This window comes from Micromonospora sp. Mcm103 (assembly GCF_024519755.1).
In the GTDB taxonomy this organism is placed as follows: domain Bacteria; phylum Actinomycetota; class Actinomycetes; order Mycobacteriales; family Micromonosporaceae; genus Micromonospora; species Micromonospora aurantiaca.
Genome location: NZ_JALJRJ010000018.1, coordinates 39147 through 96817, shown reverse-complemented (window position 1 = coordinate 96817; position 57671 = coordinate 39147). Strand labels below are relative to the sequence as shown.

At 73.8% G+C, this 57671-nt stretch carries 29 protein-coding genes and 1 pseudogene (1 of these 30 only partly in view); 18 read left to right on the top strand and 12 right to left on the bottom strand.

Annotation, left to right across the window (positions count from 1 at the left end):
* Positions 1–767, top strand: the end of a protein-coding gene (locus OC439_RS21790) for a bifunctional 3-(3-hydroxy-phenyl)propionate/3-hydroxycinnamic acid hydroxylase (protein WP_262015045.1). Its footprint begins 937 nt before the window's first position; only the last 767 of its 1704 coding nucleotides appear in the window; its start codon lies beyond the left edge, outside the window; the stop codon is at positions 765–767.
* A 36-nt stretch (positions 768–803) separates the two neighbouring features.
* Positions 804–1748, top strand: coding sequence for a GIY-YIG nuclease family protein (locus OC439_RS21785; protein WP_262015044.1), 945 nt, complete (start codon positions 804–806; stop codon positions 1746–1748).
* Between the two features lie 13 nt (positions 1749–1761).
* On the opposite strand, the gene OC439_RS21780 is transcribed toward OC439_RS21785, so the two are convergent.
* Entirely contained in the window at positions 1762–4521 is a 2760-nt protein-coding gene (locus OC439_RS21780) for a matrixin family metalloprotease (protein ID WP_262015043.1), read from the bottom strand.
* 165 nt (positions 4522–4686) lie between these two features.
* On the opposite strand from OC439_RS21780, the gene OC439_RS21775 reads away from it, so the two are divergent.
* A complete protein-coding gene (locus tag OC439_RS21775) occupies positions 4687–6720 on the top strand; it encodes a hypothetical protein (RefSeq protein ID WP_262015042.1) in 2034 nt (677 codons plus the stop codon).
* 59 nt (positions 6721–6779) lie between these two features.
* On the opposite strand, the gene OC439_RS21770 is transcribed toward OC439_RS21775, so the two are convergent.
* Positions 6780–7748: an alpha/beta hydrolase gene (locus tag OC439_RS21770; RefSeq protein ID WP_262015041.1), complete on the bottom strand. Its 969-nt coding sequence runs from the start codon at positions 7746–7748 to the stop codon at positions 6780–6782.
* 53 nt (positions 7749–7801) lie between these two features.
* On the bottom strand, positions 7802–8107 hold the full coding sequence (locus OC439_RS21765) for a putative quinol monooxygenase (RefSeq protein ID WP_262015040.1): 306 nt from the start codon (positions 8105–8107) through the stop codon (positions 7802–7804).
* Between the two features lie 154 nt (positions 8108–8261).
* On the opposite strand from OC439_RS21765, the gene OC439_RS21760 reads away from it, so the two are divergent.
* Together OC439_RS21760 and OC439_RS21755 are read left to right on the top strand one after the other, a co-directional pair.
* A complete protein-coding gene (locus tag OC439_RS21760; RefSeq protein ID WP_262015039.1) occupies positions 8262–9167 on the top strand; it encodes an AraC family transcriptional regulator in 906 nt (301 codons plus the stop codon).
* A 390-nt stretch (positions 9168–9557) separates the two neighbouring features.
* Positions 9558–11663 carry a S8 family serine peptidase gene (locus OC439_RS21755; protein ID WP_262015038.1) on the top strand — a complete coding sequence of 702 codons (2106 nt, stop codon included), beginning with the start codon at positions 9558–9560 and terminating at the stop codon, positions 11661–11663.
* 23 nt (positions 11664–11686) lie between these two features.
* Here the strand turns inward: OC439_RS21755 and OC439_RS21750 are convergent, their stop codons facing one another.
* The 9 genes from OC439_RS21750 to OC439_RS21710 form a co-directional block, all read right to left on the bottom strand.
* The gene (locus OC439_RS21750) at positions 11687–12586 is read right to left on the bottom strand and encodes a UDP-N-acetylglucosamine-transferase (protein WP_262015037.1); all 900 of its coding nucleotides are present in this window, start codon (positions 12584–12586) and stop codon (positions 11687–11689) included.
* A complete protein-coding gene (locus OC439_RS21745; protein WP_262015036.1) occupies positions 12583–13515 on the bottom strand; it encodes a hypothetical protein in 933 nt (310 codons plus the stop codon). The genes OC439_RS21750 and OC439_RS21745 overlap by 4 nt, the downstream gene beginning before the upstream one ends.
* 121 nt (positions 13516–13636) lie before the next feature.
* Complete coding sequence (locus OC439_RS21740; RefSeq protein ID WP_262015035.1) at positions 13637–14554, bottom strand: hypothetical protein; 918 nt, start codon at positions 14552–14554, stop codon at positions 13637–13639.
* Positions 14551–15054 carry a type VII secretion system-associated protein gene (locus OC439_RS21735; protein WP_262015034.1) on the bottom strand — a complete coding sequence of 168 codons (504 nt, stop codon included), beginning with the start codon at positions 15052–15054 and terminating at the stop codon, positions 14551–14553. Before OC439_RS21735 ends, OC439_RS21740 begins: the two co-directional genes overlap by 4 nt.
* On the bottom strand, positions 15051–15455 hold the full coding sequence (locus OC439_RS21730) for a type VII secretion system-associated protein (RefSeq protein WP_262015033.1): 405 nt from the start codon (positions 15453–15455) through the stop codon (positions 15051–15053). Before OC439_RS21730 ends, OC439_RS21735 begins: the two co-directional genes overlap by 4 nt.
* 20 nt (positions 15456–15475) lie before the next feature.
* The gene (locus tag OC439_RS21725; protein WP_262015032.1) at positions 15476–15799 is read right to left on the bottom strand and encodes a YrhB family protein; all 324 of its coding nucleotides are present in this window, start codon (positions 15797–15799) and stop codon (positions 15476–15478) included.
* 77 nt (positions 15800–15876) lie between these two features.
* Positions 15877–35448, bottom strand: coding sequence for a DUF6531 domain-containing protein (locus OC439_RS21720; protein WP_262015031.1), 19572 nt, complete (start codon positions 35446–35448; stop codon positions 15877–15879).
* Between the two features lie 25 nt (positions 35449–35473).
* Entirely contained in the window at positions 35474–36355 is an 882-nt protein-coding gene (locus tag OC439_RS21715; RefSeq protein WP_262015030.1) for a WXG100 family type VII secretion target, read from the bottom strand.
* Complete coding sequence (locus OC439_RS21710) at positions 36352–36762, bottom strand: YbaB/EbfC family nucleoid-associated protein (protein WP_262015029.1); 411 nt, start codon at positions 36760–36762, stop codon at positions 36352–36354. Before OC439_RS21710 ends, OC439_RS21715 begins: the two co-directional genes overlap by 4 nt.
* A gap of 252 nt (positions 36763–37014) precedes the next feature.
* Between OC439_RS21710 and OC439_RS21705 the strand changes: the two genes are divergently transcribed.
* The 13 genes and pseudogenes from OC439_RS21705 to OC439_RS21645 all read left to right on the top strand — a co-directional run.
* The gene (locus OC439_RS21705; RefSeq protein ID WP_091416604.1) at positions 37015–37335 is read left to right on the top strand and encodes a WXG100 family type VII secretion target; all 321 of its coding nucleotides are present in this window, start codon (positions 37015–37017) and stop codon (positions 37333–37335) included.
* A gap of 38 nt (positions 37336–37373) precedes the next feature.
* The gene (locus OC439_RS21700; protein WP_262015028.1) at positions 37374–37676 is read left to right on the top strand and encodes a WXG100 family type VII secretion target; all 303 of its coding nucleotides are present in this window, start codon (positions 37374–37376) and stop codon (positions 37674–37676) included.
* 122 nt (positions 37677–37798) lie between these two features.
* On the top strand, positions 37799–38635 hold the full coding sequence (locus OC439_RS21695; protein ID WP_262015027.1) for a hypothetical protein: 837 nt from the start codon (positions 37799–37801) through the stop codon (positions 38633–38635).
* A 42-nt stretch (positions 38636–38677) separates the two neighbouring features.
* A complete protein-coding gene (locus OC439_RS21690; protein WP_262015026.1) occupies positions 38678–41716 on the top strand; it encodes a hypothetical protein in 3039 nt (1012 codons plus the stop codon).
* Positions 41717–41718: 2 nt separating this feature from the next.
* Positions 41719–42117, top strand: a complete 399-nt coding sequence (locus OC439_RS21685) for a hypothetical protein (protein WP_262015025.1) — start codon at positions 41719–41721, stop codon at positions 42115–42117.
* Complete coding sequence (eccCa, locus tag OC439_RS21680; RefSeq protein ID WP_262015024.1) at positions 42114–46073, top strand: type VII secretion protein EccCa; 3960 nt, start codon at positions 42114–42116, stop codon at positions 46071–46073. The genes OC439_RS21685 and eccCa overlap by 4 nt, the downstream gene beginning before the upstream one ends.
* A gap of 13 nt (positions 46074–46086) precedes the next feature.
* Entirely contained in the window at positions 46087–47496 is a 1410-nt protein-coding gene (gene eccD, locus OC439_RS21675; RefSeq protein ID WP_262015023.1) for a type VII secretion integral membrane protein EccD, read from the top strand.
* A gap of 6 nt (positions 47497–47502) precedes the next feature.
* The gene (gene eccB, locus OC439_RS21670) at positions 47503–48858 is read left to right on the top strand and encodes a type VII secretion protein EccB (RefSeq protein ID WP_262015022.1); all 1356 of its coding nucleotides are present in this window, start codon (positions 47503–47505) and stop codon (positions 48856–48858) included.
* A gap of 7 nt (positions 48859–48865) precedes the next feature.
* Entirely contained in the window at positions 48866–51886 is a 3021-nt protein-coding gene (locus tag OC439_RS21665; protein WP_262015021.1) for a hypothetical protein, read from the top strand.
* A 58-nt stretch (positions 51887–51944) separates the two neighbouring features.
* Positions 51945–55175 (top strand): right-handed parallel beta-helix repeat-containing protein, encoded by a 3231-nt coding sequence (locus tag OC439_RS21660; protein WP_410054944.1) that lies wholly within the window; start codon positions 51945–51947, stop codon positions 55173–55175.
* Positions 55176–55208: 33 nt separating this feature from the next.
* Positions 55209–55529 (top strand): YbaB/EbfC family nucleoid-associated protein, encoded by a 321-nt coding sequence (locus tag OC439_RS21655; protein WP_262015019.1) that lies wholly within the window; start codon positions 55209–55211, stop codon positions 55527–55529.
* Between the two features lie 119 nt (positions 55530–55648).
* The gene (locus OC439_RS21650) at positions 55649–56284 is read left to right on the top strand and encodes a helix-turn-helix transcriptional regulator (protein ID WP_194802792.1); all 636 of its coding nucleotides are present in this window, start codon (positions 55649–55651) and stop codon (positions 56282–56284) included.
* A gap of 1 nt (position 56285) precedes the next feature.
* A pseudogene (locus OC439_RS21645) lies at positions 56286–57671 on the top strand (hypothetical protein); the annotation flags it as partial.

The window sequence follows — 57671 nt, the reverse complement described above, 5'->3', positions numbered from 1 at the left end:
GCGGCCTGCGCGACGCGGCGAACCTGTCGTGGAAGCTGTCGCTGGTGCTGTCCGGCGCCGCCGGCTCCGCCGTGCTCGACACGTACGAGACCGAGCGGCGTCCGCACACGGTGGAGATGGCGCAGACGAGCGTCCGGCTGGGCCGCGTCTTCCTGGCCCGTAACCGGGTCACCGCCGGGATGCGCGACGCCGCGCTGCGGGCGGTCCAGACGATCCCCCGGGTACGGCGGTTCGTGGAACGGTTCGAGTTCAAGCCGGTGCCGGCGTACCGGCGGGGCCTGATGGCCGGCGGCCGGCGCGACGGCGTGGTCGGGACCATGTTCCCCCAGCCACGGGTCCTCGTTCCGGGCACGCCCGGGGAGCGTCTGCTCGACGAGGTGCTCGGCGACGGTTTCGCCGTGCTCGGTCGCGGCGGCGTGGCCGACCCGCTCGGCGCGTGGAGACCGGGGCTGCCGGTGCGGTTCGTCGTGGTCCACCCGTCCGGCACGCCGCTCGCCGACCTGCCGGGTCCGTCCGCCGACGCAGCGGCGACCGGCGGTCCGGACCGGGTCGACGTGGTGGACGCCGACGGGGTGCTCGGCGGGTGGCTGCGGCGGCACGGCGCCGACCTGGTGGTGCTGCGGCCGGACCGGTTCGTGTTCGCCCTGGTCACGGCCGGTGACGTCGAGCAGGTGGCACGGGACCTGTCGGCCGCCCTCGGTGCGCCGCCGGACGGAGACCGGACCCGGGCGGACGCCTCGGGACTCGCGGCGGCACCGGGCTCGTGACCTGACGTCCGGGAGCAAGGCCTATCATCGCGCACTGTGGACCGTGCGGAGGTCGACCGGCTGACTGTCGACGGGGTGGGTTCGATAGCGCACCTGCTGCCGAGGTCACGCGGTCGGTGCGGCATCTACGAGCTGACCTTCGCCGACGGCGAGCGGTACGTGGGGCAGGCCGTCGACGTGGTGGCCCGGTTCGGCATGCACCGCCAGAAGTGGCACGACATCGTCGAGATCGCCTTCCGGCGTGTACCCCGCGACCGGCTCGACGACGAGGAGCGGGAGCAGATCCGCAGGCGGGAGTCGGCCGGGGTGCGGCTGCGCAACGTCGTGCACACCGCCGGCCGGCTCGGCGCCGCCGAACTGGACCGGATCCTGCCCCCGTCGGAGCAGGAACGCTGGCTGGCCGGCCACGAGCCCTGCCCGATCCCCCTCGCGCTCCGCGAGGGGGACGCCGACCTGCGCCGCCGGACCCGCCACCAGTTCGACCGGCTGCGCGCCGACGCCCGGTTCACCGACGGGATGGCCCGCCTGATCGGGGCGTACCTGCGCCTCACGATGCCCGTACCGGAGCAGACCGAGCGCGACTTCTGGACGCTGACCGCGCTGCCGGGCACCAACTCCGCCAGCTTCCCGCGCCTGTTCACCGTCTCCGTGCACTCGCTGGAGACGCTGTTCGTCTGCCACGACCGGCGGCGGCCGCAGGATCTGCACATCCGCCTGAACGTCGACGAGGCCGCGGCTCGGTCACAGCTGCGCACCCGGCTCCGGCTGCGCGCGATGGGCGCGGCCCGAGCGCACTACCGGGTACGGCCGGGCGTGCTGGCGCTGCGGTTCGGATCGGTCGACGACGCGTACGACGCGCTGACCCGGCCGCAGATCGTCAAGGCGGCCCGCCGGCTCAACCTGGACCTGATGAGGAAGGGACCCGCGCTCAACTGGAAGACCCACTGCCCGGACCTCGTCCGGCACGTGCTGTCCGATTGAGCACGGGAACCGCTCACACCACGTCGGACACCCGGGTCAGGTTGGTGCGCTGCCAGTCGTGGTCGCCGAGAGAACGGGACAGCAACTGGATGTTGCCGTTCGCGGCCGTGTAGGTGATCTGGAGCCGGTCGCCGCCCAGCCACACCGACAGCACGCTGCGCCCCACCGGCGGCATCCCGTCGATCTGCACCCGCTCGGCCTGCCACGTGTCACCGTCCCCGGTCAGCTCCCACAGGCCGCCGTCGAAGTCGGCGAAGACCAGCAGCCAGCCGTCGGGCGCGCCGTCCACGCCGGGCAGCCGCTGCACCGCCGACGCGCTGCACTCGGGCAGGCCGAGTTCCGCGGTCAGCGACCGGGTGTGCCAGGCGCCGTCGTCGCCGACGGCGTACATCCGGATGTCCTGCCGGTGGTCGAGGCCGAACACCCGGTGCCGCTCGCCGGCCCGGTGTTCGCCCCACACCGGCATCATGGTCAGCGGCAGCGGGTTCTCCGCCTGGGTGGCCCAGGTCAGCGAGATCTGCCCCCAGCCCTCGGGGCCCTCCCACAGCATCCGCAGGTGCTCCTCGGCGTCCCGGTAGACGATCACGTCGAGGCCGGTGACGCCGTCGACGTACCCGTAGGGCGTGCCGTCGGCCGCGACCGCGCCCTCCACCGACACGTCCTGCCAGACCCATCCCTGCCCGGGCGCCTGCGACAGCCGGATCGTCCGGCCGTCCGTGGCGCTGTAGACGACCCGCTGGGTGTCGCCGTTGCGGTAGGCGTGCGGGCCGTACCGCATGGCGGGCGGGCCGCCGCTGTCCTGCGTCAGGTCACCCCACCACCACTGGCCCTGGTCGTACCAGATCTGGTGGACGTGGCCGCCGTCTGCGGCGTAGACGTACGACGGCACGCCGTCGTGGGCGAAGAACGGCGACGGGGCGCTGCCGCGGGCCATCCGGGGCGCACCCACGTCCGCGGTGAGCCGCGTCCACGTCCACCCGTCGCCCTCGGGGTAGTGCACCACGAGGTGCCGCTCGCAGTCGGAGTACGCGACGTGGTCCACGCCGGGCAGCACCCGGATGCCGACGCCGTCGGTGAACGGCAGCCGCCCGTACATGGCGAACAGGCCGTTGCGGTCGTCGGACTTGGGCACCCGGTACCAGCTCGCGTTGCGGTGCATCACGTTGCCGCTCTTGCCGTGGTTGAGCCCGAACGCGTGGCCGATCTCGTGCGTGGCGACGTGCCGGAAGTCGGGCCCGTGCAGGTCGACGTCGAAGTACCCGTGCGCGTCCCAGTTGATCTTCCGGTTGAAGATGACCGGAAGCTGGCCGCCCGCGTCGGGCCAGCCGGGAGCGGCCCCCCACTTGGTCACCGCGTAGACGGTCCGGAACCAGCCGGTGTCGTGGAAGACCGGGTCGTCGCCGACGGAGAAGACGATGTCCGCCTGCGCCGGGTCGAAGACGCGGGTGAACTCGAACGGCCCGTACCAGTTCTCGCCCAGCACCTCGCGCCACACGTCGAACGACACCTGGATCAGCTCGTGCTTCAGCGCGTCGGTGAACTCGTCGCGGGCGTACGGCATCGTCATGTCACCGAGGTGGTAGGTCAGGTTCGTGTGCCGGAAGTGCCCACCCTGGAGGACGAAACCGGTGGTGGTCGTCCGGTCCGGGGTGCCGCAGCCCGGTGCGGTCAGGTGGGCGGCGGTGACGGCGTCGGGCCGCCCGGTCACCGGCAGCTCGTGGAACGTCTGGTACGCCCGGATCGCCGCGCCGAGCCCGGTGGTGGGGGCGAAGCCCGCCTCGGTGAGCAGCGTGGCGACGGCGTCCAGGGGCAGGTCCGCCACGTCCGGCCGGATCAGCGACACCGTGCCGTCCACCACGTCACCCACGTACGCCGTGCCGTCGGCGGTGACCGCCACCGCGTACGGGGCGTGACCGGTGGTGATCGGATCGAGCGTGCGCGGCGCGTACGGGTTGGTGGTGTCGACGAGCTGAGCGCCCTTGTCGGTCGCCAGCCAGGCCCGGGACAGTCCCGGCACGGCCGCGAGGTCACGGACGCCTGCGGCGCTCACCACCGCGCCCAGCCGTGCGCCGGTGTCCGGGTCGTGCACGCCGAACAGCGGGTGCACGGTGCCGCCGCCGAGCGAGCCGAGGTAGATCATCCCGTCGTGCGCGACCGCCACCCCGCCCGGCTGGAGGTGGGCGGGCTCGACCGGCGCCACGGTGAGCGTGCCGTCCGGGCGCAGCACGGCGAGCGCGTCGTCGGCCGGCACGAGGCCCTTGACGTACAGCGCCGCGTAGACGGTGCCGTCCGGGGCCACCGCGAGGCGGTTCGGCGCCGACGGCAGCGGCACCACGCTCCGCTGTGTGGTGTCGGCCAGTTCGATGACGTGCAGCCGCCGGTGCGCCCAGTCGGCGACGTACAGCAGGTCGGCCACCGGGTCCACGGCGATCGCGATCAGCCCGAAGCCGATCGGGATGTCGGTGACCGTCCCGGTGGCCAGGTCGCACCGGGAGACGCTGTAGCTCTGCACCCCCCGGTTCATCACGTACGCCTGCCCGCGTCCGGGGTGCCAGGCCACCGCGCGGGGCTCATGGCCGACCGCGAGGGACGGGCGGACCGGGGCGAGGGTACGGGGATCGAGGACGTGCAGCCGGCCGGCGCCGGACGCGGGGTAGTGGGCGACGAGCAGCGTCGTGCCGGTGTCCGTGACGGCGTGCACCGAGCCGGGGTCCCCGGGGGTGCCGAGGGCGACCTGGAGCTGAGGCGGTGGGGTGGGGGCGGGAGTGGTCATGACGTCCTCCACTGGACGTGAGTGCTTCGCGACCCACCGTAGGACTGCGCGCCTGACCTGCGGATTCTTCGTCGTTGATCCGGCAGTGTCGATGTGCGGGGCCTTGCCGAGATCAGTTCACGGGCGTAGGAAGAACACCACCGTCCGATGTCGAAGGAGACACGCGTGCCCACCCCCAGACGGCTCCGTCTCGCCGTGTCCGCGCTGGTGACCGCATCGGCCGTGCTGCTCGGCTCCGGGGCCGCCGCGGCGCCGTCCGCGCCCCCGGCGCCGGCCGGGCAGCGGTCCTGCGACCCGATCGACCCGGCGGCCTGCCTGCTGCCGTTCCCCAACGACTACTTCACCGTGCCGGACCGCAGCACGCCGACCGGCAAGCGGGTGCGGTTCGCGGCCTCCGCGATGCCGGCGAACGTGCTCGGCGTGCCGATCGACCCGGCCGAGTGGAACCGGCAGGACGGCTTCAGCCCCGGCTCGCCGATCCTGGCGCGCGTACCCGGCCTCGACGTCACGCGGACCCGGATCGCGCCGGTCACCGACGTCGCGCGCTCGCTGGCGCCGGACGCGCCGATCGTGCTGCTCGACGCCCGCACCGGGCGGCGTACGCCGTACTGGGCCGAGCTGGACGCGCACGCCGCCGGCAACCCGGACCGGCAGGCGCTGATCATCCGGCCGGCGGTGGCGTTGACCGAGGGCGCCCGGTACGTCGTCGGCCTGCGCGGCATGCGCGACGGCGACGGCGCGCTGATCCCGGCCCCGAAGGAGTTCCGCGCGTATGTGACCGGTGCCGGCCTGGACCGGCGTGACCCGCGCGCGCCGCAGATGAAGCGGATCCTCGCCGACCTGAGCCGGGCCGGCGTCAAGCGGCACAGCCTCTACCTGGCCTGGGACTTCACCGTCGCCAGCCGGCAGGGGCTGACCGGGCGGATGCTGGCGGTCCGGGACGGCGCGTTCGCCGCGCTCGGCCGCCGCGCGCCCTCGTTCACCGTCACCCAGGTCACCGACTACACGCCTGAGCAGGACCCGCTGATCGCCCGGCAGGTCACCGGCACCGTCGCCGTACCGTCCTACCTGACCGGCGACGGCGGACCGGGCTCCCGGCTGCACTACGGGCCGCCCGGCGGCGACGGCACCCCGCCGACGCCGAACGCGCTGCCCACACCGTCCGGCACGACGGTGGCGGCCGACTTCGTCTGCAACATCCCGCGCAGCGCGTCCGCCACGAGGCCCGCGCACCTCTCGCTCTACGGCCACGGCCTGCTCGGCCGGCCGACCGAGATCAACGCCGGCAACGTCAAGACCATGTCGCAGACGTACGACTTCACCTTCTGCGCGACGAGCTGGATCGGCATGGCCGCCGCCGACGTCCCGTACGTGGCGGGCGCGTTCACCGACCTCAGCGCCTTCCCCGCGGTGGCCGACCGGCTCCAGCAGAGCTTCCTGAACTTCCTGTTCCTGGGCCGGACGATGATCCACCGCAACGGGTTCGCGGCCCACCCGGCGTTCCGCGACGCCGCCGGTCGGCCGTTGATCGACGTGGCCGGCGGGCTGCACTACGACGGCAACAGCCAGGGCGGCATCAACGGCGGCGCGCTCACCGCCATCGCCCAGGACTGGACCCGCTCGGTCCTCGGCGTGCCCGCGATGAACTACTCCACGCTGCTGCAACGCAGCGTCGACTTCGCCCCGTTCCAGACCGTCATGGACGGCTACTACCCGGACCGGATCGACCAGCAGATCGTCTTCGGTCTGCTCCAGATGCTGTGGGACCGGTCCGAGGCCAACGGGTACGCCCAGCACATGACCGACCGGCCGCTGCCGCGTACCCCGGCGCACCGGGTGCTGATGCACGTGGCGTTCGGCGACCACCAGGTGTCGACCGTCGCGGCGGAGGTGCAGGCGCGCACCGTCGGCGCCCGCCTGCACACCCCGGCGCTCGCCGACGGCTGGTCACCGGACGTGCGGCCGTTCTGGGGCATCGCGCCGATCCGCAGGTACCCGTACGCCGGCTCGGCGATGGTGGTGTGGAACAGCGGCGCCGCGTACGCGCCGCCGCCGACCAACCTGGCGCCCGCCGGACCGGAGTACGGCGAGGACTCGCACGAGTTCCCGCGCGCCCAGCCCGGGGCACAGCGGCAGAAGGCGGTGTTCCTGCTCACCGGCAAGGTGATCGACGTCTGCGCGGGCGGCCCCTGTCCGTGACGTGGCCCTACCGGGGCACGGCCGGCGCGAGCGGTTCGCGCCGGCCGTGCGTCCCGGTGTCAGTCCCGGTGCCCGGGGCCGGGCTCCAGGATCCGGGCCAGCCAGTCGGCCTGGGCCCGCCGGGCCGCGGCCGAGACGCGCACGTGCGGGAACAGCGCCGCGAAACCGTGGAAGCCGCCGGCCCACATGTGCAGTTCGGCCTGGCCTCCGGCGGCCCAGATCCGGGTCGCGTAGGTGACGTCCTCGTCGCGGAAGACCTCCGCCGTCCCGGCGTCGACGTACGTGGCCGGCAGGCCGGACAGGTCCCCGGCGAGCGCGGGGGAGATGTAGGGGGAGACCTCCGCGCCGGTCCGGTCGCCGAGGACGCTGCGCCACCCGAACTCGTTCATCTCCCGGGTCCACACGCCGTCCGGGCCGGTGAACTGCCGGCTGGACGTGGTGTCGTTGCGGTGGTCGAGCATCGGGCACGACAGCAGTTGGGCGGCGACTGCCGGTCCACCGAGGTCGCGTGCCATCAGCGTGACCCCGGCCGCCAGGCCGCCACCGGCGCTGGCGCCGGCCACGACGACACGGTCGGGGTCGATGCCGAGGGCGGCGGCGTTGTCGGCCACCCAGCGGAGGCCGTGGTAACAGTCGTCGACCAGGGTCGTACCGGTGGCCTCCGGGGCCAGCCGGTAGTCGACGGTGACCACGACCGCGCCGAACCGGTCGAGCCACTCCAGCGGGATGTCGATGTTCGAGAAACGGTCTCCCCACATCATCCCGCCGCCGTGGATCCAGTAGACGCAGGGCGCTCCGGCCGCCTGCTCGGCCGGGCTGAGGACGGACAGCGGGATCGGCGTTCCGTCCGCGGCGGGGACGGTGACCTCACGCCGTCGCACCGCGCGGTCGCGCAGGTGGGTCTCGATCGGTGGCTCAGGGAGCCGGCGTACGAATTCGATCACCTGGGGGCCCAGGGGTGGCATGGACGGCAGTTCGGCCAGGGCTGCCAGGAACTCGGGGTCGAGGCCCGGTCGAGGGGAGTTCATCAGAGGGTCCTTCCGGTGACGGGGATCGGGGCGGGCCGGCGGCGGCAGCCGGTTCAGAAACGCGCCTTCCCGCCGACCGGAACCGCGTCCATGTACGCCGACTCGCCGGCCAGCAGCGGCTGGAGCCTGGCGACGAGATCCTGGGCCTGCGCCCCGGCGAAGAACCGGCGGTGTGCCTCGGCGCTGGTCCAGCCCTCGACGACGTGCACGACATCGGGGTCGGAGGCCGAGCGGGACACGAGGAAGACGAGGCAGTCCGGATGGGGCAGGGACGGCGCGCCGAGCAGCAGGCCGACCAGGTCGTCAGCCCTTCCCGGCCGGGCGGTCATGGTGGCGTGGAACCCGTGGCGGACGGTCATCGCAGTGCCTCCTGAATTGTCATATCCGGGCTCGTCCCGGAAATCCGACGACTCAATGGAAGCAGCTTGAGCAGGTGAAACGTTAGAAGCATGCTCGCGAAGACTTGCCTGATCCTACTCAGCTTGCGAGGATCGGTCGTGCTTTAATCGGTGGGTGGATCTGGCTGAGTTGCGAGCGCTGCTGGCCCGTTACGCGCGGCCGGACATGAGCACCGCCATCGACGGTGTGCTGATCTCGAAGGTCGAGCGGCAGAGTCCGCCGGCCACGTCGATGTCGGGCACCGTCATGGCACTCGTCGCCCAGGGGGCGAAGCAGATGGCGCTGGGCGACCGCGTGTACGAGTACCGCGCCGGTCAGTACCTCGTCGCGTCGGTCGATCTGCCGGTCACCGGCCGCTTCACCCGGGCCGGCGCCGACTCGCCGGCACTGGGGTTCGGCCTGGTGCTGCACCCGCCCACGGTCGCGGAGTTGCTGTTGCAGGCGGCGCCGGGCGACCTCCCGCCCGTGCCCGGCGCAACGCCCTCGGGCCTGGTGGTCAGCGACGCGCCGGACGAACTCGTCGACGCGGTGATCCGGTTACTGCGGCTGCTGGACCGGCCCCGGGACGTCGCCGTGCTCGCGCCCCTGGTCAAGCGGGAGATCCTGTGGCACCTGCTCACCGGGGAACAGACCGGGGCCGTCCGGCAGCTCGGCCTGGCCGACAGCAGCCTCAGCCACGTCGCCAGGGCGGTGCGGTGGATCCGCGACCACTATGCGCAGTCGTTCCGGGTGGAGGAGCTGGCCCGGCTGTCCGGAATGAGCGTGTCGGCCTTCTACCGCAACTTCCAGGCCGTGACGGCGATGAGCCCGATCCGTTTCCAGAAGCAGATCCGGTTGCAGGAGGCGCGGCTCCTGCTCGCCACGCATCCCCGCGACGTCACCGGCGTGAGCGCGCGGGTGGGATACGAGAGCCCGTCGCAGTTCAGCCGTGAGTACCGCCGCCAGTTCGGGGCGCCTCCCCGCGAGGACGCCGCCCGCCTACACGGCGCCACCCGCGACCGCGTTCCCGCGGTCGTCTGACCGCAGACCTACGCAACTCCGCCGCCGTCGCGAACCCGCTGCGCAGCGTGCCGGGGGACGCCGCCTACCTGCACGCCCTCGTGAACAGCCTGCCCGGACCGGGCTGATGTCCTAGGACGGTCGAGAGGATGTGTCGGCCGCGACGGCAGCACGTTGGTGGAGGAGGTCTGCGTCTCGCGGCGGATGCGGGCCGCGGGGATGCCGGCCCGGATCGTCCGGCGGCGCTTCGTGCATCGGGGATCCGCGATGCTAGCCTGCCCGTCTGGTATGGACAGTCTTCTCGACCGGGTTCAAGAGTGGATCGATGACGGATGGTTCGGACGCCCGGCGTCCGCGGCACCACGCGACGTCCGGGACCACGCCCGTGACCGGCACCCGAGGTGGCCGCGGATGACGCGTACCGCACCGGCCGTCGTCCGGGCCGCGCTCGCCGCCGTCGTCGCGTCGGCGGTGCTCGCGCTGACGCCACTTCCGGCGTCGGCGGCCCGCCCTGACGGTGAGCCCGTCAAGTTCTACACGGTCGAGGCGGCCCACCAGGGCGAGCCGGAGAACCTCACCGAGATCGCGGAGCGGTTCCTCGGGGACGGCGCGCGAGCGGCCGAACTGTTCGCGCTCAACAGCGGGCGGATCCAGCCGGACGGCGGCACCCTCACCGACGGCGCCCGGCTCCGGGCCGGCTGGGTGCTCGTGCTGCCGTGGGACGCGTACGGCAGCGAGGTCCGCCAGGGCGTCCCGCCGGCCCCGAAGCCGGCACCGGGTACATCCACACCGGACAAAGGGCAGCGCACCGCCGACGGTGACGCGGCCGCCCGCCCGCCGAAGGGGTGCCGCACCGTCGCGACGTCGCGCGCCACCTCGTCGTGGGCCGGCCCGCGCGTCGCCGCCGACCAGGCGTGGGCGCACAGCCGGGGCCGGGACCAGCTCGTGGCAGTCGTCGACTCCGGCGTCGCCGGCAGCCTGGCCCCGCTCGCCGGCCGGGTGACGACCGGCGTCGACCGGGCGACCGGCGGCACCCGCGGTGACACCGACTGTCTCGGCACCGGTACGGCGATGGCCGGGCTGATCGTGGCGCAGCCGGTGAAGGGGTCGGCGGTCGCCGGCGTCGCGCCGGACGCGGCGGTCATGCCCGTCCGCGTGGCGGGCAGGACTGCCGGCGCCTCCGCCGCGGCCAGCGCGGCCGGCATCCGGGCGGCGGTCGGCTCCGGCGCCTCCGTCATCGCGGTCGGGCCGCAGGTGGACCTCGGACAGGCCGAGGTGGTGACCGCCGTCAACGAGGCGGTCGACGCGGGCGTGGTGGTCGTGGTGGGCGCCGCCGGCGAGCAGGAGCCGGCGGATCCGGAGGTACCGCTGCGCGATGCGGTGCTGCGCGTGGGCGGGATCGGGCCGGACGGGGGTACCGCCGGCAGCTACCGGTCCGGCGGCGTGGACGTGGTCGCGCCGGGCGTCGACGTGACAAGCCTCGGCATCACCGGCACCCGGCCGGTGACCGGCACCGGCACGCACCACGCCGTCGCGTACGTGGCGGGGCAGGCGGCGCTGATCCGGTCGGCGTACCCGGACCTCGACCCGGCGCAGGTCCGCAACCGGGTGCTGAAGACGGCGAAGACCACCGGCGGCCTCGCGCCGGAGATCGACCTGACCGCCTCCGTCACCGCCGTGCTGCCCGAGGAGGCACCCCGGGCGGAGGCGGCCGAGCAGACGTCCGGCTCCACCGCTGGGATCGGCCGGCGGGCGGCGTTGCTGGCGCTCGCCGGGCTGGCGGCGCTCGCCGCCGTCCTGCTGGGCCTGCGCGCGCGCCGCCGGGCGGGAGCGGGCGACGGTGCCGGATCACCCGAGGCGGCACCGGCCGTGACGCCGTCCCCGTCCGCCGCCGCCTCGGCGGAACCCGCCCCGACACGCATCGACCCGGCCGTGCACGCGGCAGCAGTGGCCGAACAGGCCGGCACCTGGCAGGCCGACCCTGACCCGGCCGGCACGCTTCGGGCCGACCCCCGTTCGCCCGGCGCGGTTCCAACCAGCACGGACTCCGAGGACACCGTTCCGGGCGACACCGGGCCGGCCGTGACGGCGGCGGTGGCGGAGCTGAGCCGCGACCCCGCGCTGCGTCACCTGGCCGCCGACGAGGCGGGGATGGCGTACCTGGCGGAGACCCGGCCGGAGGCGCGCGAGAAGGCGCTCATCGGCCTGGTGCCGGGAATGGATGACGAGACGGTCGCCGCGCTGCCGGCGATGGTGACGGCGCTACCCGGCACCGACGAGCAGGAACAGTCGCTCACCGGTGTCCTGGTGGACGTCCGGCGTCACCTGCGCGGTGACCCGCTGGCGCTGGACCGGGCGCTGGTGCGGGCCGGGAAGGTCCGGTGGCAGTCCCAGTACGAGCTGGCCGAGCACGTGACGTCGTATGCGCAGCAGCATCCGGAGCTGGCGCGGCTCGCCACCGCCATCGCCGAGACCCGCTGGTCGAGCGGCGCCGGGGAACCGGCGCGGGGCACCTGATCAGACCGGCGCGGGCGGGCCGGTCAGAGCACCACCAGTTCCTGGGCCAGCATGTCGGTCCAGGTGCGCCGGGTGAAGTTGCAGCCGGTGTGCGCCACGAACTCCTCCAGGGTGCGTACCGGCCCGATGCCGAGCCGGTCCACCGGCGGCGTGTGCAGCATGTAGAGCACCCGGCGGCGGCTCAGCTCCTCGTAGCGGGCCCAGTCGGACTCGACGTGGTCGCTCCAGTGCCGCGGCCTGTCCTGCCGGATGTAGTAGTGCCAGGTCAGCACCTCGGTGGGGTGGAACAGGTCGTAGCCCCACGTGAAGGCGCGCAGGGCCAGGGTGATCTCCTCGCCGTGGAAGTAGATGCCCGGGTCGTAGGGGACCTCGGTGACGAACGAGCCGGGCGCGAAGAGGAACCCGGCGGCCAGGAACAGCGCCGGCTTGGGCGGTACGCCGGGCGCGGCCCCCTCGATCAGGCGCTGACCGAAGACCGGTACGCCGACGTTCGTCCAGTCGTTGACGACGATCTCGGCGGGCGCGCCCGCGCCGGTGAACTCCTGATCGGGCTCGTAGCTCGGCGGGTACGCGGTAAGGACCGGCTTCGCCGCTCCGGTCTCCCGCGCCATCCGGATCATCCGTACGTCCCAGTCCGGCGCGAACCGGGTGTGGCTGTCCACCTGCAACAGCCAGTCCTCGCCGCGGTACCGCTGGAACGTCTTGTCCCGGGCCCAGCAGGCGCCGCGGCTGTCCCGGGCGTCGTACTCCTGCACGTCCACCTGCGGCAGGTCCCGGATGGCGGAGATGTCCTCGTCGCCGAGGTGCTGCCAGCACACCGCGATGCGGACGTCCTCCGGGTGCGCGGCCTTGGCCAGGCAGTCCAGCACCGTCGGCACCAGTTCCCGGTCCCGGTACGACGCGATCGCCACGAAGATCGTCACGCGTCCGCCTCCGCCGGGACGAGGGCGTACGACTGGAACAGCAGCGCCAGCGCGCGGTGCTCGTCGGCGGGGTCGGTGGCCGGCAGCAGGTCGCCGCGCGACCGGATGTGGGCCAGCAGGTCCGGCTCGGGCGCCAGCCCGTACGCCTGGAGGTAGTAGGCGACGGACTCGGGCCAGAGCCAGCGCCCGTCGGTGCGGTAGGTCATCGGCACGACCAGGCCGCGTGCGGGCTCCACCACGTCGGGCCCTCGTGCGGTGGTGGCGAGCACCGGCGTGCCCGCGTCCAGGTACGCCGCCGCCCCTGCTAGTTCGGTTCCGGCCAGCCGCTCCCGGTCCGGCGCGAAGTGCGCGCCGTCGTCGTCCACCTCGTCGAAGACGCGGGCGATCCGCAACGGTTCGGTGTCCCGGTCGGCCCAGAGCAGCGCGCCGGACCGGCGGGCCGCGGACGCGTACGGCGGGAGCTTGTCGCCGGGGCGGTACACCTCGACCAGCGGCGCCGAGATCCCGGCCCCGGCCAGCGCCCGCATCATGGTCGCCGCCGTCGCGGCCTGCGGCCCACTGGTCTCCAGCACGTAGACCGGCGCGGGCGGGATCACCGCGGCCGCCCACTCCGGGGCGATCCGCCATCCGCGCCACAGCGCCACCGCGCCGGGCTGCTGCCGGACCGCCGCGACCGCGACCCGGTCGGTGTCGTCCATCAGGCCGTCGCGGCCGGTGAGGTCGGCCAGCGGCGGCACCCGCCCGCCGAAGACACGCGGATTCGGTACGGCGGACGCGAACGTGAACGGCATGTCGACAGGTCCGGGCGGCTCGGGGAGGGACACCGTGCCGGTGTCGGCGAGCCGGAGCCGCGCCTCGGCGAGCGTGGCGTCCGGCACCCGGCCACCGAGATGCAGCAGCGCGGTGTGCAGCTCGTCCTGCTCCGTCATTCCCGGCCTCCTCGCGTTCTCGTCGGCGGGCGCATTCGACCACGGCGGCAGCCGGGAGCGCCGGGCCGCGCGAGGGCTCGTGCCCGAGAAACACCGCGACCGGGGCCGTTCGTGCATCCGGTCAGAGCGCGCCCGCGCGTACCAGGGCGGCGAGCGCCCGGTGGACGGCGACCGCGCCGGCCGGCGTGGGTGGGTCGGCCCGGCACCGCCGCAGGTGCCGCAACAGACCCTCGTCGGCCAGCGCGCCCTCGTCGAGCAGCCGGTCGGCCACGTCGGCCGGCCAGACCCAGGCGCCGTCGGTGCGCAGGTGCGCGGTCAGGGCGGGCGCCGACCGCAGGTGGGTGACGAACGCGGCGACCTCGTCGTCGTCGACCGGCAGCCGGGCGTCCCCGTCGGCGGCCAGGCGTACCTCGCCGGGCGGCTGCGGGGCCCAGATGAGCGCGGACCGGGACCGGGCCGTCCACTGGTACGCGGGCAGCGGCAGGTCGGGCCGGTACACCTCGACCGGCGCGGCGTGCCCGGCGTCGGAGAGCGCCCGCTGTCCCCGGTCGGCGACGGCGGGCAGCTCGTCGTCGGGCGCCGTGGCCTCGACCAGGTAGACGCGCACGGCGTCGACGGTGTCGTCCGGCTCCCGGGTGATCCGCCAGCAGCGCCACACCCCGGCGGTACTGTCCGGGTCCAGCACGTCGAGCAGCGCCCGGTCGAGGCCGTCCACGGTGCCACCGGCGGTCTCGTCCACCACCGGTGGCCCGGCCGTCGCATACAGCGGCAGGTCGGCCGGCGGGAACGGGACGAACAGGGCCACCAGATCGGCGTCCACGTCCTCGTCCGCCGCCGGGCCGGGCAGCGGCGTCTGCGGGGGCAGCAGCGCGGCGAGCACCGCGATCTCCGCCGCGGACTGCGGGAACGCGCCGAGCAGCCCGGCCGCGCAGGCGCCGTGGTTGCCGCGGGCGAGCAGGGTACGCAGGCCGGCGAGGTAGTCGTCCGGGATCCGGCCGGCGGCGCGCAGGCAGAGCAGGTGCAGCAGGTCCGTGCTCATCGCGTCGCCGCCGTCTCGCGCAGGAACGCGGCGGCCAGCCGGGCGGGCGCCGGGCCGCCGGGGTTGACGAGCGCGTCGCGGTCACCGGCCACGGCGGCCAGTTCCGCCAGGTCCAGCCGCCGCCACCCGGGCGCGGGCACCGGTTCCCGGTGGGGTTCGCCGGTCGCGACCACCACACACCGCTCGTCGTCGGGGGCGTGGACGACGAGCGGCCGCCCGTCGCCGTTCACTGCGAGGTGCAGGGTGGACGCGCGTAGCACCGCCCGCAGGTGCGCCGGCCGCACCGCACCGGCGGCCGCGACCATGCGCAGCAGGGCGTCGAGCGGGTCGGCGGGGGAGTCCGGGAAGTGCCGGCGGTAGTCCGGGTTGCCCCGGAAATCGCCCACCTCGCCGTCCTCGCCGACCTGCCACACCCCGAGGACCGCCTCGAACGGCGGCTCGTCGTCCTCACCTGCCGGCCACTCCGGGTCGAGCAGGAACACGAACTCGTCGTCGCTCATCCGCCCGTGTCCTCGTCCGCGTACCGGAGCGCGTGCCAGACGAGCGCGGCGGCCAGCCGTGCCGGCTCGGGGCCGTTCGGGTCGACCAGGACGTCGATGCCGTCCGGCAGCAGTTCGGCCAGCTCGACCACCTCGACCCGGCGCCACTCGGGCGCGAAGGTACGCGCGCGCTCCTCGTCCGTGGTCGCCACCGTCACGCACGGCACGTCGTCGAAGGAGCGGACGACGAGTGGACGGCCGTCGCCGTTCATCGCGAGGTCGAGCCGGGCGCCCCGCAGCGCGGACTGCACCTGCTCGATCGTGGCGTCACCGCGCATCATCCGGCGTAGCAGCACGTCGAGCGGCTCGGCGCTGTCGGTCATGGTTCCTCCAGGTGGCGGCGGCCCGCCGCGAGGGTTCACGGCGGGCCGCCCGTCCGGGCTCAGGCGAACGGGTCCGGTGCGGCCGGGACCGGCACCGCCGGCAGCCCCTCCCGCGCGGCGTACTCGTTGAGCCAGCGCTCCAGCGGCGGGCCGGACGGCGCCACCCACGGCTCGGCGCCGTTCTTCGGTACGACCAGCGGGCCCACCGCGAGCGCGTCCATGATGCTGCCGGTCTCGGTGGCCCGGACCGTGTTGAACGGGTAGACCCAGCACCACTCGTACTCGGCCGGGGCGTCCGGGGCGAGCAGCGTCAGCGGCTGCCCCGGGTTCTCCAGCCCGCGCAGCGCGGCCTGCGCCCGGTTGCGGGCGTCGTCGGCGTTCATCGGGTAGTCCTTCTCTGTCGATGGTGGTCGGACGGGTGCCCGCCCCGGCCGCCGTGACGGCCGGGACGGGCGGCGGGTCACCGCCGGGGTACCGGGGCGAGGCGCGATTCCGGCAGGGAACCGCCGGAGGTGGACACCGCGGCGTCGTACGCGAAGCGCGTCACCGACTCGCCGGTGCGCCGTTCCACCACCCGGCCGAGCAGGTCGTACGTGTAGTGCGTGACCTCGCCGGCCGCGTCGGTGCGCTCGACGAGCTGCCCGGCGGCGTCGTAGACGTACCGCTGGGTGCGGCCGTCGAAGTCGGTCTCGGACACCATCCGGCCGTTCGGGTCGTACGTGTAGCTCCACGTCGCACCGGCCGGGTCGGTGACCCGGACCAGCCGCAGCTCGGTGTCGTACGCGTACTCGGTGCGGTTGCCCTCGTCGTCGATCTCGGCCGTGACCAGGTCGAACGCGCCGTACTCGCGGATCGTCCGGCGGCCGCTGGCGTCGACCCACTCGACCAGGTTGCCCTCGCCGTCGTAGAGGAACTCCTCGACCGAGCCGTCCGGGTTCTCCCGCCAGGCCAGGTCACCCTCCAGCGTCCAGCCGAACTCGGTGAGACCGGTGTCGTCCTGGATGCTGAACAGGCGGCCGAGCGCGTCGTAGGTGTACTCGGTCTCGCCCTGACCGGTGCTCACCGCGGTGATCTGCCGGGCCGTGTTGTGCACGACGGCGGTCGGGCCGACGTGGGTGGTCGTGCCCCGCCCGTCGGCGGCCGGCTGCTCGTACCGGACCACCTCACCGGAGGCGTCCACCTCGGCGATCAGCAGGCCGTCCGGGCCGAACTGGCGGTTGCGGGTGCTGCCGTCGAAGTCGGTCCAGGACACCGCGCGACCGAGTTCGTCGTACGTGGTGACGGACCGGCTGCCGTCCGGCCGGACGACAGCGACCAGCCGCCCGAGCGCGTCGTACTCGCTGGTGGTGGTGCGGCCCAGCGGGTCGGTCGTGGACCGCAGGCGGTACGCCTCGTCCCAGACGTTGCGCGTGGTAGCGCCGAGCGCGTCGGTCTCCGCGACCACCTGGAAGCGGTCGTTGAGGTCGTAGACGCGCACCGCGCCGAGCGAGTCGGTCACCACCGTGCGGCCCGGCCGGTAGTCGAACCGGTAGCGCAGGTAGCCGCCCCTGCCGTCGGTGGCCACGCACCGGCCGGCCTCGTCGTAGGTGTACGTGTACCACTCGCCGTTGCGGTCCTCCCAGCGCACCAGCCGCCCGTCGGCGTACGTGAAGCGCTCGGGGTCGCCCGAGGAGTTCGTCACCTCGATCAGGTTGAGGTCGGCGTCGTAGCCGAACTGCGACGCCGCCATCAGGTCACCGGCCGCGTTGGGCAGGGAGACCATCGTGACCAGTCCGGCGGACGAGGTGAACGCGATGGTGGCGCCGGTGGACGACAGCAGCTGCGTCGGCGTACCCCGGCGGTCGCGCTGGATCGTCCAGCGGACGCCGCCGTCGGTGACGTCGGTGAGCAGCGACTCGGTGTCCGACGCCGCGGCGAACAGCAGGCTGCGGCCGGACGTCGGATCGGTCAGCAACCAGCCGCCGCCCACCAGCCGGCGCAGCGGCAGCGTCCGGCCGGTCTCCGGCTGCGCCACCTCGCCCTCGGCTGGCAGCGGATACGTGAGCAGCGAACCGTCGGCGGCCAGGTACCGGACCTGCTCGCCGTCAACGATGATCCGCTGGTCCAGCGTCGAGGCCCAGGCCCGGCCGAACGACCGGCCCCACCGGTAGTCGGAGCGGTACGTCCGCTCCAGCGTGAGCCCCGGCATGACCGCGTCGGTGTGGGAGAGGATCATCCGGCCGGTGGTGACGTCGATCGGGTCACCCACCGTCGGCGTCTCCGCGGTGGTCTTCGCCACCGCCTCGGGTGCCACGCCGGCGAACGTCTCCGTGGTAGGCGAGAAGTCCGCCATGTCCACGTCGGAGTCGGCGTCGCGGACGGAGGTCATGTCCACGTCGCTGTCGCCGTCGCGAACCGAGGCCATGTCCGTGTCGGAGTCGGTGTCGCGGACGGAGGCCATGTCGACGTCGCTGCCGGGTGCCGGGTCGCTGGTCCGGATGACGACGACCGAGCCGTCGGGGGAGATCGACGGGAGCGTGGCGAGCCCGGGGACCTGGGCGTCCTCGAAGGTGACCCGGCCCTGCCCGTCCTTCGACACGTTGATGACGTGCCCGACGGTCCCCGGACCACCGGGCCGCAGGCCGACGATCGCGGTGGTGCCGTTCGGCATGGCGCCGAGGGCCTCCATCAGACCGCGGATGCTGCCGACCTCGTCGACACTGCGGCCCGGGTACCGCTTCATGACCTCGCCGATCTCCATCGGCTGGGTCTGCGCCGGCACCTGGGTGACCGCGCCGGTCTGCCGGTACGCGTCGACGGCCAGGGTGAGCGGCACACAGTCGACGTTGGCGGCGACGCTGCCGGCGTCCCGGTTGTCGTTGATCCGGCGCAGGTGGTCGCGGTCGACGGCGTTGAGCGTGCCGAGGTCCGCGTCCGTGGCGGCGGTGGCACCGTGCAGGTTGGCGGCCAGCACCCGCAGCGTCGACCCGTCGGTCAACGTGTACTCGTACGACAACTGGTCCCGGAACGAGTCGAGGATCCGGGCCTGCGCGTTCGGGTCGCCCTGCGCCGCCGTCAACTGGTCGGCGAGCGGGGTACGGAACGGGTCGGTGACCGGCGCGGCGGCGCCCCGGACGTCGGTGGTGCCGGTCTGCGGGCCCTGGAAGCCGTACCGGGGATCGCCGTGGCGCCCGCGACGGCTGCTGCCGCCCCGGCGCTCCGGGCTGCGTGACCTGTCGCTACGCGGCGCGACGGTCACGATCCGGGCGTTCGACGAACTCGCCGCCGGGGCCGGCGCGCCGGTGAACTCGGTCTCGGTGTAGTACGGGGCGGTGTCGGTGATCGCGTTGGGCCGCTGGCGCGGCATGATGCTCGCCACCGGGGGCCGGCTCTCGCGGGGCACGAACTCGTCGCCGGCGTATCCCGGCGCGGCCGGGGGGAACCACGACGGGATGTCGCGCCACTTGTCGGCGGCGTCCTGCCTGTGCTTGGCGTGCGCGATGTAGTCCAGCGCGATGGGCAGCGAGTTGACTTCCGACTCGTAGCCGCGGGCGTTCTCCGCGAAGCTCACGATCCGGGCGAAGTCCCGCCCGGCCTCGGACTCGATCTGGTCGAGCCGGATCTGGCCGCGCAGGTACCTGGCGATCTGGCTCGCGGTCCGCCGGCCGCCGCCGCGCTCCTCGGCGATGCGGTTGCCGAGGCCGATGTGCGTCCGCGTCACACCCCGTCGCGTGGTCGTGGTGGTGTTGTAGTAGTTCAGTGCGCCGACCAGCGGCTCGTTCTGGTGGCCGATCGCGTCCGACCGGACACCCGTGTAGGGCCGCGTGCCGATGTGCGGGAACACCGCTTCGCGGATCTCCTGGTAGCTCTGGAACGCGGCGGAGTTCGGATTTTGGAGGTCGGCCCGCGACGCCGGCGCGACGTCGTCGAACCATTGGCGGGCGTGATATCCGACGGCGCCGGCCGGGGTGGAGACCGGCGGCGGCGACGGCGTGTCGCGCATCCGGGTCTCGTACCGCAGGACCCGGCCGTGCTCGTCCAGGATGGCGACCTGCATCTGGAACGGCATGCCGTAGAGCGCGCTCGGCGGCGGCGGTGCCGCGTTCGCAGGCAGGCTGCTCGGTGTCTGGTCGGACGGCGCGGCGAGTGCCGGCTCCACAGCGGCCAGCGGGTGCGGCGTCGCCGGCGCCGGTGTGCAACTGGTCAGGCCCAGCGGGTCGGCCACGGTCAGCGGGTCGCTCACGTACGCGGTCGGGTTCGGCCCGCCTGACAGGCCCAGCGGATCCGGGCTGACGTACCGGCCGGTGGCCGGGTCGTAGTAGCGGAACCGGTTGTAGTGCAGGCCGGTCTCGGCGTCGACGTACTGGCCGGGGAAGGCCAGCGGCGTCGCGGTCCGGTCCGCGCCGCGTCCCCACAGGTCGCCCCGCGACCACCAGCGCAGCCCGCCGCCCGGCTCGACCAGGTGGGTCGGGGTGCCGATGCGGTCGGTGATCACCGCGCGGAGCGTGCCGTCGTCGGTCTGCGCGACCGGCACCGGCGCGTCCGGGCGGTAGTCCCACGTGGTCGTGGTGGTGGCGCCGGTGCCGTCGCGGTGCGTCTGCTCCAGCATCAGGTCACCGGACCAGGCGAAGGACACCTCCTCCAGCACCCGGTCGTCGTCGCCGAGGCGCTGCTTGGCGATACGCCGGCCGAAACCGTCGTAGCGGTAGCGCCAGCGGTCGCCGTCGGGCGTGACGGCCAGGACCATCCGGTCCTCGGCGTCCCACTCGAAGCGCCACGCACCCGCGTCGTCGACCCGGCCGGTGAGGCGGCCCTTCGCGTCGTAGGAGAACGTCGCGTCGTCGGAGCGCACGAGCATGGTGCCGGTGAACTCCCAGCGCCCGCCCCCGGCGCCGACCAGGTTGCCGGCCTCGTCGTAGTCGTACCGCTGCGGGACGTCGCCGTCGACGGTCCGGATGCGGCCGGTGTCGTCGGCGGTGAAGGACTGGTCACCGGCGAGCGAGTCGGCGATCGCGGTGACCCGGTCGGCGGCGTCGTAGGTGTAGCGGCGCTCGGCGGCGTCGGCGATGTGCTGCCCGGTGAGGCGCCCGGCCGCGTCGAAGGTCTGCCGCAGCGCGACCAGGCCGCCGACGGTCCGGCCGATCTCCCGGCCGGCGTCGTCGTGGGTGAAGCCGAGCAGGTGCTCCCCGGCGGTCAGGCTCTCCGGGCGGCCGGCGGCGTCGAACGTCCACCGGCTCGACCGGCCCGACGGCGTGGTGCGCGCCGCGACCACGCCGGAGTCGGTGTACGAGGTGTGCACCGTCCGGCCGTTGATCGTCTCGGACAGCACCCGGCCCTCGGCGTCGCGGGTGAACCGCACCTGCGCGTCCGGGCTGAGCACGGCTGCCACGTGGCCGTCGGCGTCGTACTCGACGCGGGTGACGGCGTCACCGACCCGGCGTTCGACGACCCGGCCCAGCGCGTCCCAGCGGTAGCGGGTGACGGTGCCGGCGGCGTCGGTGTGCGCGACCAACTGGCCCGCTTCGTCGTGCTCGTAGCGCTGGGCACGGCCGTCGAAGTCGGTCTGCCCGCACAGGCGGCCGGCCGCGTCGTACTCGTAGCGCCACGTCCGGCCCGCCGGATTCGTCACCCCGATGAGCCGTAGTTCCGTGTCGTACGTGAACTCGGTGCGGTTCCCCGCCTGATCCACCCGTGCCGTGGGCAGATCGAAGGGGCCGTACTCGAAGCTCACCGCCCTTCCTGATGCGTCGATGACGTCCACCAGATTCCCTTCACCGTCGTAGAACCACCGTTGCGTGGAGCCGTCCGGGCGGACCCGCCACGCGAGATCCCCCTCGGCGGTCCAGCCGTACGTCGTGACCGCGCCGTCCGGGTCCCGGGTCGCCCGGACCCGTCCGAGCGCGTCGAACTCGATGTCGTCCGCGTGTGCGGGCGGGCGCGGCGGGACCGGGTGGGTCGAGCCGTCCGGGAGCGTGAGCGTGCGCGCGCCGTGGTCGAACCGGGTGACGCGACCGAGCGGGTCGGTGCGCGACAGCAGCCGGTGCGCCGCGTCCCACTCCTGCCGGACCGTCCCGCCCAGCGGGTCGACGATCGCGGTGACCAGCCGGCGCTCGTCGAACTCGTACCGGGTCACCCGGCCCAGCGAGTTCGTCACGTGGGTGACGCCGTCGTCGTAGCGCAGCGAGTAGCGCAGGACGTCACCGCCGCCGCCGGCTCGGACGCAGCGGCCCGCCTCGTCGTAGTCGTATCCGAACCACTCGCCGTTGCGGTCCTGCCAGCGCACGAGCCGGCCCGCCTCGTCGTAGCGCAGCCGCGTCTCGTGACCGGAGGAGTTGCGGACCTCGACCAGGCGCCGCCGCTCGTCGTACCCGAAGGTGGGCAGGTGGACCGTGTCGCCCGCGGCGCGGACGTGCGCGCCGACGACCAGGCCGCCGGCCAGGTGCGGCACCACGACGAGGCCGGACGCGGAGAGCAGCAGTTCGGGCGTGCCGTCGCCGGAGCGTTCGATCCGCCACCCGGTGCGGTCGGTGACCACGTCGGTGAGCCAGGAGTCGCCGTGGGCGTCGGCGGGCGCGAACAGCAGCGACCGGCCCGGCTCGGTGAGCAGCCAGCCGCCGCCGGCCAGCCGGCGCAGCGGCCCGCCCGGTCCGGCGACCGGCAGCGCCTCGTCGCCCTCGGCCGGCATCGGGTACGTGTGGATCGAGCCGTCGGCGGCCAGGAACCGCGCGTACGTGTCGTCGGTGACGACGCGCTGGTCCAGCGTGGACGCCCAGGTCGAGCCGAAGCAGCGGCCCCAGAGGTAGTCGGAGCGGTGGGTCCGTTCCAGGGTGAGCCCCGGCAGGCGGGCGTCGACCTCGGTGTAGAGGACCCGGCCGGTGGTGACGTCGACCGGATCGCCGACCACGGGCGCCTGGGCGGTGGGCGTCGCCACCTCGGCGGCGCGCACGTCCACCGGCGGGGCCGGGGCCGGTGGTGGCGGGGCCACCTCGGCCTCGTGCGCACGGTAGGCGTCCCACCAGGCGTTCTCGGCGTCCGTCAGGGCCCGCTCGGCAGCGGCGACGGCGTCCGCGTCCGCGTCGGCCCGGGACGTCAGCCCGTCCAGGCGGGCCGCCGCGGCGGACAGCTTCTTCGCCGCGTCGGCGACGGCGAGCGCCGACGTACGCAGACCCGGAGGGAGATCCCGGCCGGTGACGTCCCGGGCCGCCGCCTCGTCCAGCCGCACCACGAAGCCGCCGGGCACCCGGACCTCCGTGCCGGCCCGGTGCCGGCCGGCCGCGTCGCGGGAACGCGCGACGAAACGGAACTCGACGTCGTACTCGACAGCCGCGGTGAGCTTGTCGTCCGGGTCGGTGCGCCGGGCCGGCTTGCCGGTCGTGCTGGCCGACACCTTGCCCTCGTCCTTCACCTGGGCGCCCGGGTCGGTCCGGTAGAGCTGCTGCTCGACCAGCGTGGCCGCGTTGACGGCGGCGAACTCCTGCCGCTCGCCCACAGTGCTCGCGCCGCCCGGATGGCCGACGCCGCCGACGACGAGCGGCCCGGCCGTCTTCAGCGCGAACGAGCGGCCCGCGGTCTGCTCGTACTCGGTGTCCGCGGCGCGTTTCGCGGAGCCGCCGATCTTCACCGTCGCGTCCGCGCGCAGGAGCTTCGGGCGGGCCACCAGGCGGGCGTCGAGGAACAGGTCGCGGCCCAGCCCGGCCGGCATCGGCAGCGGGTACGCGCCGTTCAGCATCGCCGGCAGTGCCTTGATCCGGCTCACCGTCAGCGTGTCGCGCAGGGCCGCGTCGACGTCCCGGCCGGGTACGGCGCCGGAGGCGACGAGCGCCTGCCGCGCCGCGTCGTGCAGGTCGGACAGGTCGACGAGGACGTCCTCGACGGCGAACCGGCCCGGCTCGGGCAGCCGGTCGAACCCGGCCTCCTCGCGCCATCGCCGCCGGCCCTCGTCGGTTGACTGCCCGGCGGCGACCGGTGTGACCGGGCCGGACGTGGCCAGTTCCCGGCCCTCGGTCGCCGAGTACGTGGTGACGTCGTGGACCGCGTGGACCGACACGCCGCCCTCGGGCAGCCCGCGCCCGGTGACGGTGACGGTGAGGCGGACCGGCCCGCGGTACGTGGCCACCGGGCCGGAGACGGCCAGCGACTGCTCGTACGTACGGGCGGTGCGCTCGATCGCCTTGGTGGCCCGGTTGCCGAGGGCGGCGGTGCCGGTCAGCCCGGCGGCCGCGGTGCCGGAGGCCGGGCCGTGCCCGGTGGTGCGGGTGGCGTCGTCCTGGACCCGGTCGGTCTCGGTGCCCTGCGCCCGCCCGGTCAGCGTGACCTGCGCCGCCGTCTGCGAGGTGGTACGGGTCTGCGCCTCGCCGACCACGGCCCGGTCGGTGACGGACAACTCGTCGACCAGGTCGATGCCGGTGAAGCTCGGCTCTCCCGCGGGCTCGGCGGTGAGCGTGACGTGATACGTGGCGCCCCGGAACCGCCGCTCCAGCCGTACCGTCCCGCTCCGGCCGCCGTTGAGCGCGTCGGCCAGGTGCAGGTGGGCGGCGCCGAGGAAGCCGGTGCTGCCGAGCCCTCGGATCGGGTCGTCCGGGCCGCGGTCCCGGGTGGGCGGCAGGATCGCCTGGGCGAGTTCCTCGCTCGATTCGCGGGCCAGGGCACGCCGCAGGTGCGGGATGCGATCGGTGAGGTCGAGGTGGGTGGTGACGCCGCCGATACCGAGCGACCGTGCCGGTCCGGCCCGGAACTCCGGTTGTGCCGCGTGGGCCGGTGTGCCGGGGCCCGCCGCGTCCTCGTTCTGCCGCTGCTGCGCTTCGCGTACCAGGTCGCGTTCCCGCTGCTGGTGCTCGGCCTGCTCGGCGCGCTCCTGATCCTGCTTCGCCAGCAGCGCGGCCGTGTCGGCTTCGTGCTTCGCGGCCAGATCCTCGCGTTCCTGCTGGTGGGCGGGGCCGGCGTCCGGGCGGGCGTGCTGCCGCCGCAGCAGGTCAGCCAGTTCCGTGGCCTGTTCGCGCCTGAGCCGGGCGACCTGCTCGCGCTGGCCGGCGCGGAGCGTCTCGGTGTTCTCGGCGTGCCGCAGGTGCAGCCGCACGTCGGCGGTGCCGTGCCGGCGGGCGCGGTCGCGGTCCTGGAGTCGCTTCAGCTCCGCCGGGGTCATCCGCATGACGACCGCGCCGGGCAGGGTGAGCCGCCGGCCGGCCCGCCGGGCCGGTGTGCCGGGCCAGCGGCCCAGCGGACGCAGGTTGCTGTCGTGGCGGGCCTCGGCGACCACCTCGGCCTCGACGTCCACCCGTACCAGCAGCTCACGTTCGGCCCGGCCACCGCCGAGGCGCAGCTTGGAGACTCCGGAGGCGCTGCGCTCGCTGATCCGGCCCCACGCCCGCCGCCACGGCGTGACGGACAGGATGACGGCGCCGCCGGGCCGGCCGGTGCTGCCGCCGTGGTCGGCGACCGGCCCGCTGCCCGACGCGACGCCGGTGGCGGAGACGCTCAGCTCGACCGCGCGCGCGTGAGTGGTCTTGCGGGCGGTGCCGCTGGCGAAGGTCCGCTTGACGCGGGCGAACTCGGCGTCGTCGAGCACCGTCGGGTTGGTCGGGCGCAGCCGTACCCGCACGTCGGCGCTAGCGTCGGCGGCCCGGCGGCCGTGCCACAGGTTGCTCAGCGCCAGCGGGCGGCTGAACAGCTCGGCGTCGCCGGTGAGGCGCTCGGGTGACAGCTCGTCGGCGATCACCGTGGAGATCAGGCCGTCCTCGGCGGCGTAGATGTCGTCCCGGGCGGCCTCGCGCAGCGTGTCGGCCACTGCCTCCTGCAACCGGTCGGCGCCGACGAACGACTCCACCCGGCGTCCGTCGAGGTCGTGCGGCCCGCCGGTCATCCGGCTCAGCGGCGGCGGGTACGCCATGCTCTCCACGTCGCGGGGGACCGGGCTGGGCTCGGCGTCCGGGCGCTGCCGGGAGACGCGCGTCTCCGGCACGAGCATGCGCACGTCGAGGCGGTTCGTCCGGGGCCGCGTCTCGGACGCGGCGACGACGGCGGGCACCCCCCGGCCGTACGCCCCGAACGACAGCTGCCGGCCCGCCTGGTTGACCCGGACGGTGGACCGGGTGCTGACGGTGAGGTCGAGGGTGGCGGCGAACTCGCGCAGCCGTACCTCAGTGGGTTTGCCCTCGTCGTCGAGCGCCGGTCCGTGGTCGCTCTCGGTGGACTGCCCGCCGGTGACGGCGCTCTCGTCGGTGGTGCCCCAGGTGAACGCGGCGCGTGGGCCGCCGAGCAGCGTCGACGCGGCCTGGCCCAGCGGGCCCAGGACGCGGGGCTCCAGGCTCAGCTCGGCCGACCGGCTGTCGTCGCGGGCGCTGGTCACCGTGGACCTGGCGGTCCGCTTGTCGGCCGTGCCGATCGTGTCGTGGCCGAGCAGGTCGCCGTCGGACACGTCGCGGAGGCTGCCCTGGACGGTCACCACTGTGACGTGGTCGTGGAACGTGCCGGTGCGGATCAGCGGGATCTTCAGTCCGGGGCCGACGATCCGGTCCGCCAGGTGGCGCAACTGCTCGGGAGAGAGCTGGGTCCGCAGGTCCGTGTCCCGGCTCAGCGCGGCCTGGATCTCGGGGGTCAGCCCGTCGGCGAGCTGCGCGTCGCCGAAGTGCCGCAGCATCTCGTCGCGGGTGGCCAGGCGGAACCGGTCGTGGCCGGGCACCGACCGCACCGCGTCGGCCACCGTCTCGTACAGGCCCCGGTCGCCGACCCGGGTCAGGTACGCGCCGCCGAACGACTCGCCCCGCTCGATGCGCGCCGGTGCGAAGTGGGTCCGGTCGGCGCCGTGCCGTCCGCGCCACTCCCGGCCGTCGAGGTCGAGGGCGGTGCCGGGCAGCCGGTCGCCGGTGGTCCACTGGAGCGCGTCGACGGAACCGGTCAGCATCCGCGGCGCGCGGCCCAGGACGCGCACCTGGACGCCGTACTCGACCCGGTAGCGGACGCCCGGCGCGGTGCCGGTCACCGTCTGCTTGCCGCCGGTCCACTCGGCGATCGTCCGGGTGGCGCCACGCTCCCGGCCGCCGCCGATCCGCGGCCCGACGATCAGGCTCAGCGGCGCGGTGTCCACACCCGCGCCGGCGAGGCCCCACAGACCGAACGGCCGCCTGGTGGCGGCGGCGCTCGTGCTCTCGGCGGCGAGCGTGGACGTGTCGACGTGTGTGAGCCCGTCGACCCGCTCCACCTCCTCGACGTGCCGGGCGACCAGGCGGACCTCGACGTGGCGGGCGCGGCCCGGGAAGAACCGCCGCCAGCCGCTGCGCGCGGCGCGCGGCAGCGAACCCGACCGGACCCAGCCGTCGTGGACGTTCGCCGGGTCGGTGACCACCATCGTGGGCAGGCTGCCGGAGAACGCCGCGTCGCTGAGCAGCTTCTGCATCACCGGGCGGCCGGGCGCGCCGATCCGCACGAGGTCGGCCATGCCGTCCTCGGCGAGGATCGCCTCCACCTGGTCGAAGAACGTGGCGCCCGGATCGGCCGGCCGGCTCCGGACACTCTCCACCCCGAACCGGGCCGGCACCGGCGCGTCGAGCGCACGGTCCGCGGCGGCCGGCGCGGTCGCGTCCGCCGTCCGCAACCCCGTGTGTACGGCGAGAGCGACGGTGCCCGACGTCTCGACCGGGTCGACGGCGGGACGGCCGGGCCGCACGAGCCGTGCGACGAACCGGATCGGCACCGTCACCTCGGTCAGCCCGGTGACCTTGACCGTGGTGGTGGACGTGTAGGTGTCCTTGTGGTCGGCGGAGTGTTCGGTGACCGGTGCCGTCGGCACCGAGCCGCCGACGCCGACGACGACACCGGGCATCGCGGTGACAGTCACCTTCGGCTCGACCCGCCGGTCCCGGTTGTGACGCAGCTTGTGGGTGAGGTTCTCCCGGGTCTTGGCGGTGACCTTGCGCGGGTCGTCGTGGGCCCGGTCCACTGTGAGCGCGTCCCAGTCGAGGACGGCGGTGACCCGCAGCTCCGCCGGGCGTCCGTCGATCGTCACCGGGTACGGGCGGCCCTCGCCGAGGAACTGGTCCACGTCGTCGCGGCTGTCCGCCTCCACGGTGGCGACCACGTCGTCGGACAGGCCGGGATCGAGGGTCCGCAGCGCCGCGCCGAGCGCCGCGTTCTCGGTGGCCCGTAGCTGTTCGGCGAGGCCGAGGGTGCGGCTGTCCCGCAGATAGGACGGCAGGCCCCGGCGCACCGCGTCGGGCGACGGCAGCGGCGCGGTGGTCCCGGTGGCCGACGACGTCCCGCCCGCGGTGTCCTCTCCGGTGGTGGTCTCTTCCGCGGTGCCGTCCTCGTCGGTCGACCGGGTGGCCGGGGTGTCGGCCGGCGGGTTCGCCGGGTCGTCGGGCGTGCCGGGGCCGTCGTCGCTGTCGTGGACGCCGAAGCCGCCGAAGCCGCCGAAGTCGTCGTCGCCGTCGCCGAACAGGTCGAAGCCGCCGGAGTCGCTGCCGCCGTCGGAGTCGTCGTCGGTGTCGCTCGTCGAGGTCGTCGACGCCGGCACGTGGGGCGCGTAGGTGACGTGGCCCGCCGGGTCGATCGTGCGGACCAGTTCCAGCCGGCCCCGCGGCCGGGCGCCGACCACCGGGTAGTCGCGGGGCGTCCCGGCCGGGTCGTCGTACACGACGAGGTGCACCTGGGTGCCGCGGGCGGCAGCGAACTCGACCACGTCGTGCGCGTTGGCGATGCGCTGCCGTTCGGCGTCGTCGATCGGCGTGTCGCGGCGTTGCGGCCCGGCGTCGGGGGCGAGTACGGCGCGGACGAAGTGGCCGTTGTCGTACGGGTTGCGCTGCCGCATCGCCGCGGCCTCGTCGAGGCTCATCGTGTCCCGGCCGGCGTGCAGTGTGCTCATCCGCAGGGCGTCCGCGTCGCTCCCGGGCAGGCCGCCGGCGATCGCGTCGTAGAGGGACCCCGATTGCCGGCCGAGCCCGCCACGGTCGGCGATGGCGGTGGCGGCGGCGAACTCCTGCTGGACGGTCCCGGAGTCGTTCGACGTCGCGACGAGGTGCGCGGCGACGAGGCGCTGGCTGTTCGGCAGGCCCACGGTCCGGGCCGGCCGCGCCGGGTCCAGGTCGGGATCTACCTCGGGCGGGACGTCCGGCGTCGGGGCGGTGCCCGGCGCCGGCAGCGAGACGGCGGTGACGTACCTGTTGTGTGGTTGCGCGCCGAGCTGCCGCAGCTGCTGCGGCGTGAGGGTCTCCTGCCACGTCCACGACGGGCCGGGCACCACGTCGGTGGGCGCGGCGAACGGCTTCGGGGCGGCGACTGCGGGCTTGCGCAGTTCGGCCCGGTACTCCTTGAAGCCGGTGCCTTCGGTGTAGAACAGTTGCCGGTTGACGTTCGTCGGCACGGCGTGCGACTGCGGCAGGAAGTTGCCGACGGCGAAGTCGGCCGCGAGCCGGGACAGGTCGGTGGGCGTGGCAGCGCCCACGAAGTCCGTCATGAAGGCCAGGTCGCGGTCGGGATGCCTGTTGTTCTGCGAGTCGACCTGGACGTCGACGGTGAGGACGTCCGCCGGCAGGCCGGCCGGCGTCGCCGCGCCGTGGGCGACGGCCAGCTCCTCGCCGTACGCCTGGTGCAGGCTCTCGGCCAGCAGGAGGAACTCCGCGCCCGCCTCGCCGAACCGGACCTCGGGCCGGCCCAGCGTGAGCAGGCCGTCGACGAACAGGTTCGGCTCCGGCGAGTACGGCAGCATCGGGTGGACCGTGGCCTGCCGGTCCCGGGAGCGCATGTCCTCGTCCACGGCGGTGGCGAAGTCCCGGACGAAGGCGTCCCGGCCGGCCGGTGTGCCGAGCTTGGCGAGGCCGTTGCGTACGGCGGCCAGCTTCTGTTGCTCGGTCGTGCGTTCGCTGCCCGCGGGGAGCCCGGCGATCCTCGCCTGGTGGTCGCGTGCACGTCGTTCCAGCCGCTCCCGGGTACGCCGGATCAGCTCCTCGGTGTCGCCGACACGGTAACCGCCGGAGATCATCAAAGGGCGGGCCGGTGGCTCGTCGTGCGGTCCGGTCGACTCCGGGTCGAAGCGGGTCCGGCGGTCGATGCGGTCGAACACGTGGGTGCCGTCGGCCGTCGTCCGGGCACCCCTGTCGAAGTCCTGGATCGACACGTACGGGTAGCGCCGGGACTCGCCGTCCGGGCCGCCCTGGGCGAGGCCCTGGATCGCCGCCACCGTGTCCGGGTCGCGGAGCACCTGGTTGCGGGTGCGGCCGTACGGGAACTTGTCGTTCTTCGTCCCGACCGCGTAGCCGTTGACCGCCACCGGCACGTCGAGGTCCTCGGCGAGCCGGGCGGCCCGGGCGACCGCGTCCCGGAAGGCGAGGTCCGGCACCTCGGCGGTGGTGTTGACGCCGAAGACGAACGCGACGGTGGTGCCCGGGGCGAGCCCCTCGGTGATGGCGCGGACCACCTCGGGGATCTGGTCGACGTCGTCGGCGGGCAGCATCGAGTTGACGACGAACCCGATGGGCGCCCCGTCGTCCTTGAGGTCGGCCGTCTCCTGCCGGTAGTTGCCCGGGCCGACGTCGCGGGTGTGCCGGGTCAGCTCGTCGAACCGCGCGTTGCGGCCGCCGGGCACCCGTACCGGCTGGAAGCGGACCGGTGCCGTCCGGGGCGGCAGCCCGCCACGGTCGGGCGAGAGCACGTCGCGTTGCTGACCGGCGATCCGGTGGACGTTGCGCGCCAGCAACCGCGGATCGTTGCCGGGCTGCCGCGTGGTGGTCGCCATCAGCGAGTTGTCGCCCTTGACGAAGGTGCCGTCCAGGGCGCGGTCCGCCACCGAGTACTCGTCGCGCAGACCGAGGAAGTGCCCGATCTCGTGCGCGAGGTCGAGGTCGGAGGAGTGCGTCGACCAGGTGGTCTGGGTGGTCGGTGCCGGGGTGCCGTGCAGCGCCACGACGGCGTGCGCCTCGCTCGGCCGGGTCACGAACTCCACTGTGACGTTGAGCTGATCGGCGCCGATCCGGAAGCCCTGGTTGTAGATCGCGTCGACCGCGTCGCGTACCCGGGTCTCCACGTCCGGCCGGGCATCCGCCGCCGCGTCGTCCCGGGCGTCCAGGAAGACCTTGACCGTGAAGTCCTGCACGTTGCGGTCGCCGAGGTCCAGCACCCGATGGTCGTACGCGATGCGGTTGTCCACCGCGTCGAGGCGCAGGCGGGGCCGGTCGCCCGCCGGAACGGTCAGGCCGGCCCGCTCGTACGAGCGCGCGACCACGTCGGGCACGCGGGTGTCGGGATGGAGCCCACGGTCGATGACGTCGTACGCGCTGGTGTTCGCGATCCGCCGCGGCGCGGTGTCGTGCTGCTCGGCGCGGGCCTGGGCGATCTCGTCGCGGGTCTTGGGCGTGGGGAACCGGTCCGGCAGGACTCCCGGGACGCGCAGGGTGTTGTCGACCGGGGGAGCGCCGGGTGCGGCGTCGGTGTGCCGGCGGGCGTCCGGGTCCAGCGACAGGCCGGTGACCGTGGCGAGGGCCTGGTCGACCTGGTCGGAGCCGGTCTGGCCGAGGGCGTCCCGCCACCCGTCGAAGTACGTGCGGACTCCGCCGTCGTCGTCCTGGACGAAGTCCCGCACCGTGGCGGGGTCGCCGCCGGTGCGCAGGTACTCCGACGCGTTCACGAGCAGGTCGTGGCCGTCCTGGGGGAACGACGCGGGCTCGTGATCCCACGGCCGGGTGTCACCCGCGGACCCGGTCACGGAGAGCGTGGCCTTGCCCGCCGTGAGCGCCTCCTGCCAGGTGTTCGCGCCCTCGGTGACCACGAGCGTGGCGCGGTCGCGGAGCCCGGCCATCTGCTCGGATGTGATGCGGGGCAGCGCGGCGACGTGGACGTCGGCATTGCTCGTGGTGAGGACCCGCTCGTCGTTGCCGAGGACCAGGACGACGGTCTTCCGGTCGGGCCGGGCTGCGGCGGCCAGCCGGTCGACGACCTTCTGGTGCGGGGGCGTGTCGGGCGTGTCGCCGTAGTAGACGAGCACCACGTCGGTGGCGTCGTCGTCGACCATTGTCGCGAGGTCGTCGGCCCCGGGAATGCCGGTGGCGGTGATGACGTCCCGGGCGGGCGGCGGATCGGCGGGCGGCGGGCGGCGGTAGGCCGGCACCCCGGTCGAGGTCTCGTCGAGTCTCGCCTTGACCGTCCCGGTGGTGCTGCGGACCTGCCGGGGGAACTGGTCCCACAGGAACGGCTGGAGCGTGACGACGTCGTGGTGCCGGCCGCCGGCGGCGTCGCGCAGCGGACCGGCCCACGCCTCCTGGAACCACTCCTGTTTCTGCTCCGCGGTCCACTCCGAGCCGTCGTCGTTCTTCGGTACGTCGACGGCCGGCAGCACGGTCAGCACGTCGCCCTCGGGGAGCAGGCGGGTGGCGAACTCGTCCATGCGCAGGCTCTGGGTGTTGCCCTGCTCGCGGATCTTCTTCTCCCGGAACTCCTTCTGCCGGTCCACCTGCCACGCCTTGGCCCGTGGCGCGCCGGGCCAGTCCGTCGTCTTCCAGGCTTCCTCCCGCGTGCCCTGCGGCCCCTGCGGTCGCATGACGACGTCCATCCCACCGCGGTGGCCGGTCCACTCCCGGTGGAACAGGTCGTACGAGCCCGCCGGGGTCTCGAACTCCTCCTGCCGGCCGAGCTGCTCGGCGTAGTAGGGCGTCTTGTTGCCGGGATAGGTCAGCACGACCGTGCCCCGGTAGCCGGTGGCGGCCAGCCCGTCGAGCATCGCGACCGTCGCGGCCTGGTGTCCCACGCCGGGCGACCCCTGGTCCACGACGTGCACGACGACGTACTTCTCGTTCAGCCTCTGGCCGACGGGGGTGGGCGAGGGCCGCGGGTCGCGGTGCCGCAGAGTGGCGGGTGAGAGGTCCGTCGGGGTCAGGTCGACGGCCTGGGTCGTGGGACCGGCCGATGGCGGTGGCGGCATGCCGGGTGGTGGCGGCATGCCCGGCGGTGGTGGCGGTGGGGGCATGCCCGTCATGCCGGGCGGTGGTGGCGGTGGTGGCGGCATGCCCGTCATGCCGGGCGGTGGCGGTGGTGGCGGGGCCGGGGCACGGGACGGGATCTGCGGGTTCGGACGCGGGGCCGGCGTCTGGTCGTGCGGCGTCTGCGGGGCCGGCAGGTCGCGCACCGGCCCGGCGGTCAGCGCGGCGTCGTGGATCGTCGCCAGATCCTGCTCGGTGAGATAGCCGGTCGGCCCGGCCGAGGCCGCGGCCTGCTCCGACGACGTCGGCAGGGCGCCGACGTCGAGGCCCATCACCCCGGGACGGTCGACTGTGGTGAACAGGTGCTCGGGGGCCTGGTGACCCTCCTTGGCGCCGAGGTAGTGCATCACCTCGTGCACCATCACCGAGAGGCGGTCCCCGATGTTCCACAGGTGCTGGTCGGTGCTCACCCCGGTCTCCGAGGTCACCTCGACCGGCGGGTTACGGCGTGGATCCGCCTGCCAGTCGCGGGTCATGCCGTCGCGCCACGGCGGCGTGTCGACGACCAGGTCGATGTGCAGCAGCCGGCCGTCGGGCAGCGTGTAACGGCTGTTGACCATGTCGTCGACGGTGCGCTGCACCGCCGCCGCGAAGTCCCGCAACTCCCGGGGGGACATCTGGTCGTTCTTCGAGACCAGATCCAGGTGTACGTCGAACGACCGGTAGTCCCTGCCGTCGGCGGTGAACTCCCGCGTGGTGAAGTCGATAGTCGTGATCTCGCCACGCAACAGGTGCGTGCCCGGGACGACGGTGTCCTTCCACGGCACGTACCGCTCGGTGCGCAGGCGCTTCGGTTCCGCGCTCGCCTTGGCCTGCCGGAACTGCGGGCTCGGCTCGGCCCGGGTGGGTGCGGAAGGGTCCGCGACGGCGAGCGGCGGTGCCTGCACGCTCGGCGACCCGTCCGGCGTCGGTTCGGCGGTGTCGTCCCGCCCTGCCGTCGGTCCGTCCGGCGTCGGTGCGGTGCCGACGGCGCTCGTGTCCGTGGCGTGGTCCGCCACCGTGTCGCGGCCGGTGGCGTCCACCGTGGCGTCCGAGTGGACGGCGTCGGGTGCGGCGTCGGTGATCGGGCCTGGTACCGCGACCGCCTGCTCTCCGGTGGAGGGCATGCCGGCACCCGGATCGGTGGCCGGGGAGGCGACCACGGCCGGACCGTCGACCGAGATGCCGTCGACGGGTGCCATCGGCGGTGGGGGGGCGGCGCCGACGACGTCGCCAGAGGGAGCGCTCGGCTGGCCGCTGGTGGTCGAACCCGACGACGGCGTACCGGTGGTCGATGTGCTCGTGGTCGACGTGCCGGTGCTCGGCGCGCTGGTCGGTGCGGTGGTGCCCGTGGTGCCGGCGCTCGGTGTGGCGGTGCCCGGCGTGGTGGGCGTCGGTGTGCCTGCGCTCGGCGTGGCGGTGGACGGAGCGGGACCGGCCGGGACGGCCACCGGGTCGGCAGTGGTGGCGGGCGAGGTCACGGGAGCCGGGGTCTCGGCACCGGCTGTTCCGCCGCTCGACGTCGGAGTGTCGAAACCGGGGAGTCCGCCGCCGTAGGGCGCGGCGACGTCGGCGCCTGCCGCCGGGATGCCGGTCGCGGACGTACCGGTGCCGGTGCTCGCCGGGTTGCCACCCGGCGTGCCCGCCGAGTCGGCGCGCGGTGTCGTGGCCTCGCCGCCTGCGGCCGGGCCCGGCCCGGTGGCGACACCGCCGACCGCACGCGGGTCGGCGCCGACGCCCGGACCGGCTGTGCCGGGCCCGCTCGTGGTCTGCCCTCCGGCGCTGTCGGGGCTCGTGCTGCCGGTCGGTACGCCCGCTTGCGACCCGTCGCGGACCTGACCACCGGCGGTCTGACCATCTGCGGTTGGACCGCTCGCGGTCTGGCCGCCCGGGGTCTGGCCGCCGGCGGTCTGGTCCCCGGGAGGCTGGCTGCCCGTGGCGGTGTTTCCGGCGCTGCCCTGACCGGTGCCCTGGCCGCCCGCGCCCGGGTCACCGGAGCCCTGATGCGCCGGCCCCTGACCCTCGGCGTCGCCCGGGCCGGACCCCTGACCGGCACTGCCTCCGGCGGCCGGGCCGCCCGAGGGCTGCGGACCCGGGCCGCCGCCCTGACTGCCCGGGCCGGCGGAGGAGCCGACGGGCGGGGGCACGGGTGGTCCGTCCACGGCCGTGGGTGGAGGCGTGGGAGCGGTGGTCGTGAGGTTCTTCGTCTCGATCGTCGGCGGTGGCGAGCCGGCACCGGCACCCGGGCCGTAGCTCTGGCCGACCACTGTGGCGTAGTGGTGGGCCATTCCGCCGATCATCGACGAGCTCATGGTGGCCCACGGGTTGAAGCCGCCGCCGCCGACCATCATGGTGAACAGGCCCTCGAACAGCGTCTCGGCGAGCGCCGACAGGCCCTCCCGCGACAGGACGCTGTTGTTGATCTTCGGGAAGAACTTGCCGCCGATCATCTGCACGCCGCTGACGCCCGCGCCGATGAACGCGCCACCGGCGAACGCCATCGCCAGGTCCTTGTAGTCGAGGGACTTGCGGTTGCCCTCGATGATCTGCGTGACCTGGGCGGCGGCGCTCTGCCAGAGTTCCTCCAGGCCCTCCTGGAACGCCTCCCAGGCCAGCCGCATCAGCATGTTCTGCAGCCGCTGGCGGAACAGGCTGATCAGCGCCCCGACGATCTCCTGACCGATCTTGATCAGAGCGGGCACCGCTGTGGCGCCGAAGCCGGAGGCCAGCGCGATGGCGATCTCCACGACCTGGGTGAAGGCCGCGATGACGATGTTGTACTGGGTGTTCTCCGAGTCCAGCGCGAAGTTGTAGGCCGACCCGCCCAGCGCCAGCGCGATGTTGCCGCCGGCCGGCACGTTCTTGGTGATACCGACCTGGTACTGCTGGAACGCGTCCATCGCCGGGCCGGACAGGCTCCCGGCCAGCCCGTAGCCGAGGTTGGCGGTGGCGCCCATCCCGTTGAGGATGGTGCTGCTGAGTGCGTACAGCTCGTCGCCCATGGCTCGTAGGGCGGCGGGGTCGGCCTTCGGGTACTCCTCGCCGACGGCGACGAGGATCAGGTCGTACGCCCACTGCCACTGCGGGTCGTTGGGGATGTGGAAGTCGGGCATGTCCTACCGGGCGCGGGTGGGTGGCTCAGGCGCCGGGGGTGATCGGGGTGGGCGTGCCGTCCGGCGAGTAGCTCAGGTACAGCGGCTGGTAGCCGGGCGCGGTCGGGTCCACGGTCGGGTTCTCCTTGACCACGAAGAACCGGCCCTGTCCGGGATCGATCGCCGTGCCGTCGGGTGTGGTGACGGGGGTGCCGGTCAGCGGGGTGATCGAGTCGTAGAGGTTCGCGTCCACCCGCGTGCTGCCGTCCTCGAACGGGTTGAGCGCGATCAGCCGGTACCCCTCGGGCAGCGGCCGGCCGCCGACGTGCGCGGTCGCGTACTCCGGCCGGGCGAAGTAGGACGAGATGGCCGGAGTGGCGGCGGCGAGCGGGGTCAGCGGCTCGGCGGGCTCCAGCGGCAGCATCGGGGTGCCGTACTGCCGTGGGGCGAGCCGGGCCTGCTCGGCGACCGGTTCCGCGACCGCCCGGCGGCGGGACAGCAGATGGGGCCGGCGCGGCTCACCCTCCGCGGTGGGCTCCAGCACCGGGCCCGCCACCGCCCGCCTCGCGTACGTGGGGCCGTCCAGGCGGTCGAAGTCCTTGGCCATCTTCCGGCTGACGTCCAGGGCGGCCTCGTCCGCCTCCCGGTACGCCCGGCCGCTCTCCGTGAGGCCCTGGGCGGTGTAGTGCAGGGTGCCCTTGACGCCGCCGATGATCGCTTCGAGGTTGTCCAGGCCCTCCAGGAACTTGGTCGAGAACTGCTCGCCCATGTCGTCGTCGCCCCAGGCGTTGGCGTACCGGGCGCGCAGGGCGGTCAACTGGGCGAGGTAGGACTCGTAGAGCTGCACGTGCGACTCGTACGCCTTGCCGAGCCCTTCCACGCCGTCCGGGTCGACCCACAGCCGTCCGCCGGGATTGTTGCTGATCATTCGGGCCCCCGGGTCAGGAGTTCCCGCACGCTCGTCACCATGCGGGGTTCCTTGGGCAGGAACGCGTCGGCCCCGGCCTGGCCCCGGACCAGCTTGTGGGCGTCGAGGCCGTCCGGCAGCACCGGCGCCAGCACCTCGGCCGCCTGGTTCATGACCTGTTCCTTGGCGTCGGCGTAGGTGTCCAGGATGAGCCGGGTCAAATCGGCGGTGGTGAGCCGCTTGTGGGCGCCGGAGGGGAACTGGATGTCGGTCAGCACGCCGTTCTGGCCGACGGTCACGCTCACCTCGCGCCGTGGTGACGTCGCGGTGGCCGAGAGGGCGCTCATCCGGGCCTGCATCTCGGCCAGGCTGTTGCGCTGTCGCTCGTACTCCTGGAACAGGCCTTCGATGCGCTCGCTGTAGTTCACGACGGACCACTCCCTCGACGTCGCGGTCCAGTGAAGACGCCGCCGCGGTCGCGCCGGAACTCCGGCCGGGGATCAGTGCATGAAAGTGCAACCACTCTTCCCGGGCTGTCGGCCGGCGCCGCCCGTTCCGGGGGCGCTGCCGTGCAATGTTGGGTGACGTTCGGACATGGTGGTGCGACCGGGTTGCCGCCGGGCACGGCCGCGGATCAACACTCTTCCCTGCCACCTTTCCCTGACACGAGGAGTCCGACCGTGACGATGCCGATCGTCAGCACCACCGAAGAGGGTATGCAGCGGGCTGCCCAGGAGTTCTCCGACAAGGCCACCGAATTCACCGGCCAGCTGCGCGCGGTCAACGGGCAGATGGCCATCCTGATCTCCTCCTGGACCGGCCAGGCGTCGCAGGGATTCAACCAGGCCATGGACAACTGGGAGAACGCCTTCCAGCGGGTGATCAACGAGCTGCTCAACATGCTCGAGGTCATGGGTGTCACCACCAAGGGCTACCAGACGGCCGAGGACGAGGCGTCGAGCGTGGCTAACTCCTTCGGCGCGGCCCTGCCGGGCATCTGAGCCGCACCCCGACCGCCCGATCTCCCGAGAGGACCGACATGTCCAACTACACCTTCGACTTCGTGCAGGCAGACGCCGTACTGACCGACATGAACCGCATCAACGGCCAGATCCAGTCGTCGCTGGAGGGGATGGAGCGCACCGTCGAGGCCAGCCTCGCCCAGTGGACCGGTGCCGCCCAGGAGCAGTACAAGGTCTCGAAGCTGGCCTGGAACCAGGCGGCCGACTCGATGGTCGGCTACCTGGAGCAGGCCCGCCAGACTCTGCTGCAGATCTCCGACAACTACGGCACCACCGAGCAGCGTCACGCCATGATCTGGAACGACGTCCGAGGCGGCTGATCCGCTCGACGGCCGCCGCGGACGCGGCGTGTCGTCCGTCCCCGGCCCGGTGCGCCAGACGACCCGGGCCGCTGGGGTCTGTGCCAACGTTCCGCCGTCGACACCCGAGTGGAGTGAGCTCCTTGGCCCGCATTGACTGGGGATACCCCAACGACAAAGCCATCAGCGCGATGAACGCCTACGGCATGGGCGACGCCGCCATCGGGAAGCCGGAGGGCACCACCCAGGCGGCGCACGACTCCTGGATGGCCTTCTACAACAAGCACCAGAACAACCGCACCGGGGTGAACTACGAGCGGTGGAAGGACGAGGTCCGCGCGGAGCATCCGGAGTGGATCGAGGCTCGCGACTGGTACGACAAGAACATCCTCGACACCGACGGCTGGAAGAACCTCGTCAAGACGTACAAGGACAACATCACCGACCCGTCGAACGTGACGCCGCCCGCGTTCACCGACCAGTCCGACTGGATCGACGACAAGATCTCGACCGGCTCGGGCTTCAAACCGCCGGCGATCAGCCCGACGTTCAGGGGTGACACCGCCTCGACCAGTGGCGTGGCGGTCAACACCGCCGCCCTGAAGTGGTTCGCGGAGGACGTGCTGGGCCGCATCACCGGCGCCGGGAAGATCCTGCTCACCACGGCCGACCAGGTGGGCGCGATCGACCCGCGTCCGGGCGCCTTCGCCCGGGCCGAGGTGCTGCGGCAGGCGATCGTCGGGGCGACGGCCCAGGACGGCGGCGTCAAGGGCGACATGAAGGACATGCTCGTCAACATGAACACCGCCCTGCTCGCGGTGCAGGCCGCCCTGCTGAAGATGGCCGCGGAGTACGAGAACCTCGAAGAGCTCAACGCGCTCACCACCGACAAGCTCAGCGAGATCATGGGCGACTCCTTCAATGGCCTGGAGAACCTGAAGACCTACGGCCAGAAGATCGTCAAGACCGACGGAAACTGACGCGGGCGAACAGGTCTCGCCGCTCGCGAAGAGGGACAGGGCATGGGCAACGGTCTCGGTGACAGCAAGCTCGACGGGTGGAACGATCCCGCGGAGGAGGCGGCCACCTTCCCACCGAAGGTGGTCCCCGTCAGCGACCTGTACGACTACCGGACCTGGGCGAAGGAGACCCGGGGCTGGCGGAAGCTCGAGGCCGCGGTGAACGGCGGCGCCGCGCTGACCACCGAGAGCGGGCGGGACCACGCCGAAACGCTGGTGAGTGTGCGGTCCGTCGTCGAGACCGCGCAGGCCTTCCAGGCGACCCAGGACCTGCTGATCTGGCTCGAACAGACCATCCGTACCGCTGTCACCTCGATGGTCGGCGACGACAAGGCGTGGAAGGGGCCGGCGGCCAACGGGTTCCGCGACAAGATGAACTACTACGCCGACCTGCTCGGCAAGCAGGCAGAGCACCTGGCCGGCGGCGCAATCCCGGACCCCACCACGGCGGCCAACAGCATCAACTCCTCGACCAACCGCAACTCGCTGCCGTCGCAGCTCTACGACGCCGCCAACCATCTGTCCTGGGCCCAGCAGACGATCGCCTACCTGGACCGCGCCTGGGCGTCGATCGCCTCGGACAACGGCGTCGGCAGCGGCAGCGGCCCGGTGCCGATCAGCGGCACCGAGTACGAGAAGCCGATGGCCCAGCAGATGTCCGAGGTCGTCCACACGGTCGCCGAGAAGTACAGGATGACCACCGACAAGGCGGCGACGTCCACGGTCAGCGTGCCCACGCCCAGCATCAACGTGCCGACGGGCCCGCCGATCCCGTCGCCGACCTTCACGACGCCGACGTTCACGACCCCGCCGGGGCTCACCCCGCCGGGCTTCACCACGCCGCACATCGGCGGCATCACCACGCCGGCCGTCAGCGCGCCGCCGAACATCACGGTTCCCACGATCACCCCGCCGAACCTGGCCGGCATCGGTGGCCCGGGTCCCGGCCAGGGGCCGGGAGGAATCACCCCGCCGGCGTTCTCGGGTCCCGGTGAGATCGGTGGCCCCGCGCCCGGCGGCGGGGGCGGTGGCAGCGGGCTGCCCGGCTTCGACGCACCGGGCATCAACGGGCCGGGCGGCGGCTTCCCGGGCGGCGGCGGGGTACCGGGCGGCGGCGGACTACCGGGCGGCTTCGTCCCTGGTGTCGTACCGCCGGGCATCAAGCCGCCGGGCTCGGCTAACCTCGGCGGGGGTGCGGGCGGCGCCGGTTCGGTCAAGCCGCCGTCGTTCTCCGGACCGGGCACCGTGGGCGGACTGAAGCCCGGGGCGGGCGTGGGCGGCATCGGCACCCCCGGCGGCGGGTTCACCGCGCCCGGTGTCCCGGGCTTCGGCCCGCCCGGCGGCGCGAGTCCCGGTGCGGGCGGCAGTCCCGGGCTGCCGGAGAAGCCGGACGCGAACGGGCTGCTCGGCAACAGCGACGACTTCGCCCCCGGTGCCGTCGACGGTGTGGACATCCCTGCCGCTCCCGGTGGCGCCGTGCCCGGTGGCGGCGGCTTCCAGTCGCCGATGATGCCGGGCATGCCCGGCGCGGGCGCTCCCGGTGCCGGTGCCGGTGGCGGCACCGGTGTCCCCGAGGCGCCGGATGCCAAGGGCCTGGTGGAGGGCGACGAGGCGGACTGGCGGTCACCCGGGTTCGACGGCGTGCAGGTTCCCGGCGCACCGGCCGGCGTCTCGGCCGGCGGCGCCGGGCTGGGCGCCGGCATGCCGCCCATGCCCGGCATGCCGGGACCCGCAGGTGGCGCGACGAACCCCGGTGGGACCGAGTCGCCCGACGCCCGGGGACTCGTCAGCGGAGACCCCGAGAACTGGGGACCGGTGGGCGTGGACGCGGGCGTGCCGGACGGGTCGGGCGGCGCGCCGGCCGGTGGCGACGGGCTCGGCGTCGACGGCCCGCAGATCCCCGCCGCGCCCGTGGCTCCGGGCGTCGGCGTCGACTCGCCGGTCACGGCGCCGGCCGGTGCCGCGATGCCGATGATGCCGGGAGCGCCGGGCGCGCCGGGCGCCGGTGCGGGCGCGCCCGCCGGCGTGCCGGACGCGCCGGACGCCTCCGGGCTGATCGAGGCGGACGCCGACGACTGGCGCCCGTCGACCCCCGACGCCGGTGCGCCGCAGGCGCCCACGGGAGCGGGCACGGGCGGCGCCGGACTGGTGGAGCCGGTCCCCGCCGTGCCGTCGAGCACCGGTGTGACGCTCCCGAGCACCGACGTGACGGCACCGGTCGCCGGTGTGCTGCCGCCGATGGCCGGCCCGCCGGGCAGCCACGCGCCCGCCGGCACCACACCACGTACCGCACCAGGGGCGTCCGATCTGATCCGGCCGGACGAGACCGACTGCACCCCGGCCCGGCCGGAGGACTGCGCGCCCGAGGCGGGGGACGGCACCGTGGCCGGTGGCCCGGGCCTGGACGGCTCCGCGCCGGAGGTTCCGGCGGCACCCGGGTCCGGCACCGGCGGTACGCCGGGTGTGCCCGTACCGGAAGTGGTCGTGCCGCCGACGGCGGTGGAGGTGCCGACAGTGGTCGACCTGTCCCCGGCGGTGAACCCACCCGCCCAGACGGCCGCGCCGAACCAGTCCGGGCAGCCGAACCCGCCTGCGCAGTCGAACCAACAGGCGTCGCCGGGCGGCGGCGGTCCGGAGGGGACGCAGCGGAGGACAGCCGTCGTGGCCGACGGTGAGGTGGCGGTCGCGGTCCCCGGCGCGCTCGGCCTGGCCGGTGCCGCCGCCGTCGCCGGAGTCGGTGGTCCGCAGGCGTCCGGCCGCGCGGCGTCCGGCGCGGACCCCGGCGACCCGGCGCGGGCCGGCACGGTCCGGCGTCCCTCCGACCGCGACGACGACCGCGAACCCGGCGCCGGCCGGGAACCCGCCGCCGGTCTGCGCGAGGACGACGCCGTCTGGGGCGGTGACCGCGCCCGGCCGGGGGCCGACGACCACGTGCCGCTGGTCCGCCCGGACGACGACCCGGACGACACGGCGGGCTGGGACGACCTCAGCGACGCGGACTGGCTGACCGGCCCGTCAGCTGACGACGGCAGGGAAGGGTGACCATGTCGGAGACACCGCAGCCCCCGCGCGCCGTGTGGCGGCGTGTGGCGCCCGCGAAGGCGCCCCGGCCGTCCGACGGCACGCTCGACTTCTTCGGCGCCGACCTGGAGAAGATGCCCCGGTGCGGTGAGCCCGGCGTCAGCGACGCCGAGTTCACGGCGTCGCTCGCCGACGAGGAGAAGGCTGCCGCCGCCCGCGCCGAGGCGTTCTGGGCCGAGCAGGAGCGACGCCGCAGGGACGAGGAGGAGCGGGCGAAGAAGGAGAAGAAGCGCCAGGCCGAGGAGGACGACGACGTCAAGGTGGCCGAGCGCTACCGCAACGACCGCTACGCGGTGAAGCTGCTGCGCCAGGAGCGCACCGTCTGGGGCGGCGACGGCGCCGACGCGGGGACGATCGGATGAGTACGGTCACCGTCAAGCGCCCGCCCCGCGCCCCGGGCCCGGAGGCGCCGGAAGGCTCGATCGAGCTCCAGGAGCCGCCGCTGATGGCGGAGGAGGCCCCGCTCGACTTCCGCTCGTTCGCGATGGTCGTGCCGATGGGCCTCGGCATGGGCGCGATGCTCGCCATGTTCGGCCTCTACAACCGCACTCCGATCATGTACGTGATGGGCGGCGCGATGGCCGGCGGCATGCTGCTCATGGGCGTCATGCAGATCGGCCGCGCGGCTGCCGAGCGCAAGCGCAAGATGCGCGGCGAGCGGCGCGACTTCCTCCGCTACATCGGGCAGCTGCGCAAGCAGGCCCGTGAGGCGGCCGACCAGCAGCGCCGGCACGTGCTGTGGAACAACCCGCAGCCGGGCTGGCTGTGGTCGATCGCGATGGGCAGCCGGCTGTGGGAGCGCCGGCCCAGCCACGACGACTTCGGCCGGGTCCGCATCGGTCTCGGCCGGCAGACCGCGATGCTGAAGTTCAACCCGCCGTCGACCAAGCCGATCGAGGACCTCGAACCGCTGTCGTCGATCTCGCTGCGCCGGTTCTCCGAGGCGTACCGGACGGTGTCCGGCATCCCCACCTCGGTCGGCCTGCCGAGCTTCACCAGCGTCGAGTTCGAGGGCGCGATCGACCCGGCGATCGACCTGGCCCGCGCCATGGTGGCGCAGCTCGCCACCTTCCACGCCCCGGACGAGCTGCGGATCGCGGTGCTCGCCGCCGAGGTGCACCGGGGCCCGTGGGAGTGGGTCAAGTGGCTGCCGCACAACGCCCACCCCACCGCGTACGACGCGGCCGGCCCGGTGCGGATGTTCGCCGGCAGCCACGACGCGCTGATGGACATGCTCGGCCCGGAGATCACCGACCGGGGCGACCACGACCGGGCCGTCAAGTCGACCACCACCGAGCCGTTCCTGGTGATCGTCGCGCATCTGGTGGACCTGCCGGACAGCTCCCGCCTGCTCGGCGCGGGCATCCGCAACGTGGTGCTGCTGGACCTGACCGGTGCGATGCCCGGCGGCCCCAAGGTGCTGCGGCTGACGGTCACCGACGACGTCGTGGAGTTCCCGGCCGGCGCGACGACCGGCTCGGCCAAGCGGGACGGCCTGGATCAGACCCGGTGCGAGGCGCTGGCCCGCATCATCGCGCCGAAGCGGACCAGCGGCACGCTGGAGGTCTCCGACGAGCCGCTGGACACCAGCTTCGAGCTGACCACGCTGCTCGGCATCCGCGACGCGATGACCTTCGACGTGCAGGCGCTGTGGCGGACCCGGACGCCGCAGCGCAACCGCCTCATGGTGCCGATCGGCGTCACGGAGGAGGGCGAGGTCATCGAGCTGGACCTGAAGGAGTCCGCGCAGGGCGGCATGGGACCGCACGGCCTGCTCATCGGCGCCACCGGCTCGGGCAAGTCGGAGCTGCTGCGTACCCTCGTCTGCGGCCTCGCCGCGACGCACAGCTCGGAGATCCTCAACCTGGTGCTCGTCGACTTCAAGGGCGGCGCCACCTTCCTCGGCATGGACAAACTGCCGCACACCTCGGCGGTGATCACCAACCTGGCCGACGAGCTGCCGCTCGTCGACCGGATGCAGGACGCGCTCAACGGCGAGATGACCCGGCGGCAGGAGATGCTGCGGGCCAGCGGCTACGCCTCGCTGTTCGACTACGAGAAGGCGCGCGGCAACGGCGCCCAGCTCGTGCCGTTCCCGGTGCTGCTGATCGTCGTGGACGAGTTCAGCGAGCTGCTGTCCAGCAAGAGCGAGTTCATGGACCTGTTCGTGTCCATCGGCCGGCTCGGCCGGTCGCTCGGCGTGCACCTGCTGCTCGCCTCGCAGCGCCTGGACGAGGGGCGGATCAACCGGGTCGAGGGGCACCTGTCGTACCGGCTGGCGCTGCGCACGTTCTCCTCGATGGAGTCGCGGTCGGTGATCGGCGTGGGCGCGGCGTACGAGCTGCCGCCCGAGCCCGGAAACGGCTACCTGAAGGTGGACACCACGAACCTGGTGCGCTTCAAGGCGGCGTACGTCTCCGGCGCGTACACCGGAAGTGGACGCCGCGGCGGCGTCGCGGACGCCGGGGACGAGCCCACCGCGGACGTGGTGCCGTTCACCACCCGGCAGGTCGCGGTGCGCCACGACCCCGGGCCGGAACGCCCGGCCGAGCAGGTCGAGGAGCCCGCCGCCGACGCGAACGGGCCCAGCCTGGTCGAGGTGCTGCTGGACCGGCTCGCCGGCTCGGGCCCGCCGGCCCGCCAGGTCTGGCTGCCGCCGCTGTCCAGCGCGCCCAGCCTGGACTCGCTCATGCCGAGCGTGCTGCCCGACCCGGTACGCGGCATGACCATCGACGACCCGGCCGTCCAGGGTGGGCTGCGGGTTCCGGTGGGTGTGGTGGACCGGCCCGCCGAGCAGCTGCGCGAGCTGCTGGTGGTCGACCTGAACGGCGCGGACGGCCACGTCGGCATCGCGGGCGCCCCGCAGAGCGGCAAGTCGACGCTGCTGCGCAGCCTGATCCTGGCGCTGTCGCTGGCGAACACGCCGCGTGAGGTGCAGTTCTACGGCCTCGACTTCGGCGGCGGCGGCCTCGCCTCGATCGCCGGCCTGCCGCACGTCGGCTCGATCGCCACCCGGATGGAACGCGACCGCGTCGTCCGGACGGTCGAGGAGGTCCTCCAGGTCATGGAGAGGCGCGAGGCCGAGTTCGCGCGGCACGGCCTCGATTCCATGTCCACCTACCTGGCCAAGGTCGCCGAGGGGGTGATCGAGGACGGCTTCGGGCACGTCTTCCTGGTCATCGACGGCTGGTACACGATGAAGCAGGACTTCCAGGAGCTGGAGCAGAAGTTCCAGGAGCTCGCCTCGCGCGGCCTGTCCTTCGGCGTGCACGTGATCGTCACCGCGACCCGCTGGTCGGAGCTGCGTACCTGGATGCGGGACCTGCTCGGCACGAAGCTGGAGCTGCGGCTCGGCGACGCGATGGAGTCCGAGCACGGCTCCCGCAAGGCCGCCACCGTGCCCAACCAGGTCGGCCGCGGCCTCACCGACGGCGCGCTGCACTTCCTGGCCGCGCTGCCCCGGATGGACGGCAGCTCCGAGGTGGGCGACCTGGCCGAGGCGACCAAGTCGGTGGTCGAGGAGATCGGCACGTTCTGGCCCGGCCCGACCGCCCCGCCGGTACGGATGCTCCCGGCGCACCTGATGGTCGAGACGCTGCCGCCGCCCGAGTCCGACTTCAAGTTCGTCATCGGCCAGGACGAGCAGCGTCTCGCCCCGGTCTGGCACGACTTCATGACCACCCCGCACATGCTGGTCCTCGGCGACAGCGAGACCGGCAAGACCAACCTGCTCCGGCTCGTCCTGCGGTCCATCCAGCAGCACTACCCGCCGGAGCGGGCGAAGGTCGTGCTCGGCGACTCGCGCCGCGACCTGGACACCGCGATCGGCGCCGCGTACCAGGTGGGCTTCGCGTTCACCGGCGACAAGATGCACGAGCTGGCCGGCCAGGCGTCGGTGTCGATGAACCGGCGGATGCCCGGGGCCGACGTGTCGTCCGAGCGGATGCGCAGGCGCGACTGGTGGGAGGGGCCGGAGCTGTTCGTCATCGTCGACGACTACGACCTGATGACCAAGAGCACCGGGATGGGCTCGACGCTCGACCCGCTCCTGCCGTTGCTGGCCCAGGGCGCCTACATCGGCCTGCACGTGATCGTCGCGCGGAGCACCTCCGGCGCGATGCGGGCCATGATGGACCCGGTGATCCGGCGGATGTGGGAGCTGGGCACGCCCGCGACGCTCTTCTCCTACCCCAAGGAGGAGGGCAAGTTCCTCGGCGAGGCGAAGCCCCGCCAACTGCCGCCCGGACGCGCCCAGCTCGTCACCCGGCGCGGCGTACGCCTGATGCAGACCGGTTTCGTGTCGGACACGGCCCGATGAGAGAGGCTCGCTGGTGACCGCAGCGCTCAACGACCAACTGTGCCGGATCACGGTGATCGGCCCGGCGCGCCGGGCCGATCTGGCCGTACCGGCCCGGATGCCGGTGGCGAACCTGATGCCGCTGCTGGTGCGGCACACCACCGACCTGGCCCGGGTGCCCGACGGCGAGGTGCCCGACGAGTCGTGGGTGCTGCAACGCCTCGGTCAGGCGCCGTTCGAGCTGTCCGGCACGCCGGAGAGCCTGGACTGGCTGGAGGGCGAGGAACTGCACCTGCGCCCGGCGCAGGACCCGCTGCCCGAACTCGACTTCGACGACCTGGCCGAGGGCGTCGCCACAGTGGTCAACCGGCGGGCCGACAGGTGGCAGCCGGAGTACCGCCGGGTGCTGTTCCTGGTGCTCTCCCTGGTGGCGATGGGCCTGATCGCCGCCGTCCTCGTGGACCGGGGCCCGGTGCTGCCCCAGGTGATCGCCGGCGCGGTGCTCGCGGCCGGGCTGTTCACCGCGGCGATCGTCAGCGCCCGCCAGCAGACCGACGGCGCGTTCCCGCTGCTGTTCGGCGGCGGCGCGGCGTTCTTCGCGGCGGTGGCCGCGTCCAGCGCCGTCGACGGCGACCCGGACGGCGTGGCCTGGACCGCCGCCGCCGGGCTGGCCGCCGCCGTCGCGGTCGTCGGGGTGACCGCGTTCCTGCTGATCGCGCAGCGGACCGTCACACCGGTCATGCCGTTCGCCCCGCTGCTGATCGTCGCGCTGACCGCCGCGATGGTGGTGCTCGTCCTGCTGGCCGGCGACGGTTTCGCGCTCACCGCGCCGCAGGTGTCCGCGGTGGCGGTGTCGGTGATCCTGGTGCTGATCGTGATCGCGCCCCGGGCGGCGGTGAAGCTCGCCCGGCTGCGCGGACCGCAACTGCCGAAGACCGGCGCCGACATGTCGTACGACATCGAGCCGGAGGACTCCGACCTGGTCAAGTCGCGTGCCGACGAGGCGGACACCTACCTGACCGCCTGCATGACCGCGTCCGCGCTGGTCCTGCCGGTGCTGATGCACCACACCATGCGGGCGCCGGGCTGGTCCGGATGGACGCTCGTGCTGGTGACATCGAGTGCAATCCTGTTGCGCTCGCGTACCTTCTTCGGTTTCTGGCAGCGGGTCGCCCTGGTCGCGGCCGGTACCGTCGGCTACCTCATGGTGGCCCTGATGTTCTCCGACAAGCTCGCCCCGACCGGCCGGTACGTCCTGCTCGGCGGGCTCGTCGCCCTTCTGGTGCCGCTGGTGATGGCCGCGCTGCGGCCGTGGCCGCGACGCATGCTGCCGTTCTGGGAGTACACCGCCGGCGGGCTGGACGTCGCCACCGGCCTGGCCGTGCTGCCGGTGCTCGCCCAGGTGCTCGGGCTCTACGCCTGGGCCCGCGGACTCTTCGGGTAGCCGGCCGTGCAGACCCAGCGCGACCACGTCCACGCCCACCAGTTCATGATGGGCCGGTTGAGTTCCGCCCTCGTGCAGGGCGACCCGTCCACGGCGGAGATTCCCGGGCAGCGTGCCGTCACCGGCCTGGCCTTCGGCGTGCTGATCAGCGTCCTGGTCGTGGCCGGGTTCGCCGTCTACGGCTGGATCGTCCCGGGCGGCAGCAAGGCGTACACCCGCAGCGGCGTGATCCTGGTGGAGAAGGAGAGCGGCAACCGGTACGTCTACCTCGACGGCGTGCTGCGCCCGACGCCTAACCTGACCTCGGCCATGCTGATCCAGGGCAGCGGCGCCACCGTGAAGCTGATCTCCAAGGAGTCGATCAAGGACGTTCCGCGCGGACCGTCGATCGGCATCGACGGCGCGCCGCAGTCGGTCGCCACCGGGCAGATGGTCGCCGGCCCGTGGCTGGCCTGCCTGCCCGGCTCGGTCACCGACGAACCCGGCGACCGCCTCGGCCTCAACCTCGACCCGCGCGCCGAGGCCGTCCCGCTGCCGGCCGACCGCTTCGCCGTCGTCCGCGCCGCCGACGGACCCACCTACCTGGTGACCGCCGGCCGCAGGCACCGGGTCGCCGACCCGGCGGTGCTCGTCGCGCTCGGCGCCACCACCACCCGCAAGGTGCCCGCCCCGCAGGACTGGCTCGACTTCCTGCCCGACGGGCCGGACCTGGCCCCGGCCACGATCCCCGGCGCGGGCCGCTCCGGGCGGGTCGGCGATCGGACGTACCCGATCGGCACGCTGTTCCGGCAGCGGCCCGACACCGGCGCGGAACAGCTGCTGGTGCTGCGCCGCGACGGCCTCGCGCCGCTGAGCCGGACCGAGTTCCTGCTCGCCACCGCCACCTCCGGGGAGGAGCCGGTGGAGCTGAGCGCCGCCGACCTCGCCGCGGCCCGGATGTCGGCCGACCGGTCGCTGCTCACCCGGCTGCCCGACCTGACCGGCCTCACCCCGCAGGAACCCGGCCCGTACGCGCTGTGCCTGCGCCAGAGCGCGGTCGACGGAACGCGGTTCGACAGCACCGCCGTGCTCGCCCCGCTGGCCCGCTCCGGTGTCCGCCCCGACGGGCGCGCGACGGTGCTCACCGCGCCCGGCAGCGGCATGGCGGTGCTCCCGGCGCCGGTCGGCACCGGGGCGGCGCAACCCCTGCCCACGTACATCGCGGACGACGGAAAGGCGTACCCGATCGGCGACCAGGACGCGGTACGGGCGCTGAAGCTCGACCGGGTCGTGAACGTTCCCTTCCCGAGAGAACTGCTCGCGCTGGTGCCGCAGGGCCCGGCGCTGAGCATGAGGGCCCTCGCGGCCGCAGAAGTGGGGTAGGTCGATCATGGCAACCCGGTTCCGGGACCTGTTCGGCGGCGGCAAGGACCGCCCCGAGGGCGTCGTCCAGCACACCGTCGGCAACGCACTGGTGGTGCACGCCGAGGACGCCATCAGCCCGGAGGCCCAGTCGCTGGCGCTGTCCATGATCGAGGACGCGGAGAACGACGTGGTCGTGCTCGACCTCGGCGACGGCATGCCGATCAGCGCGTGGGAGTCGATGGCCGGGGTGCTGCCGCGCCGCCGCCGCGGCATCCGGCTCATCGCCTGCGGCCGGCACGGCAACTCCGCCGCGATGGCCGGTCAGTGGCTCTCCGAACGCCTCAACCGCACCGTCATCGCCCCGGACGGCGACCTGGTACGCGGCTCCGCCGGAACGCTGTTCGTCCACTCCGCACCGGGTAGCGGCTGGGTGCGGTTCCGGCCCGGCCGTCCGCCCGCCTGGGACGCCAAGCGCTACCCGACGCCGCGATGGGACCGGGCCGCGATCGACACCCGGCCGTCCAGCGCCACCGCCGAGATCGAGCCGATCCCGGCCGGGGTCTGGATCCACAGCAACCGCGACCCGCAGGTGGTCGACCCGCAACGGCAACGGCTCACCGCGTACGTGCCGTGTCAGGCCGAGACCATGACCGTGCTGCTGGGCTGCCCCGGCACACCGTCGCTGTCGCTCGACGACGTGGTGCGCTTCTGGCGCGGACTCGACGAGGAGAACCGCCAGCGTGTGCGCTTCGTGCAGTTCGGCGAGGTCCGCATCCCCGAGGGCGAGGCGTTCGGCCAGGCGCTCGCCGACCTGCTGAACACCGACGTCACCTGCTACACCGGCGTACCGATCGGCAGCCCGCAGCGGTATGAGATCCGCACCGTGCTGCCGGACGGCGCGTTCGGCTGGGCGCCGTACGCGCTCGAACTTTCCTACACGCCCCGGGCGCACCCCAACTCGCGGGCCCGCCGGCCCGCCGTGCTCAGCCACCGCCCGCCGCTGCCCGGCGCCGAGGAGGTCGCGCCCCGGGTCTACTGGTTCGCACCCGGCGCCGTGGTCGAGGTGGTGCAGGCCGGTCTCTGGGTACGCTCCACCGTCGAGCCGAAGAACGCCGAGCAGGTCCGGTCCGCGATGCTCGACGCGGGCAGCGGCACGTTGGTCTTCGACGACACCGTCCACTCCACCGCCCACCGGATGCGGGAACTGGCACTCGACCTGGCCGCACGGGTCGACGGCATGGCGGGTACGAGCCGCGCGCTGATGCCGGCGTCGGTGCTGGTGCCCGGCGCGAGACCGGCCAGCCGGGCCGAGGTGGTCATCGACCTGGAAGCCGAGACCCGGGCGGTGGGCACGACCGTGCCGGTGCCCGCGTACATGGAGGTCGCCCCGTCCGCGCCTGTCGCACCGTCCGCGGCGGACAGCGTGGTGGTCGCCGTTCCCGCCCCGGTCCCGGCCGTCCCCGCCGATCGGGACCAGCCGGCCGCACCTCCCGCGGTGCCGCTTCCGGCCGCGCCCGCACCGTCGCCGCCGGTCGCGCCGCTCGTCCCGGAACTGCCGGCGCCGCCCGCGGTACCGTTCGTGTCCGCGCTCCCGGATCCGCCCGCGGTACCGCTGCCGGCAGCGCCTCCGGTCGTCTCCGAACTGCCCCCGCCGCCGGTCGTGGCGACGCTGCCGGACCCACCCGCGGTGCCGGTCGTCTCCGAGCTGCCCGCACCGCCCGCGTCGCCGGTCGTGTCCGGGTCACCTGCGCCGAAGCCGGTGCCGATCGCGTCCGAGCTGCCTGAGCCGCCCACGGTGCCGCTCGTGTCCGAGCTGCCGGCCCCACCTGCGGTGCCCCTGCCGACAGCGCCGCCGGTGGCACCCGTCGAGGACGCCGGGCGCGAGACGTACCCCGCGCCCCCCACCATGCCGGCGGGCTTCGGCGAGCCGGCACCGCCGACCATGCCTGCCGGTTTCGGCTCCGCGCTCGCGGCCCCGCCGGTGGCGGCCGGTCCGGCGGCGCCGGTCGCGGCCCCGCCGTCGATGCCGGTCGTCGCGGTCGACCTGCCGTCCGCCGGAGCCGGCCCGTCGCCCGTGACCGCGCCCGCGCGGACCGTCGAACCCGGCGGACCGACCGCACCTACCGGACCGGCCGCACCCGCCGGACACGTCAAGCCGTCGGACGCCCCCGAGTCGTCTTCGGGAAACGCCGAACCGTCGGAGGCCGCCGAACCGTCGGAGGTGGCCGCCGAGGCACGCGTGCAGCCGGTGCCCTCGGCCGGCGCCGGCGCGCTGCTGTCGGAGAAGAAGGGGCTCGCCGACGAGCGCGCCTGGCTGCGCCGCACGCTCAGTCGCGAGTTCGACGTGATGGCCAGCTCGGTGTCCCGGATCATGTCCGAGCACCCGGGCATGCAGGGCTCCGGCGTGTCCACCGAGGACGTGCTCGCCGACACGGTCGCGCTGCGGCTCTACCTGACCGGCCGGGGACCGGGCGTCGACGCCGGTCTGCGCTCCGGCCGCAAGGGACCGCACGTGCCGTTCGCGCGGTGCGTGGTCGCCGGGGTCTCCCGGATGCCGTCGTTCCGGGGCACCACCGTCTACCGGCTGTCGCCGACCGACGGCGAGTGGGCGCTCTACCAGGACCGGCGGCTGGTCACCGACTGGAGCTTCGTCAACGCGCTGACCCAGCCGTGCGCGTCCGAGGACGGCGACACCGACGTGCTGATCTGGTCGATGACCGCCCGCCGGACCAGCCTGCTGGAGCCGGAGGGGGACGAGCACGTCGAGGACCGGGTGCTGTTCCTGCCCGGCACGAACTTCAAGGTGCTGGACCTGCGCCGGCCCTCCGAGGGGGAGCGCGGCGCGGTCCTGCTGCGGGAGATCGGCGCCAACGAGATCGACGACACCGGCCGGGTCGACTCCAACCGGGTGTCGCTGGACGAGCTGGCGCTCACGTCGCTGCGGCGCAGCGTGGACCGCTGGGCTTCGGCCGAGCCCCGGGTACGCATCGGCGCGGCGGCCCGCGGGCGCCTGCGGGTGCTGCCCGGGCTGGACCGGAAGGGATGACGCGGTGAGTCGGCAGGTTCTTGTGGTGGGCGACCGGAAGCCGGGGTCCTATCCGACGATCGGCTCCGCGCTGGCCCGGGCCGAGCCCGGCGCCACCATCGACGTCCACCCCGGCCGGTACGTCGAGAAGCTCGTGGTCGGCGACCGGGTGACGATCAGCGCGGCCCAGCCCGGCACCGTCGAGGTGCACGTGGAGGAGGGCAGCGTCCTCGTCGTCCGCGGTGAGGGCGCCCAGCTGCGCGGCATCACGCTCAGCAGCGCCGACACGACGCTGGCGGCGGTCGACGTGTACGCGGGCGAGGTGGCGCTCGACGACTGCCGGGTCAGCGGCGCCTCCTGGGTGACGCTGCTGGCCCGCATGCAGGGCACCGTCGCGCTGCGCGGCTGCGACGTGACCAGCTCGGCCGGCGCGGGCGTGGTGGTGATGTCGGCCGGGTCGAGCACGATCGAGGACACCGACGTCCACGACGTCGCCACGAGCAGCGTGGTGGCAGGCGAGCAGAGCGCGCTGACGCTGCGCCGGTGCCGCCTGCGGACGGCGGGTGCGAACAGCGTGTGCGTCGGCGGCGACGCCCGGCTCACCATCGAGCAGTGCGAGATCACCGGTGCCGGCAAGCCCGCCCTGGTGGTCGAGCAGCGGGCCTGGGCCCGCATCCGCGGCCTGTCCGTCACCGGCAGCGGCAACGTCGACGTCTTCGTCCGCGGCGAGGCGGACGTGCAGATCAGCGACTCGACGTTCACCGGCGCCGCGGTGCAGTCGGCGCACATCGCCGAGGGCGCGTCGCCGGAGTTCCGGAACTGCACGTTCGGCGGCGCCGGCCACACCGCCGTGCAGGTGCTCGCTGGTGGCCGGCCGACCTTCACCGACTGCACGGTCGAGGACGCGCCGGTGGGCATCGCCGTCAACGGCGGCGCGCCCCGGTTCCTCGGGCTGACCGTGCGGGGCACGCGCGACCACGTCGCCGTGCTCGCCGGTGAGTCGGCTGTCGTGCTCCAGCGGCTGCGCGCCGAGATCACCACCGGCGGCGGGGTGCTGGTCCAGGACGGCGCCTCGCTGGAGGGCACCGACCTGGTGGTGGACGCGGGCGAGGCGACGGCGCTCGCGCTGACCGGGCCGGCGCGGGGCGTCGTCCACGAGGCGCGCCTCACCGGCACCGGCGCGGCCTGCGTCCGGGTGGGGACCGGCGCGGACCTGACGCTGCGCGCGGCCCTGCTGCGCGGTTCCGGCGCGCTGGCCGAGGGCACGCTCCGGCTCGGGGACAGCGAGATCGTCGGCGCGGCCCGCGACGGCCTGCGGGTCACCGGGTCGGCGACCGTCACGCAGACCCGGGTGCGGGAGGCCCGGGCCGACGGGATCGTCTTCGAGGCGGGCTCCCGGGGGTCGGTGAGCGACGGGGAGGTGCTCGGCAGCGGCGCGGCCGGCATCGGCGTGGACACCGTGGAGCCGGTGGCGCTCACCCGGTGCGTGGTGCGCGACAGCGGCGCCGAGGACGTCCGCCGCGCGCCCGGCGCCACAGTGACGACCGAGGCGCTGACGGTGGGCCGCCCGCAGGCCACCCCGGCGCCCGCCGGCCCGCCGGCCGCCGCGCCGGCCCCGGTCGCCGACGACGGGGGTACGGCGGAGGACGGCGCGGACGAGCTGAGCGAGCCGCTTCGCGAGCTGAACGGGCTGATCGGCCTGCGCGGGGTGAAGCAGGAGGTCACCGCGCTGATCAACCTGATCAAGATGTCGCAGGTCCGGCTCCAGATGGGCCTGCCGATGCCGCCGATGAGCCGGCACCTGGTCTTCGCCGGGCCGCCCGGCACCGGTAAGACCACAGTGGCCCGCCTGTACGGCTCGGTGCTCAAGGAACTCGGCATCCTGTCCAAGGGCCACATGGTGGAGGCGGCGCGGGCCGACCTGGTGGGCCAGTACATCGGCTCCACCGCGATTAAGACGACCGAGCTGGTCACCAAGGCGCTCGGGGGCGTGCTCTTCATCGACGAGGCGTACACGCTGTCCAGCGGCTCGGGCGGCTCCGGGCCGGACTTCGGCCAGGAGGCCATCGACGCGCTGATGAAGATGATGGAGGACCACCGCGACGAGCTGGTGGTGATCGTCGCGGGCTACTCCGAGCTGATGGAGCAGTTCCTCGCCTCCAACCCCGGCATGGCGTCGCGGTTCACCCGCACCATCGAGTTCCCCAACTACTCCGTCGAGGAACTCGTCACCATCACCTCGAACCTGGTCAGCAAGCACTACTACGAGCTGACCGACGACGCGGTGGAGGCGCTCACCGCGTACTTCACCCGGGTGCCGAAGAACGCCACGTTCGGCAACGGCCGGGTGGCCCGCAAGCTGTTCGAGGCGCTGATCAACAACCAGGCGTCGCGCCTGGCGACCACGCCGCCCACGAAGGACAACGAGCTCAACCGGCTTACCGCCGCCGACGTCGAACCCGAGCTGGCGCTGCTGGAGGACCTGCCGGTCGAGCAGGGCGAGCAGCCCGACGCGGCGACCGACCCGACCGGTGCGATAAACGCGGCCCGCAGCTGGAAGCGGATCTGCGGCCTGGTCGGCGGGCAGCGGGTCAAGGAGGCGGCCGGGCAGACGCTGTTGCAGCTCTGCGAGGGACGCAACCGCCGACGCGGCCCCGGCCGCACCGGCAACGTGCTGCTCGGCGGCCGGGCCGGCAGCGGCCGCAGCGAGTACGCCCGGCTCTACGCCGCATGCCTGTCGGAGCTGGGCCTGGTGCCGGTCGGCCAGCTCGTGCGGGTGAGCACGAGCCGGGAACTGGCGCCGCAGTGGCCCGGCCAGGCCGGCAGCCTGGTGGACGCGGTCCTCGAGGACGCGGCCGGTGGCGTGCTCCAGCTCGACTACGTCGACGACGCCTCCGGCGTCGCGCCGGAGATCGCCGAGGCACTGGTGGGCCGGATGCGCTCCCGGCTCGGTGATCCGGTGGTGGTGCTGACCGGCGAGGAGGCGGCCCTGGCGAGCCTGCGGGCCGCGGTGCCGGCGGTGAACGAGGTGTTCGGCCAGCAGTGGTCGGTGCCCGAGTTCAGCACCGACGAGCTGGCCGCGATCGTGCTGCGGCACCTGGTGCGGCGGGGCCACGAGGTACCCGACGACGTCCGGGCCGCGCTGACGCAGCTCGCCGGCCGGCTGCCCGAGCGCACCGTCCACGCCGCCCACCAGTTCTCGCTCGCGCTGACCCGGCGCACCGGCTCCCGTACCCTCGCGCTCGCCGACCTGGCCGCGCCCGGCCCGGCGGCCGGCGAGCGGCTCGGCGGCCTGGCCGCCGTCGGCTGACCACCACGACCGTCCCACACAGAAAGGCCCGGCATGCAGCCCGAGTCCAAGCCCGTTCCCCCCTCGTTCCAGGAGTTCATGGAGAACGCTCAGCGCCTGGAGGACCAGATGCGCAACGCGCAGGCGGAGCTGGAGCGGGCGATCGTCACCGGCCGCTCGCAGGACGCCACTGTGGTGGTCATGGCCAGCGGTCTCGGCAAGGTCCAGGCCGTCCGGGTCGACCCGAGGGTGTACGAGCAGCGTGACGCAGCGTCGTTGCAGGCGGCGATCATGGAGGCGATCCAGACCGCAGCCGCGAACGCCGGGAAGCTCGCGACGGAGAAGATGGGCCCCGTCGAAATCAATCTTCACTGACTGAAAAAAGTCTGACCAGCGGCTATGGGCAGATCTTCACGGCTCCGCGCCCTCGGGAAAGAGAGTGTGGAGATTTCCTGAAGGACCCTCCATGAGACTGTCAGCCCCTACTGACAGTGATGGAGATGGCTGTGGAGCAAGTTGCCGTCTTTGTGCACGCGCCCGACCCGCTGACCCACACCGGCCTGACCGCCCACCTCCGGTCGCGCTCCGACATCACGCTGCTGGACAGCGCGGACCGGACGCGGGCGCAGGTCCTCGTCGTCGCCGCCGAGCGGCTCACCACCGACGTGATCGCGATGCTGCGCCTCGCGGCGACCGAGATCGGCGCCCCGGTCGTCCTGATCACCACCGAGGTCAGCGAACAGGAACTCCTCACCGCCGTGGAGTGCCGGGTCGTGGCCGTCCTGCCACGCGCGGCGGTCACCGCCGAACGCCTCGTGCACAGCGTCCGGGCGGCCGCCTCCGGCGGCGGCGTGCTGCCCCCGAACCTGGTGGGCGAACTGCTCAAGCACATCGAACGGCTCCAGCGCGACGTGCTCAACCCCAACGGGCTCAACGCCTCCGGCCTGACCGCGCGCGAGATCGACGTGCTGCGGCTGATGGCCGAGGGCTTCGACACCAACGAGATCGCCGACGAGCTGCGCTACTCCGAACGCACGGTGAAGAACGTCATCTACGGCCTCAACCACCGGCTGAAGCTGCGCAACCGCTCGCACGCGGTGGCCTACGCCCTGCGCTCCGGCATGATCTGAGGTGATCACGCGCCACACCGTCGGCAACGCCCTGGTGCTGCACGCCAGCGAGCGGATCAGCACGGAGGCCCGTACGGTCGCGCTGTCGGTGGACCGTGATCCCGACAACGACATCGTGATCCTGGACCTGCAACACGAGCTGCCGTTCGACATCTGGGACACGGTCGCGACCGAGCTGCGCCGGCAGCGCCTGCGCCGGGGCATCCGGCTGGTGGTGTGCGGCGCCCGCCCGGAGACCGGGGCGCTCGCCGGCCAGTGGCTCTCCGACCGGCTTGGCCGGCCGGTGATCGCCCCGTTCGGGCGGATGATCCCGGGCGCGGCGGGACTGCTGTTCGTGCACGCGACGGATCTCGGCGGCTGGGTCTGCTACCGGCGCGGCCACACGCCGGTCTGGCAGTCGAAGCGCTATCCCGTACCGGCCTGGGACGGCGCCGCCGTCGACCACCTGACGATCAGTTCGACCTGCGCCGCCGAGCCGCTGCCCGGCGGCGTCTGGCTCCGGGAGAGCCGCGACGAGGCCGCCGTCGCCGTACACGGAAGCCACCTCACCTCGACGATGCCGTGCCTGCCGGACGCCATGCCGGTCCTGGTCGGCTGCCCCGGGACGGCGCCGCTGCGCCTGGACGACATCGCCCGGTTCTGGCGCGGCCTGGCGCCCGAGGGGCGCGAGCACGCCCGGTTCGTCCAGTACGGCCCGGTCGCGCTGCCCGACGGTGAGCCGTTCGGGCAGGCGCTGGCCGACCTGCTGCGCTGCCCGGTGCGGGTCTTCACCGGCGTGCCGAGCGGCCGCCCGGACGGCCCGGCCCTGTTCACAGTCGACGCCGACGGGCGGCCCGGCTGGCAGGTCTTCGCCGAGGAACTGGCCTACCGGCCCCGGGAGACCCTCGGGGCGAAGGCGGTGACGCCGCGCATCCTGCGTCACCGTGCGCCGCCGGAACTCGGCGAGCCGGTCGGCCCGCGCGTCTACCAGTACGCCCACGACGCGGTGGTCGAGGTGATCCCGTCCGGCCTCTGGCTGCGCGGCCCGGAGCCACCCCGGCACGCCGACCGGATCCGGGCGGTACCGATGGACCCGAACCGCGTCCGGCTCGTCGTGGACGACCCGGCGCCGGCCGCGGCGGACCGCCACCGGGAACTGGCCGGTGACCTGGCCGCGCGGCTGGATCCGGCGACCCGCAAGCGCGCGGCGGTGCAGCCGTCCTCGCTCGTGGCGCCGGGACGCCCGGGGCTCTCGGCACGCGGGATCGAGGCCGGGACGTACCGGCACACGACGGGTCACGCCGCCGGACTGCCTCCCGCACCGTCGGTGCCGGCGCCCGTCCCGGAGCCGGTGCCCGTCGCCGTGGCGGGCCCGCCCGCGCCGTCGGCGGCCTGTCGGTCTACATGG

Coding starts and splice junctions, on each gene's coding strand:
- OC439_RS21780 (WP_262015043.1), bottom strand. CDS start 4,521: ATGACCACTCCCGCCCCCACCCCACCGCCTCAGCTCCAGGTCGCCCTC.
- OC439_RS21770 (WP_262015041.1), bottom strand. CDS start 7,748: ATGAACTCCCCTCGACCGGGCCTCGACCCCGAGTTCCTGGCAGCCCTG.
- OC439_RS21765 (WP_262015040.1), bottom strand. CDS start 8,107: ATGACCGTCCGCCACGGGTTCCACGCCACCATGACCGCCCGGCCGGGA.
- OC439_RS21755 (WP_262015038.1), top strand. CDS start 9,558: ATGACGCGTACCGCACCGGCCGTCGTCCGGGCCGCGCTCGCCGCCGTC.
- OC439_RS21745 (WP_262015036.1), bottom strand. CDS start 13,515: ATGACGGAGCAGGACGAGCTGCACACCGCGCTGCTGCATCTCGGTGGC.
- OC439_RS21740 (WP_262015035.1), bottom strand. CDS start 14,554: ATGAGCACGGACCTGCTGCACCTGCTCTGCCTGCGCGCCGCCGGCCGG.
- OC439_RS21735 (WP_262015034.1), bottom strand. CDS start 15,054: ATGAGCGACGACGAGTTCGTGTTCCTGCTCGACCCGGAGTGGCCGGCA.
- OC439_RS21725 (WP_262015032.1), bottom strand. CDS start 15,799: ATGAACGCCGACGACGCCCGCAACCGGGCGCAGGCCGCGCTGCGCGGG.
- OC439_RS21720 (WP_262015031.1), bottom strand. CDS start 35,448: ATGCCCGACTTCCACATCCCCAACGACCCGCAGTGGCAGTGGGCGTAC.
- OC439_RS21715 (WP_262015030.1), bottom strand. CDS start 36,355: ATGATCAGCAACAATCCCGGCGGACGGCTGTGGGTCGACCCGGACGGC.
- OC439_RS21700 (WP_262015028.1), top strand. CDS start 37,374: ATGTCCAACTACACCTTCGACTTCGTGCAGGCAGACGCCGTACTGACC.
- OC439_RS21690 (WP_262015026.1), top strand. CDS start 38,678: ATGGGCAACGGTCTCGGTGACAGCAAGCTCGACGGGTGGAACGATCCC.
- OC439_RS21685 (WP_262015025.1), top strand. CDS start 41,719: ATGTCGGAGACACCGCAGCCCCCGCGCGCCGTGTGGCGGCGTGTGGCG.
- eccCa (WP_262015024.1), top strand. CDS start 42,114: ATGAGTACGGTCACCGTCAAGCGCCCGCCCCGCGCCCCGGGCCCGGAG.
- OC439_RS21665 (WP_262015021.1), top strand. CDS start 48,866: ATGGCAACCCGGTTCCGGGACCTGTTCGGCGGCGGCAAGGACCGCCCC.
- OC439_RS21655 (WP_262015019.1), top strand. CDS start 55,209: ATGCAGCCCGAGTCCAAGCCCGTTCCCCCCTCGTTCCAGGAGTTCATG.
- OC439_RS21650 (WP_194802792.1), top strand. CDS start 55,649: ATGGAGATGGCTGTGGAGCAAGTTGCCGTCTTTGTGCACGCGCCCGAC.